Source organism: Clostridium celatum DSM 1785, from assembly GCF_000320405.1.
Classification (GTDB): domain Bacteria; phylum Bacillota; class Clostridia; order Clostridiales; family Clostridiaceae; genus Clostridium; species Clostridium celatum.
In genome coordinates this window covers 57,672-101,265 of sequence record NZ_KB291655.1, presented here as the reverse complement: position 1 = coordinate 101,265, position 43,594 = coordinate 57,672, and the positions used below count along the sequence as shown (strand labels likewise).

Genomic DNA, 43,594 nt, shown 5'->3' with positions numbered 1-43,594 from the left:
ATAAAATAATTATTTTCCTCCTACTCGATTAAAAATTAAAAAGGTTGTGTTAAGAGTTAGGTTAATATCAACATTATTCTTAAATACAGCCAATTATTTATATAATTACTTATTTAATATAAAGTGATTTTTTTAAATGTATAAGTAATTGTATATTAAAGAAGTTCAATTCCAGCTTCTTCACATTTTTCATGAGTATATTCATCCCAAATAGATGCTTGTACTTCACCAATGTGAGCTTTTCTTAAAAAGAACATACAGATTCTTGATTGTCCAATTCCACCACCCATAGTAAGTGGTAGTTTATCCTCAAATAAAGCTTTATGGAATGGAAGAGTACGTCTATCTTCACAACCAGCTTTAGTAAGTTGATAATCTAAGGCTTTTTTATCTACTCTAATACCCATTGATGAAAGTTCTATAGCAGTATCGAATAAAGGATTGTAGAATAAAATATCTCCATTTAATGACCAATCATCATAATCAGGGCTTCTACCATCATGTTTTTCTCCAGATTTTAATGTATCACCAATACCAATTATAAATACTGCTTTATGTTCTCTACATATAGCATTTTCTCTTTCTTTAGAGCTTAAAGAAGGATACATATCTTCAAGTTCTTGAGATGTAACAAAAGTAATTTCATCAGGTAAAATTTTATCAAGTGATGGATATTCAGAGCAAATAAAGTCTTCCGTTGCTTTAAATACTGAGAATATTTTATTTACTGTAGATTTTAATGTTTCTATAGTTCTATCTTCTTTAGATATAACTTTTTCCCAATCCCATTGATCAACATATATTGAATGTAAGTTATCTAGTTCTTCATCTCTTCTTATAGCATTCATATCAGTATATAAGCCAGTTCCTACTTTGAAGTCATATCTGTGAAGAGCGAATCTTTTCCATTTAGCTAAAGAATGTACTATTTCCAAATTGCTATCATTTATTGCAAGCATATCGAAGCTAACAGGTCTTTCTATTCCATTTAAATTATCATTTAATCCAGAGTTATGATCAAGAAATAATGGAGCTGAAACTCTTGTAAGATTTAATATTTCGGCAAGCTTACTTTCAAAAAAATCTTTAACTTTTTTTATTGCTACTTCTGTTTCTATTAAAGATAAGCTTGATTTATAGTTTTTTGGTACAAAAACTTGTGATTTTAATTGTTCTTTCATAAAATATTCCTCCTAAAATAATAAATAATATAAAAAAACCTTTCGTCCTAAAATATATAGGACGAAAGGTTACTTCCGCGGTACCACCTAAATTAGTATAAAAATATACTATCTCAATCAGTGCTGAATACAAATTCAAGACTGTTCCTTTTTAACGGTCAGACCCCGTCTAAGTCTACTTAAGTGAGATAAGTGAGATTCCAAATTTTAATTTGGCAAATCGAACTTACACCTTTGACGCAAGGAAAAGGTATTTCCTTTTAAGATGCAATTTCAATTTAATCTTCAGATTTCACTCTTTCGGTTAGAAGCTCAAGAATGTTTTTCATTAAAACTACTCTTACAAGGCTTACACCATCCCTTGCTCGCTTTAAGAGATCATAAAAACTACTTTTTTCTATCAACGCTGTTATTTATCTTTGATATATATAATATAATAGTTAGTAAAAAGTGTAAATAGGAAAAATGAAAATAATTAAAAATTTGTTAATATTGCAAATATTACGGTATATTATTTTACTTTTATCATTTTTTAATATAGAATAGTGTTTTGAAAATATAATTTTAGAATTATATAGTATAGATTTTTACTTATATTATATTACTAGCAAGGAGAGAAAAATGAAAAAGAGAAAAATTAATTGGCAAAAGATATTAAATTATTTTGTAATGCTTTCGTTAATTTCTACTATTGTTTATTTAATTTATGCAATTGCTAAGGCACCAACTATTATGAATCCAAATGAACCATTTGTTCGTATAAAAAGTGATTATGTTTTAATGCTAACTCAATGTATTTTAGGTGTTGTAGCAATGTTGTTACCAGGGATGTTAAAGCATAGATTAAGGATAGATATACCATCTAATATGCTTATTTTATACACAATATTTTTATATTGTGCAATCTACTTAGGAGAAGTTAAAAGTTTTTATTATAATGTACCTCATTGGGATACTATTTTGCATACATTTAGTGGAGCTATGCTTGGGGCTTTAGGGTTTTCTTTTGTAACATTATTAAACAAGACAGAGGAAGTTCCTATGAATTTAAGTCCATTATTTGTAGTTATATTCTCATTTTGTTTTGCAGTAACATTAGGAGTAGTTTGGGAAATATATGAATTTACTTTTGATGGAGTATTAGGATTAAATATGCAAAAGTTTGCTTTAGAAAGTGGTGAAGCACTTATTGGCAGAGCTGCATTGGTAGATACTATGAAAGACTTAATAGTTGATGCCCTTGGAGCATTTATAATGAGTATTATTGGATATATATCATTAAAGTATAAAAAGGGATGGATTGAAAAATTACAAGTTAAAATCGATAAATAATAAAAGCTATTATAAATATTGATTAATAAATTTTATGAGCTTTAAGTAGTTTTAATTATTAAAACTACTTAAAGTTTATTTTTTATATAAAATGATAGCTACTATTTAGCGTGTAAAATTTAACAAATAAGAAAATGGTATTATTTTATATATAGGTATATAATATAAAATATGGAATTATATAAGAGGGGGATAAAATATGGTTTATGTAGCAAATGAAAAAAGATATGACAATATGAAATATAGAAGGTGTGGGAAAAGTGGATTATTATTGCCAGCTATTTCTTTAGGATGTTGGCATAACTTTGGTGATATAAATAATTTTGAAAATAGCAAAGCTATGGTTAGAAAAGCTTTTGATTTAGGAATAACTCATTTTGATTTAGCAAATAATTATGGCCCACCATATGGTTCTGCAGAAACTAATTTTGGTAGAATATTAAAAGATGATTTTAAATCATATAGAGATGAGATGATAATTTCTTCAAAAGCTGGATATGATATGTGGCCAGGTCCTTATGGAAATTGGGGATCAAAAAAATACTTAGTATCAAGTTTAGATCAAAGTTTAAAAAGATTAGGTTTAGATTATGTTGATATTTTTTATCATCATAGACCAGATCCAGAAACACCAATTGAAGAAACTATGTCTGCATTAGATTTACTAGTAAGACAAGGAAAAGCCTTATATGTAGGGATTTCAAATTACAAGCCTAAAGAAGCAAAAAGGGCAATTGAAGTGTTAAAAGAATTAGGAACACCATGTCTTATACATCAACCAAGATATTCTATGCTTGATAGATGGGTTGAAGATGGGCTTTTAGATGTTTTAAAAGAAGAAGGAGTAGGAAGTATTGCTTTTTCACCTTTAGCTGGAGGAAGATTAACTGATAGATATTTAAATGGTATTCCAAGTGATTCTAGGGTAGCTAGTGAAAGTAGATTTTTACAAGCAAGTGATATAAATGAAGAGTTAATAAAAAAAGTATCAAGATTAAATGAAGTAGCTGCAAATAGAGGACAAAAGCTATCTCAAATGGCTTTATCATGGGTATTAAGAGGTAATAATGTTACTTCAGTTCTTATAGGAGCTAGTAAGGTTAGTCAAATTGAAGAGTGTGTTTTAGCAATTAATAAATTAGATTTTACAAATGAAGAATTAAATTTAATAGATGAAATTTTAAAATAGAATTGGGAGGAGTAAAAAATGAATTTAAATTGGAGTTTAAAAGAATTATATCCATCATTTCATAGTAATGAATTTAAAATCGATATGGAAAAATTAGATAATAAAATAGATGATATTAATAAATGGGTAGATAAAATTGTAACAGATAATGAAAATATTATAGATAAATTAGAAGAATATATAAAAAGATTTTCAAAATTAACAGATTTAGTATCAAGATTAGGTAGTTTTATAGAACTTAATATAAGTGTAAATACAAAAAATGCAGAAGCACTTAAATATTCAGATGTATTTGAAAAGAAATTAACTAATATAGTTGAAGCATCAACAAAGATAGAAAGATATATTAGTTCTATAACTGATATAGATAAAGTAATAAATCAATCTGAATTATTAAAAGCACATGAGTTTGTATTAAAAAATGTAGTGGATCAAAGTAAATACTTATTAAGTGATAGAGAAGAAAACATAATTGCTAATATGAAAAATACAGGTTCAAATGCGTGGAGTAAGCTAAAAGATAATCTAATTTCATCTTTAATGGTTGAAATTGATGAAGATGGGGTAAAAAAAGAATATCCATTAACAGTAGTTTTAAATATGGCCGAAGATAAGGATGCTAAAGTAAGAAAGAGAGCTTATGAAGCTGAAATAGAAGCTTATAAAAAGGTGGAAGAAGGAGTAGCAGCTTCTCTTAATGGAATTAAGGGAGAAGTTTTAACAGTTTGTAATTTTAGAGGATATAAATCTCCACTAGAAAAAACTCTTATAGATTCAAGAATGGATGAAGAATCTTTAAATGCAATGCTTGATGCAATGAAGGAAAGTTTACCTGTATTTAGAAAATATCTTAGAAAAAAAGCAGAATTATTAGGACATAAAAATGGATTACCTTGGTATGATTTATATGCACCAGTATCTAATGCAGATATGAAATTTACTTATGAAGAAGGCTGTGAATTTGTAGTTAAAAACTTTAGAACATTTAGTGACCACTTGGCTGATTATGCAAAGAAAGCAATGGATAATAGTTGGATAGATGTAGAACCTAGAGAAGGAAAAGTTGGAGGAGCATTTTGTGCTGGACTTCACTTTATAGGTGAAAGTAGAATATTATTAAATTATAGTGGAAGTTTTGGAGATGTAGTTACTATGGCCCATGAACTTGGCCATGGATTCCATGGAGAATGTTTAAAGAATGAAGCTACATTAAATTCAGAATATCCAATGCCAATAGCAGAAACAGCATCTACATTTTGTGAAACAATTATAAAGAAGGCAGCAATTAAGGAAGCTAGTAAAGAAGAAGCACTTGCAATATTAGAAGCTGAAATTTGTGATTGTACTCAAGTTATTGTAGATATTTATTCAAGATTTTTATTTGAAAAATCAGTTTTTGAAGCTAGAAAAGAAAGTTCTTTAACAGTAGAACAAATAAAAGAACTTATGCTTAATGCACAAAGAGAAGCATATGGGGATGGGTTAGATCCAGAATACTTACATCCATATATGTGGACATGGAAACCGCATTATTATGATGCTAATTACAATTACTACAATTTCCCTTATGCATTTGGGCTTTTATTTGCAAAAGGTTTATATGCAGAATATATTAATAAGGGAGAAAGTTTTACAAGTGAGTATGAAAAACTTTTATCTATTACAGGAAAAAATAAAATTGCAGATATAACAAAGGCTGTAGGAATTGATATTCATAATAAAACATTCTGGGAAAATTCACTTAAAACAATCGAAGAGGACATAGAAGAGTTTATTAAGCTTAGTGAGAATAAATAGTTCAATATGAAACTATAAAAAGAGAGTGTGAGATTTATGGAATTAAAATTAGATGAAAAGGAAATAATGATTATCTTAGATTCATTAATTGAAAATATGGCATTTAATAATAATGTAGATGATATAAAACATGTTTATAACAAAATAGTCAAGCAAGCAAATTTAGATAAATACGAAATGTTAGGATAACTTCTAGTTTAATATTATTGAATAACAAGACGAAGATAGAGATATAATAATATATATAGAATTTATGGAATATATTAATAAATTATATATAAATGGTATTTAGTATCATGTATTTTAACTATCTTAATATAAGTAAGGAGGATAAGTTAAGTAATGGTTGGATTTATTATAACTGGTCATGGTAACTTTGCCTCAGGATTATATAGTGCTTGTAAGATGTTAATTGGTGAGCGTGAAAATATAGAAGTAGTTGATTATATTGATAGTGAAAAAGTTTATGATTTAGATAAAAAGATTAGCAGTGCTATATCAAATCTTTATGGTAAATGTGAAAAGATAATTATATTTTGTGATATGATAAATGGAAGTCCTTTTAAAAGGTGTATGGTAAGATGTATTAGAGAGCCAAATAAATTTTATGTACTTACAGGGGTAAATGTACCTATTTTAATAGAAAGTATATCAATTGCAGAAAATGGTGGTAATTGCGATAGTATAATTGAATACATTAAAAATTTATTTCCCAATACTTTAGTAGAAGGTATATCTAAATTAAGGGATGAAATGAAAGAATATGAAATAATATAAAAAGTAAGCTATGAAAATAAATATTATATTTATTTTCATAGCTTATAATTTTACTTTAAAAAGCGAAAAGAAATGTATGATACAGAAGTAGTAGATACAGAATAGAAAATTAAAGAAATTAAAAAAAATAATAATAATCCTTTATTATTTGAAATAAAGTATTTAAGTTTTAAAAGCAAGATATCAAAGAACCAAACCTTGTTATCTAATAAGGTATTTTTTAAAGATAATGGTGAACAATTTTTAGATGTATCAAGATTCTTTTTGATGAAAAATGGCAGATCCTTTGCCAATATAATTGGAATTTTAATATTATCATCTAAAGGAACAACTGAATCCTCATTAGGTAAAACAATAACCTGAGTTATAGGTATTTCAGAAGATATAATTTCTTTTAGTAAGGTATAACAGTTATTACATTCATCACAAATTTTATAGATTATTTCTAAGTCAATTAACGAATCGTTATTTAATTTACTTTTGGATTTATTATTAGTAGTACTTTTAAGTAAAAATTCATTATAAGAATAATTTAAAGTTTTAATAATAAAAATACCGCCATCAGTTATTACTAAATCATCTATAGTACAGTTATTTGAATCATCGTTTTCTATGCATAAATTATTTAAAATTATACTCTCATTTTTTAATGGTCTTAAGGAAAAAGAAACTTTAAAGAAATTATATAGTTTATTATAAGTATAATTTAAATAAATAAATAATCTTTTATAAATATTAAAATACAATGCTCCTAAATGTATGATATAAATGATATAAATTTTAGATAAAAATTCAAATTTTAAATCTAAAAAATGTCCTAAAACAAAAAGTAATAAGGCAAATCTAAGTAGTGGGACCTTTAATACAAGGGATAATACTTTCACACATATGTATATTAAAAATTTAATTATATTGAATATAAATCTAAAAATAAAAAACATTGAATTTACTAAAACAAGCACCATTTTAAGTAGCCTCCTTTAGTAATTAGAATAACTACTTTATGGAAAATTATTCATCTTTTATAATAAATTGTTTTGTTTTTCCCATAAAATAAGCAAGTCTTATAATTTGAATTTCTTCTTTAGACATTTTTCTATTATAAATTTTTTCAAATTCATTAATTAAAGCTTTAGAATCTAACTTTTCTTTTTTTACTTTAGGTCTTTTCTCTAATGTTTTATTATAAACTTGAGGTATTATTTTTTTATTATAAATAGATTTAAAAACTTCACTTGTATAATGAGCATCAAAAAATGCATCATGAAACTCACCATCTACAGCTATCTCTAAAACCTCTACAGCTTTTTTTAATCCAATTTTTTGGCCTTTAGGCAATTTAAATAATTTAGTGGCATAACTTTGTATATCTATATACTTTTTAGGAATTGGAGATGTAGATAATTTATTAAATTCTATATTTTTTAGTAATTCTTTTATATCTGAAGTTCCCCAAACTACTAATACACTATCAGTATTACCAATAAATTTTAAAAATTCATTATATACATTTTTAAAATCTAAAGCTTTATTTAATTCATCTTCAGTTATTTTTGTTAAATTTTCTACGTAAGGATGAATTTTTGTATGAATATTAGGTTTAATTAAGTAATTAAAAGTAGAGATTGTATTAAACTTACTATCTAATTTTAGTGCACCTATTTGTATTATCTCAAATAATAGTTCAGGTTTATTATCATCTTTTATATCATCAGGATGTTGTTGGTTAAATTCTAAGTCAAAAATTATATAATTCATATTTGCACCTACGTTTTTTGAAAGTTTTTATTATTTTTAGTTATTAACATAATAGTTATTACATATATTAAAACATAAAAACAATGAAATGTCTTAAAAAGAGGTGTTATTTATGAGTATTTATGTGTTAAAAAATTATGTAGAAGAGTGTTTGAAAAAAGGTATTGAGCCAACATTTGAAGGATTAAACATTTTTTATAAAGAAAAAGTTTTAAACCAAGGAGTAAAAATTTAAAAAAAATTCATGTTATATTATTAAACATGGGGGTATAATAAAATGAAGTAACTATGGAAGAAAAGTGGTGAGAATTTGAATACTAAAAAATTAACAGAAGCAGCAATGTTATCAGCATTATTTGTAGTATGTAGCATGATGTTTATTTATACTGGGATAGCATATACACTATATTTGGATATGATAGTACCCATAATAGTTTGTCTTATATATATGAGGTTAGATTTTAAATATACAGTATTAGCATCTATTACATCATTACTTATAGTTGTATTAGCAGTAGGTGATATAGTATCTGGAATATGGATGAGTCAAGGAATATTAATGGGATTAATTTGTGGTTATTTTATACAAAAGAAGTCAACAATTTTTGATGATTTATTTTATTCAGCTGTATTAGGATGCTTTTTAATGGTTTTAATTGATGTATATTTTTCTAAATTAACAGGATATAGCTTTATGAAGGAATTTGATGAATATAGGAATATGTTTTCTTTAAATGAAGAGGCTATGAAAATAGCATTTAGTATATTTGTAGCAACAGTACCGATGAGTACTATTTTAATTACATATATAGCAGCTTTATTTATTGGAAAGAGGCTTAAAATTTTAAATGAAAATAATACTGAAAAATATGACATTATTCATAATTTTAAAAAAGTTGGTTCTTATATATGTTGCAGTAGAAAAACTTTTTTTATAGCAATTGGATACTTAATATTATTAGAGCTATTTAAATATTTAAATCTACAAGTTAATTTTATATATTTTAATACTGTAATAATGGCTATTAAGGTTATTGCTATATATTTTGTTTTAAAGGATTCTTTATCATTTGTTATGACAGGTATGATTTTAATTACAAAAGCAAATGGATACAGTAAATTTTTTTATTTTGCAATGATATACATGTTATTAGTAGATTTTAAATCTACATTTATTATTCTTGTTGTTACAAGTATAGTTTTTGATTTGATATTAAATTTAAGAAGTAAGCAAATTAATGGTTTAGGAAAGATTTTAGTAAGAAGATAAAAATAATGACAAATTTGTAGCGATAATAAATTTTAATATTTATTATAATTTCAAATTTGTCATTATTAATTTAAATTAAACTTAAAGAGTTAATATCAAGTTTATAAGTAACATCTTTTCTTTCTACTATGATATTTATTTTATTTTTTATTTCTTCATTTTCTAATATTTTAGAAATAAGTTCACGAGTTGGGTTCATTGCATAAGGAATTCCTACATACTTAAACATTGTAAAGTCGCCAGCAGTATCACCATATGCATAGCTTTTACTAAGATCTATATCATATTTTTCACATAGCTCTAATATAGCTTTTTCTTTACTTTCTGAATCCCACATTGGAATTATATCACCGTTATATTTGTTATTTTCATCTAATTTATAAATAGTACCTCTATAATCATCCATATTATATTTTGAAGACATTTCTTTAACTAACTCTATAGGAGAACCTGATATTGCAATTACAATATCTCCTCTATCTTTATGCCATTTAATTCTTTCTCTAGAAAAAGTATAGACTCTATCACCTTTTTGTTCTATTACTTTTCTTGCAATATAATCTATATGATATTTATCAAGTCCTTTAATAGCTTCTATATACACATCAACCATTTTTAAAAGATAAGTATCATAATCACCTTGTCTTTTATCCCAGTTAATATAAGCTGGTTTTACATATGTATGCCATCTTTTTTCATCTACTAAATCATATTTAATTATTTTTTTAAAGACTTCAGTAATTAATCCTTCTCTGTATATTGTTCCATCAATATCAAAAAATGCAGCAGTTTTTGACATAACCAAACCTCCTTTATTTATCTTTAGTTTTTATTAAAATTATATCAACAAATATATAATTATTTAAGTTAAATATAAAAAATAAGATAATTATTGATAATTTGTTATATTATAATATAATTAAAGTATAAGATAAATAGAAAAAATTGCTAGGGGTGCCTTTAGGCTGAGAAATAGTAATATTAACCCTTGTACCTGATCTGGATAATACCAGCGGAGGAAAGCATAAAATATATAATTAATTATATAAATTTTATTGTTAGCCTATAGCTATATTCCGGAGGAGTATAGCTATTTTTATTTCCTTTAAATTGAAAAAATACAAAAAACGGGATTAATCAGATTGGAATTTTTCATTTATTAAATAAATTAAGATAAGGAGAAAAAAATGAGAAATTACAAAATACCAACATTAACAATTGCAGGATCAGATTCATCAGGAGGAGCGGGAGTACAAGCAGATTTAAAAACTTTTAGTGCAATAGGAACTTATGGAATGAGTGTTATAACTGCAATAACAGCTCAAAATACACAAGGTGTATTTTTAGTAGAAGAATTAAGTGAGGATATAATAAGAAAACAAATTGAAGTTGTTTTTGAAGATATAGAACCAAAAGCAGTAAAAATAGGAATGGTATCTAGTTCAAGAATAGTAGAAGTTATAGTGGAGTCTTTAGCTCACTATAAACCTAAATATTTAGTTGTAGATCCAGTTATGATATCTAAAAGTGGATATTCATTATTAAGGAAAGAGGCTAAAAAGAGTTTAATTGAAGAATTAATACCAATGGCATATATAATAACACCGAATACATTAGAGGCTGAAGAAATAGTAGGTATAAAAATAAACACTATAGATGATATGAAGGAAGCTGGTAAAAAAATATTAGAGTTAGGACCTAAGTATGTACTTATGAAAGGTGGGCATCTTGAAGGAGATGCAGTTGATGTATTAATAGGCAAAGAAACATTTGAAATATATAAACAAGAAAGATTAGATAGAAAAAATACTCATGGAACAGGATGTACATTATCTTCTGCAATAGCTTCACATTTAGCTTTAGGATATGAAATAAGAGAAGCTGTAAAGTTGAGTAAGGAATATATAACTGAAGCAATAAGACATAGCTTTGATATTGGACAAGGCGTGGGGCCAGTTAATCATTTTTATAAATTTGAAGAGTAAAAAATTGTTTAAGGAAATAAAAAAAGTTATGTAGAAACTGTTTAAAAGTATAAGTTTATATATTAAGGAGAATATGAGATGTATGAATTAATCAATAAGGTAAAAGAAATAAATCCATTAGTGCTTCATTATACAAATGAGGTTACTATAAATGATTGTGCAAATGTAACTTTAGCTTTAGGGGCAAGCCCTTTGATGAGTTATAGTGATGAAGAAGTACAAGAAATAGTAAGTGTTGCAAATTCAATAGTAATTAATATAGGAACTATGAATTCAAGTAGATTAAATTTATTTGTTGAAGCTGGGAAGACTGCAAATAAATTTAATAAACCAGTTATTTTAGATCCAGTAGGGGTCTTTGCAACAAAAACTAGAAGTGATTTTACAAATAAACTTTTAAATGAAATTAAATTTGATGTAGTTAAAGGAAATATTTCAGAAATTAAGTTTATAGGTGGTTTAGATGTAAGAGGAAAAGGGGTTGACTCTTTTGATGATAATGAAGATAACTCAGAAGTGGTTAAAAGAGTAGCTAATAAGTTAGGGAGTATTATAGTTGCTACAGGTAAGGTAGATTATATAAGTGATGGTGAAAGTGTAATTAAAATTAAAAATGGAACTGTAAAGCTTAAAAGTATAACAGGAACTGGGTGTATGACTGGAAGTTTAATTGGAAGTTATTTAGGTGCTTATGATACATTAGTAAATTCAAAGGAAGAAATAACCATAAGCAAGTTAGAAGCTGTAGCTATGGGAGTACTTACAATGGGAGTAAGTGGAGAATTAGCTGATATAAATAATATTGCAATTGGTAGCTTTAAAGAAAAGTTAATGAATAATGTCTATGAAATGAATGTAGACAAGTTAAAAGAATATGCGAGGTTTGAGTAATATGAAGTTTTCACAAGTTTTATTTGAAGAAGTTAAAGGTCTTTGGAATGAGTATTTAGAACATCCATTTGTAAAAGGTATAGGAGAAGGAACTTTAGATAAGGAGAAGTTTAAAAATTATTTAATACAAGATTATTTATATTTAAAAGACTATGCCAAGGTTTTTGCAATGGGTGTTGTTAAGGCCAGTACCATGAAAGAAATGAAATTTTATCATCAATCAATTAAAGGTGTATTAGAGGATGAAACTGCAGTTCATATAAATTATTTAAGAGAATTTGGATTAACTCCAGAGGAAGTTGAAAAGTATAAATGTGAATTAACAACGGCAAGCTATACAAATTACATGCTCGGTATTGCATTAAAAGGTGGGGCAAAAGAAATTGCCATGACAATAATGCCATGTACTTGGAGCTATTATTACATTGGAAAGCATCTTTATGATAATTATAAAGAAAATTTAGAGGGTAATTTTTATGCTCCATGGATAGAGGAGTATGCATCAGAAGAGTTTAGGCAATGTGCTCAAGAATGGATTGATTATATTGATTATTTATGTGAAAACATATCAGAAGTTGAAAAAGAAAATTTAAAAGATATATTTGTTAAATCTAGTCTTTATGAAATGGAATTTTGGAATATGGCAAATAAATAGTTAAATATAAGAAGTTTTAAGGAGTAAAAAGCAAGATGGTAATTTTTATTGGGGTAATATCAGTAATGATATTTATGTTATATTTTAGAGACTTAAAAAGAAATCCAATTAATACTAAGGAAATGGTAGTTATAGCAATGATGAGTGGACTAGCTTTCATGCTTAGTTTGATTCAATTTGTTAAATATCCTCAAGGTGGAGGGATTACTTTATTTTCAATGCTACCAATAATGGTGCTTTCATTATTATATGGAAGAACAGCAGGTATTACAGGTGGTTTAATATGGGGAGTTTTATCATTATTAAATGGTGCATATGTAATACATCCAGTTCAGTTTTTCTTAGATTGTTTATTTGGACCAATGGCATTAGGTTTTGCATGTATTTTAGGAAGTGATAAGAAGTATAAAATTGTACTTGGATCACTATTTGCAGTTGCTTTATGTGTATTTTCATATTTTGTTTCTGGTGTAGTATTTTTTGCACAGTTTGCACCAGAAGGGATGAATCCATATTTATATTCATTTTTATATAACTTTACTAGTGCTGGGGTTGAAGGTATTTTATGTACTATAGTTATAGCAATAATTCCATTAGAACGATTTAAACATGAAGCTATAGAAAAAACACAAATTTATAATAAATAGTGGAGTTTAAGATTAGCATACCATAAGAATTTAAAGTTAAAAAAGTGTTTATATAGAGGAAATCTTAATAATCAAATCTAGAATACTATTATTTAGTCAAAAAATCTAAAGAGAATTAAATAATAAAAAATATATTAAATATGAGGAGAATTGTATGAATGAATTAAAATTATACTTAGTTACAGATTCAAATATTTTAGAAGATAGAGATTTTTATAAGTGTATTGAAGAGGCATTAAAAGGTGGAGTTACAATGCTTCAATTAAGAGAAAAGGAATCTAGTGGCAAGGAATTTTTAGAAAAAGCAATTAAACTTAGAGAATTAACAAGAAGATATAATGTAAAACTTATAATTAATGATAGAGTTGATATTGCTATGATTTGTGATGCAGATGGTGTTCATGTTGGACAAAGTGATATACCAGCAAATAAAGTTAGGGAATTAATAGGTGCTAATAAAATTATAGGAGTATCTGCAAGAACTATTGAAGAAGCAAGAATAGCAAAAGAAAATGGAGCTTATTATTTAGGTGTAGGGGCAATGTTTAATACAACAACTAAATTAGATGCAAAATCAGTATCAATTGAAACTTTAAAAAGTATAAAAGAAGAAGTTAATTTACCTATAGTTGCAATTGGAGGATTAAATTTAAATAATATTCAAGAATTAAAGTATTCTAACATAGATGGATATGCAGTAGTTTCAGCAATATTAGGAGCTGAAGATATAAAAAGTGAATGTGAAAAATGGTGCAGTGAAATTGAAAAATTAAGAAGCTAAAAATAATTAATAAATTGGGGGATTGAATTATGGAAGTAAGTAAGGTTAAATCAGAGGCTACAAGAAAGCTTGTATTAAGTGGTATATTAATTGCAATAGCCACTGTATTAGGAACTTTTTCTATACCTATTTTAGGTGCAAAGGCATCACCAATTCAACATCTTATAAATGTTATATCAGGTGTAACATTAGGACCAGTTTATGGACTATTATGTGCATTTGTATCATCATTACTTAGAAATATTTTAGGAACAGGAAGTATATTAGCTTTTCCAGGAAGTATGGTTGGTGTGCTTTTAGCAGGATTACTATATAAAAAATTTAAGAAAGTTGAATTAGCTGTAATTGGGGAAGTTGTAGGAACTGGTATAATAGGAGCATTACTAGCATATCCTTTAGCAGCTTTTGTTTTAGGAAGAGAAGTTGCATTATTTGTTTATATTGTTCCATTTTCTTTAAGTTCAATTGTTGGTAGTTTAATTGCATATATTATATTAAAGATTAAAGTAATAAGAGAGTTTTTATTAAAATAATTGCAAACTAAATTTAGATAAAAAGTACTGATATATTATTTAATAGTAAAGAATTTAAAGATAATAATTTACAAAATAAAAATAAAGTGGTAACATTAATTTTAAAATATACTTAAATATCAATGAACATTGAAAGGGATGAGTATTATAGAATACAATTTTAAGAGATAAAGTGTCAAAGGCTGTAAGCACTTTTAAATATGACTATAAGAAAACTACCCTGGAGTTATGGTTTAGTATCATTAAGTGAGAAATACCATCGGTGAAGATCGATAATACTTTAAGAGATGAATTGAATTTTTTATTCAATTTGGGTGGAACCACGGATATAGCATTCGTCCCAAGCTTAGGGATGGATGTTTTTTTTATATCAAAAATAAATATAGAGAATTAAAGATTTTCTCTAAAATAGAACTTAAAGGAGGTAGAATGTGAATGATTAATTTAAAATTAAAAGATGGATCAATAAGAAAAATTGAAGAAAATTCAACTGTTTTAGATCTAGCTAAATCGATTAGCAAAAAGTTAGGAAAGTCCGCAGTAGTAGGTGAAGTAAATGGAACCTTAGTTGACTTATCTTATAAACTTAAAAACAATGATGAGGTTAATATAATAACTTATGATGATGAAGCTGGAGTTGAGGTTATGAGACACACTACCTCACATGTAATGGCTCAAGCTGTAAAAAGACTTTATAAAGATGTAAAGCTAGCTATAGGACCAACAATAGAAAATGGGTTTTATTATGATTTTGATATAGAAGTTCCATTTAATAATGAGGACTTAGTTAAAATAGAAGAAGAAATGAACAAAATAATAAAAGAGGATATTTCAATAAAAAGAATAGTATTAAGTAGAGAAGAGGCTTTAAGGTTAATGGAAGAAAGAGGAGAACCGTATAAGGTAGAACTTATAAAGGATCTTTCAGAAGAAGAAACAATTTCTCTATATAAACAAGGCGATTTTATAGATCTTTGTAGAGGACCACATCTTTTGTCTACTAAAGGAATAAAAGATTTTAAATTAACTAGTGTTGCAGGGGCTTACTGGAAAGGTAATGAAAAAAATAAAATGTTACAAAGAGTTTATGGGGTGGCATTTGCAAATAAAGATATTTTAAAAACTTATTTAAATAATATAGAAGAAGCGAAGAAAAGAGATCATAGAAAATTAGGTAAAGAGTTAAAGTTATTTACTTTTGTTGATGAAGGACCAGGATTTCCATTTTTCTTACCAAAAGGAGTTATTCTTAAAAATAACTTAATTAATTATTGGAGAGAGTTGCACCAAAAGGCTGGATATGTTGAAGTTGAAACACCGATAATGTTAAATAAAAAGCTATGGGAAACTTCAGGACATTGGGATCATTATAAGGAAAATATGTATATTTCAATGATTGATGAGGAAGAGTTTGCATTAAAGCCTATGAATTGTCCTGGTGGAATGCTTATTTATAAAACAGAAACACATTCTTATAGAGATTTTCCAATGAGAGTTGGAGAGCTTGGAAGAGTTCATAGACATGAACTTTCAGGTGCTTTACATGGCCTTATGAGAGTAAGAGCATTTACTCAAGATGATGCTCATATATTTATGTTACCAGAGCAAATAAAATCAGAAATTAAAGGCGTTGTTGCTTTAATTGATGAAGTTTATTCAAAATTTGGATTTAAATATAGTGTTGAATTATCTACAAGACCAGAAGATTCTATGGGAAGTGATGAAGATTGGAATATAGCAGAAGAGTCATTAAAAGCGGCCCTTGAAGAAATGAATTTACAGTATAAAGTTAATGAAGGCGATGGAGCCTTTTATGGACCAAAGATAGACTTCCATCTTGAAGACAGTTTGGGAAGAACATGGCAATGTGGAACTATTCAATTAGATTTCCAATTACCTCAAAGATTTGAATTAGACTATATTGGTAGTGATGGTGAAAAGCATAGACCAATAGTTATTCATAGAGTTATATTTGGAAGTATTGAGAGATTTATTGGTATATTAATTGAGCATTTTGCAGGTAAATTCCCAACATGGCTTGCACCAGTCCAAGTTAAAATTTTACCTATTTCTGATAAATTTACTGATTATACTAATGAAGTTAGAGAAAAGCTTGAAGCTAATGGGGTAAGAGTTGAAACTGATTTACGTACTGAAAAAATAGGATATAAAATAAGAGAAGCTAGAAATGAAAGAGTACCTTATATAATCATTATTGGGGAAAAAGAAGAAAATGATAAAACTATTTCACTAAGAAGTAGAGATAATGGTGATGAAGGAGCTATTGATTTAAAAGAATTTATTAATAGAATAACTACTGAAATAAAAAATAAAAATTAAACTTGAGATTTTCTAAACAAAAACACATAGTAAGTTGAAGTAAGCCCCGTTATGTAGATGCAATAAAAAAATATTGTTGCAAAATATACTTAGCGGGGTGATTTTTATACAAAAAAACATTCAAATTTTTATTATAAAAGGAAATAGCTTCTTTGTAGTGTTATATCGTACTTTTTATAAAGTTTAGATAATATTATGAGGGATTTGTTGTATAATTAAGGTAAATAAATTTATAGGATGGAGGTTATATTTTGAGAATATTACATACTGGAGATTGGCATTTGGGCAAGAACCTAGAAGGTCAAAGTAGAATGGATGAGCAGGAAGCATTTTTAAATGATTTTATAGATATAGTAGAAGAAAATAATATTGATTTAGTTATTATTGCAGGTGATGTTTATGATTCAAGTAATCCACCAGCAAGAGCTGAAAAAATGTTTTATGATACATTAAAAAAACTTTCTAAAAATGGAGAAAGGTTAACTTTAGTTATTGCAGGAAATCATGATAATCCTGAAAGATTAGTTGCAGCAGGACCACTTGCTATGGAGCATGGAATTATAATGGTTGGAACTCCAAAGACTGTAGTACAACCTGGGCAATATGGAAAGCATAGAGTTGTAAACTCAGGAGAAGGATTTGTTGAAATAGAGATAAATGGAGAAAAATCAGTTATATTAACAGTGCCATATCCAAGTGAAAAAAGGTTAAATGAAGTTTTATATGGTGAAATGGATGATGATGATGAGAGATTAAAAAGTTATGGTGAAAGAATAAAACAATTATTTGATTCACTTAAAGTAAATTATAGAAAAGATACAATAAATATTGCAGTTTCACATATTTATACTATGGGAAGTGAAGAAAGTGGTTCTGAAAGAGCTATTCAATTAGGTGGAAGTTATATTGTTGATGGATATTGTTTACCTAAAGAAGCACAATATGTTGCTTTAGGACATGTACATAAGCCACAAGTAGTACCAGGAACAAATAAAAAAGCTAGATATTCTGGTTCTCCAATTCAATATAATAAAAAGGAGAGAAATACAATTAAAAAATGTTTTATTGTAGATTTAAGTGCTGGTAAAGAGGCTATTATTAATGAAGTTGAGCTTAAAATTTATAAGCCAATAGAGCTTTGGGCATGTAACAGTATAGATGAAGCAATAGAAAAATGTGAAGAAAATAAAGAGAGAGAATGCTGGGTTTATTTAGAAATAAAAACAGATAGATATATAAGAGAAGATGAAATAAAAAGAATGAAAGATTTAAAGAAGGATATTTTAGAAATACTACCAAAGTTAAATTCAGATGTAGAAGAGGAAAGTGCAATTAGTATTCAAGAAAAATCCTTTGAAGAGATTTTTAGAGAGTTTTATAAGAAGGAAAGAGAAGTAGAAGCAGATAATGAAGTGGTGGATTTGTTGCTAAGATTATTAAATGAAGAAGGTGATGATAGTGAGACCAATTAAATTAACTATAAAAGGATTAAATAGCTTTATAGAAGAACAAACTGTTGATTTTGATAAATTAACAAGTAGAGGTTTGTTTGGAATATTTGGACCAACAGGTAGTGGAAAATCAACTATTTTAGATGGTATAACTTTAGCTTTATATGGAGATGTTTCAAGAAAAAGTTCTAATTATATAAATACTAATTGTGATAAGTTAAATGTTAGTTTTGAATTTCAAATATCAACATCAGAAGTTAAGAAATATAAGGTCGTAAGAAGCTTTAAAAGAAATAAGTCAGGCAATCCAGTATCGGATAAATGTAAGGTAATTGATATAACTGATGGATTAGAAAATGTATTAACAGAAGGAGTAACTAATGTTAATACTGAGTGTAAAAAAATTATTGGTTTAAGCTTAGAGGATTTTACTAGAACTGTAGTATTACCACAAGGAAAGTTCTCAGAGTTTTTAAAGCTTGAAGGTAAACCAAGAAGAGAGATGCTTGAAAGATTATTTAATTTAGAACAGTATGGTGATAATTTATCAGTAAAGCTTTCAAGAGAAATAAAGAAAGAAAAAACACAAAATGATATTCTTTCAGGACAATTAATGGGATATGAAGGTATTAGTGAAGAAAAGAAGAAAGAAAAAGAAGAAGCTTTAAAGGAAAATGAGCTGGCTTTAAATATTGCAAATAAGCAGTTAAAGGAAAGTGAAAAAAGTTTTAAAGAAAATCAAGAACTTTGGAATTGGCAGTTAGAAATTGAAAGCTATAAAACTAAAGAAAAGCAACTTGTAAGTAAAGGTGAGGAAATAGAGTTAGAAAAGAAAAAAGTAAAAATGGCAGAGGCTGCTGATAAGGTTAAGCCTTATGTTTTAAGCTATAGAGATACATTAAAAAATATATCAGTTACTGAAGAAAACTTAAGTGAATATAAGATAAAATTAGAAGTTTTAAAAGCAGAAAAAGAGAAGGCAGAAGAAAGATATATTTTAGCTAGAAATAAAAAAGATAAAGAATTACCAAAGCTAAAATTAGAAGAACAAAAAGTATTAGATGCATTAGAAGATAAGAAAGCTTTAGAAATTTTAATTAAAGATATTAATGAATTAGAGAATAGAGTTAAGGAATTACAATTAGAAGAAGAAAAACATATTAAAGAGGCTAAAGTATTAGAAGGAAGAGTGGAAAAGGGAAATGAAAAGATTAGTCTTACTGAAAATGAAGTAGATAAATTAAATTTAGATTCTAAGTTTAAAGAAAAGGTTCAGGAAGGACTTTTAACTACTAAAGAGTTTAACAACCTAACATTAATAGTAAATAACACTAAAGATAAAATAAAAGTACTAAAAGAAGAGAGTTTAGTGGAAGTTAATGATAAAGAAACTTTAACTTGTAAGTTAAATGAAAAAGTAAAAGAATTGTTAGACAATGAAAAAGCTTATGAAGAATTAATAAAAAATTGTCCAGGGGATCAAAATGATTTATTAAGGCTTCAAACTGAATATTCTCAAAGTAAAGAAAAATGGAATGAATTTAATAGATATAATGATGAGATTGTAAAGTGTCAAGAATATATTAATAAATCAGCTAAAGAATTAGATGGATTTAAAGCAGAAAAGGAAAGTCTAGAAAAGAATATTGAGAAACGTAAATCAAATATGAGAGAATATGAAATTGAGAATTTAGCTCATTCTCTTAGAGAAGCTTTAAATAATGGAGAGGTATGTCCAGTATGTGGCTCTATAGACCATCATAAAGAAAATATTAAGTCTATACAAGTTCAAGATATTGATACATTAGAACGTGAGATAAAAGTAAAAGAACAGCAATTAAAATCTTTAGAGGCTAATATTAGTAAAATAGAAGCTAATCAAGAAAGTTCAAATAATAACATTAAAGATTTAAGAGGTAAAATAAAATCTTTAGGTGAGGAATTTAAGAAAGTTTCTGTAGAAGAATTAGAGAGAAAAATTAATGAGTTTGCAAATAAACTTAATAAATATATAGCTAATAAAGAAGAGTTAGAAAAGAGTAATAAGATATTAAAAGATAAAAAATACGATGTGGAAGGAAAGTTAAAGGCTACTGAAGCAAAATTGTTGGCAAATGAGAAACAATTAATTGTATTAGAAAAAGAGTATAATAAATCAAATGAAGATCTACAGAACATAACAGAAAAATTAAATATATTAAGAGCTGAAACTAATGTAGATGATTTTATTACTAAGAGTAATGAAATTGTTGAAATTGAAAAGAAAAAATCAGGTCTAGAGAATGATTTAAAAAAATATAGAAAGTTACTAGAAGATTTAATAAAAGATAAAGATGATCATCAGCAAAAGGTATCAAGTTTAAGAGAAATATTAGTTAAGGAAAAATCTACTTTAGAATCTAAAAATAGCAATAAAAATGATAAGATACAACAAATAGTAAGTAAAGTAGGTAAGATTGATAATTTAGAAGAATTATTAAATTCAATTATTAGTGAAATAAAAGCTATAGAATCTGAATTTGAGCTTTCAGAAAAAAATAAAGATATGAAAGATAAGGTCTTCCAAGAATGTAATGAAAAATTAATTAGCTTAAGCAGTACATTATCAGAGCTTCTTAAGAGAAAAGATATTGAAAAGATAAAGCTAGACTCTGTATTATTAGAGCAAAACTTTGAAACTATAGATGATGTAATGAATAATATTATTGAAAATGATGTTATGAAAGTATTAAAAGAAAAAATAGAAAAATATAATGACGATTTATCAAAGGTTAGAGGAGCTATAGAAAGTGTAGCTAAGAAGATATCAGGTAGAAATATAACAGAAGAAGAGTGGATAAGACTTCAGGAAGAAAAAGAGTCAAAAGAAAAAGAAGTTCAGGTCTTAAGTGAAATAAAAATTAAGATAGAAGAAGAACTTAAAGTTATTGAAAATAAGATGTTAGAACTTAAGGATTTATTAAAACAAAAAGCTGAATTAGATCATAAGTTAGCATTATTAAATGATTTAGATAAATTGTTTAAAGGAAAGAAATTTGTTGAATTTGTTGCAGCTACTAGGCTTAAATACGTATCAATTGAAGCTAGTAATAGATTAAAGGAAATAACTAATGGCAATTATGGATTAGAAGTAGATGAAGATGGAAAATTTATTATAAGAGATTATAAAAATGGTGGTGCAGCAAGAGATGCATCAACTCTTTCTGGAGGGGAAACCTTCTTAGCATCATTAGCATTAGCATTAGCACTATCATCAGAAATCCAATTAAAAGGTACTGCACCACTTGAGTTATTTTTCTTAGATGAAGGATTTGGAACACTAGATGACAATCTTTTAGAAGTTGTTATGGGTTCTCTTGAAAGAATACATAATGATAAGTTAAAGGTTGGAATTATAAGCCATGTTGAAAGTATAAAAAATAGAATACCAGTTAAGCTTTTAATTACTCCAGCAGAATCAGGAAAAGGTGGAAGTAAGGTTAAGATAGAACTGAGCTAGATGTATTTCTATTCCATTTTAATTTATATATTAAAAAACATAGAATATTTTGTCGAATAAAGAAAAGTTATGTTATAATAGCATCATCAATTGATGGAGGGATAAAATGTTTTTTAAATATGTAAAGTATGGTTTATATATGTTATATATGCAAATTAGAGGCTTAAAATATGAATATATAAAGAGATTCAAAGGAATAGACGAAGCAACCAAATATTCTAGCAGATGTATGTATAACTGGTCTAGATTTACAATTGAAACTATAGGTATAGAAGTACAAGTAGAAGGAAAAGAAAATATACCAAAAGGGCCTTGTGTATTTATAGGAAATCACACAAGTATTTTAGATATACCTATTGTTTATTATGCTGCAAATAGAGTTATAGGATTCATTTCAAAAAAGGAAATATTAAAAGTACCAGTATTAGGCTATTGGCTTCCAAGATGCAAATGTATTGCTTTAGATAGAAGTGATAACAGAGATGCTGTTAGAGTTATAAAAGAAGGTGTAAATAATATTAAAGAAGGATATTCTATGATGATATTTCCAGAGGGTACAAGAAGTAAGGATGGAAAGTTGCTTGATTTTAAGAAGGGAAGTTTAAAGCTTGCAACAATAGCTAAGGTTCCAATAGTACCGATTACAATAGATGGGGCTTTTAGATCTTTTGAAAAAGAGAGAAAGTTTAAGCCAGAGAAAATAAGAGTAATATTTGAAAAGCCAATCGAAACAAAAGATATGAATAGAGAAGAGCAAAATTACTTATCTATAAAGGTTAAGGAAGTCATAGAGAGAAATTTAAGTGAAACTTTTAAATAAATTTATAATTAATAAAAATTATTTGAAAAGTTTATATAATAGCATAGTAATATTATTAAATAATAGAAAAATTACAGTTAAGGTTAAAATTCACAATAATGATATTTAAACCTTAACTGTAATTTTATTTTTTATACACATTTGATATTTAAACTGTAATTTTAATTTTACCAGAATTTTTGCTAGGTTTATAAGAAAAAATATTACCTATAATTTTAACAGGTTTAGTAGTTGATAAGGTAGAAAGATATAAAAGATCCTTAAAGTTATCAAGATCTAAGTTTTCTTTTTGAGCAGTAAGTGCTATATTTTTAGGAAGTATTTGCTTTGTAAAGAAGCATCCATTTTCATAAATTACTTCAGCTGTTTTTTTATAAGTAAAGCTATTTTCCTGATAAGATATAACATCTCCTTGAAAAATTTCACGTCCAGATGCGTCATGAATGCCTGTAGGTAATAATAATATACTATCATCAAATGAAACAATAGCTTCTTCATTTTTATCTTTATTTAAATAATAGATTTGTTTATCTATATAATCTATTCTAGTTACAGAAAAGCATTTATTTAGTATTTTGTTATATATTTTAAAATTAATTTTAATATCCATAAGTACACCTCATTATAAAAAGATTAACATAATATATATAAATTATAACAAAATGGAAAAATTTTGAAAAGAATTAATTTAAAAAATATTCATTATTATATTTTAAAGAGAATATAAGTAATAAGAAGGGGAGATATCAAAATATAAAAAATATTTTTGATAATACTTCGTATATTAAGCTAGGGAGATGCTATAAAATGTTTACTGGAGAAGAAATAATAAAGAGGCAATATAAGAATGAAATATTTAAAGATAATGTTGAATATAGTAGGAAACAGTATGCAGAATTACTTAAGACATATAATCGAAAACTAAATAATAAAGAAAACTTTATTAAAGCAACTAAAAAAACAAACAATTTATATAAAGTAACCCCAATACAGCTTAATGATGGCACAGGACATGAAAAAGGAATCATAAAAGTAAAAAATGAGGGTAATAGGGAATATATAATACCATTTAGAAGTAAAAAAGCCTTTAAACTTGGGGAAATGTATATAGGTGATAATTCGGTATTATATTTAATAAATGAAAAGTACGATAAATTAGTTAACAATGCTTTAGATAAAATTAATAGCTTAAAATTTACTAATGATTACATGAGAAAAGAATTTGAGAAATGTTTACCTATAAATGAATTTAAATTTAAATCTACAAATGGAAAGACTGCAGTTGTATTTAAGAAGGATGTAGAATTAATCTCATTAAGAGAGGCACTAAGGAATTATAATAATCAGTTGTCGGTAATTTCAATAATAACTATATTAAGTGATTTATATAATTTATGTTGTTTTATGGAGTTTAATGGAATAAGTCATAATGGAATTACAATAGATAGTTATTTTGTTTCAACTAAAAATAAAGGTGGAGCATTATTAGGGGGATGGTGGTATTCAACTAAGAAAGGCGAGAAATTTAGTATAGATGCATTGAATAAAAAGGAAATAAATTTCGATTTAAAATCTATTAGATATTTAGGAAGAGTTTTATTAGGAGATACAGAAAAATCTGTAGGAAATATAAAGAGAAAAGTACCAAAAGAATTATTAACATGGGTAAGAGGGAAAGCTGAAAATGATGCATTTTATGAATATAGACGGTGGAAAGAAACTATAAGAAAAATAGCATATGAAAGAAAAAAATAAATGAAGAAGATATAGAAGTTTACGATTTTAAAGTAATTAAAAGAGGCTATAAAAAATTTGTAAAAACAGATTTTTTATAGCCTCTTTTATATTTAAATTTCAGTAAGATGTTTCCAGTATTTTTTTGGCATATATTGATTACGTAACTTAAGATTTTTTCTTTCTTCAATATTTACTGATTTATAAAAGGTTTTCCAAAGTTCTTCAAAGAATGAATCACTATTATTTTTATTAAAATTTAAAGCTTCTTTTTTACTTAAATTAGCTATGATAAAAGTTTCTTTATTATATATAATAGCACTTTCTCTTTTTAAGTCATGAATAATAAAATTTTGATCAGAAAATCTTTTAACAAAGTGATTTGATATTATTGGGAGTATATTATAATCAGGCTCAATGGAAGCGTAAAAGCTTAGTGGAGCAATTTCTTTAAATCGAACAAATCCAGTAAATTTATGAGCTTCTAATGAAACTTTACGATAATATTTATCTATTAAAATAATAGTATCATTATTTTTAGCTAAATTTATAGTTGTTCCATATTTATAACAAAGATTTAAATAAGATAGAATGATATTTTCAGAATTTTTAATTTCACTAAGATATAAGTAATAAATATTTTTTAGAACAACATAGTCAAGCCTTTTTAATATGCTATTATAAACCCTATTAAAGAGATTTTTATCAGTATTTATTTCATTTACTTCAGTGAGTAAAGAGGGAGTATAGTTCTTATAAGAAACTATATTACATGAAACTTTAGAAGAATACGCGTAAAATATAGCTGTAAGTAATCCTTCAAAAGTACCATCATATACATAATCAATCAAAATAAACACCACCCTTTTATATTTCCCCGGTGTAGGAGGTCATTTTATCATTTAATAGAAATAATTTTTTATCACCAGTTAATGTAGAGCCATCAGATAGCACAAAGTTACTTATGTCATTATCAAAAAAACTTATTTGTTCTATATTATCTTCAATAATATTTAAATCTACTTTAGGTGATAAGGCTTTTTTAATTTTTTCATCATCTAAAGGTATTGAACCAAAGTATTTTCCTTTACAAGTAATAAAATATTGAGCCCTCTTAATAACTATACCAAGTTTTTTTAAGTCTAAAAAATCTAGAGAGTTTATTCTGCGAGAGCTTACTATTTTTCTAGCACCTTTAATTCCTATTCCAGGAACTCTGATAAGCATTTCATAAGGAGCTTTATTAATTTCAATAGGAAATAAATAAATGTTATTCAAAGCCCAATTAGTTTTAGGATCAAAATTTATATTAAGATTTGGGTTTTCTTCTGAAAGTAATTCATTAGATTTAAATCCGTAAACACGTAAAAGCCAATCGCTTTGATATAATCTATGTTCTCTAAGTGTTGGAGGACTTTTTAGTTCAGGTAAATTTTTACCACTATTTACTGGAATATAAGCAGAGTAATATACTCTTTTTAAATCAAACCTGTTATAAAGATTTTCAGAGAGAGTAAGTATGTTTAAATCACTTTCTTTAGTAGCACCAACTATAAGTTGCGTACTTTGACCACCAGGAACAAATAAAGAGGAATTCTTATATCTACTATGTTCATATTTATTTATTGATATATTATCTTTTATTAAACTCATGGGTTTGAATATATCATCTTTATTTTTTTGAGGTGCTAAGAGTTTAAGAGACTTTGATGAAGGTAACTCAAGATTTACACTCATTCTATCTACTAATAAGCCAGCTTTTTTAATAAGGTCCTCATCTGCACCAGGAATTGCCTTTAAATGAATATAGCCTTTAAAGTTATAATCTTTTCTAAGTTTAGAGGCAACTTCAGTCAATAACTCCATAGTAAAGTTAGCATTTTTAATTATTCCAGAGCTTAAAAATAATCCTTCTATATAATTACGTCTATAAAAATTAATAGTAAGATTTACAATCTCATCTACAGTAAATGTAGCACGCTCTATATCATTTGAAGTTCTATTTATACAATATGCACAATCATAGATACAGTAATTAGTTAAAAGTATTTTTAATAAAGAAACACATCTACCATCAGGTGTGAAAGTATGGCATATTCCACTTATAGAAGTAGAACCTATATCACCTTTTTTTGAATTTCTATTTGAACCGGAAGATGAGCATGATACATCGTACTTTGCAGCATCACTTAAAATTCTTAACTTTTCTCTAATTTCCATAAAAATCACCAGCTTTTTATAAAATATAATATTTAAATATTATAACTTAATATGATTAAAAGAACAAGTGTTCATAAAAGTTTGGTAATAAAACTACTAATTATGATAATAATGTATAAATAAAATTACTAATAATAATTATCATATAATAATTATTTAAATATTAAAAATTATGCTATAATTAAAATTAATGAATTGCTATCTATTATAATAGGAGATAGTATAGATAATAAATAATAAATATTAATAGATAAAAATGGAGGTAAATATGTCATTTGATAGATTAGATATTAAAGATAATACAACAAAAGAAGGAAGAGCTTGCATAATAATTTGTAATTTAGGTGGTAAAGAACTTAAAACAGTAAAAAATTGTGCTTCTATATTAGGAATAAGAGATCAAATAGTGTTATATTCTAAGAATGGAGACTCTATAATTAAAGATATACTTGAAAATAATATAAATTCAGAGTGTGAAGAAGGTAGAAGAGAGAAAGCAATTATATTTAATGCTTTATCACAAGCAAAGATAAATCTACTTATTGAAAATTTAAGAAGGCTTAGAATGAATAATGTACTTAAAGCAGTAGTTACTGATACATCAATTAATTGGTCAATTAATGAAGTAATATCTAATTTAGTAGCAGAAAGAACAGCTATTAATAATGGAAACTTTACAGATCAACATGAGAAATAATTAAGGCAAAACTTAATAAAATAAGTAAATCTCCGCAGATATTTATATTAGAAAGAAATTATTTTACATATTAGATTAATAAAAAATTAATAAAATAATAGTAAAGAAATACAGGGGTATTAATATAATAGTATAAGTAGATAAAATAGGAGATGAAATAATTATGAATGATAAAGAAAAGGTATTATTAGGTGCAGCATGCTTCTTTGCAGGGGCTGTAGTAGGATTTTTATTAGCTCCAGTTAAAAAGGGAATTTATTGTGGAAATAATAGTGGAAATACTTATGGGCCAGGTGAGGAAGAAACAGTAAAAGATGAATTAGAAGATATAAAAAGTGATGATAAAGAAGAAGTATTTGAAGTAAATAAAGAAACTGAAAAATAAATATAGAAAAAAACTTAAACTCCTTAAATTAGGTAAAACTTAATTTAAGGAGTTTAAGTTTTTCTATGTTTATTTAAAATTGTAAAAATATAGTTTTATATTGTGAAAATACGAGTTATAATTTAAATTAAATAACTTAATTAAGTTATTTAAAGTAATAGGGTAGAGAGGAGATAGAGATGAGTAAATTGAATTTAAGTTATTTAGAAAATCCAGAAATTTTTAATATTAATAGATTAGAAGCTACTTCAGATCATAAATATTATAAAAATGTAGGTGAGGTTAAAAGAGGAATTTCCTCATTTAAATACTATTTGAATGGAAGTTGGAAATTTAATTATAGTAGGAATTTAAATGATATAATTAGTAATTTTTATGAAGAGGATTATAGTGTTGAAAATTGGGAGAATATAAAAGTACCGGCACATATACAACTCCAAGGATATGATAAGCCTCATTACGTAAATACCATGTATCCATGGGATGGTCATGAAAATATAGTACCCCCAGAAATTCCTAAAGTACATAATCCGGTAGGATGTTATGTTAAAGAATTTGAAATTTCAGAGGAGTTCCATTGTAAACCTTTATATATATGTTTTGAGGGAGTTGAATCAGCATTTTATTTATGGCTTAATGGAGAGTTTATAGGATATAGTGAGGATAGTTTTACTCCAGCTAAATTTTATTTAACAAAACATTATAAAATAGGTAAAAATAAATTATCAGTAATGGTTGTTAAGTTTTGTAGTGGAAGTTGGCTTGAAGATCAAGACTTTTGGAGATTCTCTGGAATATTTAGAGATGTATATCTTTATACAACTCCTAAAACACATATAAGTGATATGTTTATTCATACAAATCTTAAAGATAATTATAAAAATAGCGATTTAAACATAGAAGTTAATATTAAGGGTGAATTAAACTCTGTAATAAAAGCAAGTTTATTTGATAGTAATGGAAAAATAGTTACTGAGATAATAGAAGACGTGAATAATGAGAAATTAATGCTATATTCTGAAGTAAAAGATATTAAATTATGGAGTGCAGAAGAACCTAATCTTTATACATTAATAATTGAAATTATAAAAAATGGACAAGTTCTAGAAGTAGTAAAGCAAAAGATAGGATTTAGATCTTTTGAAATGATAAACAATGTAATGTATATAAATGGTAAAAGAATAGTTTTTAAGGGCGTAAATAGACATGAATTTAGTTGTTATACAGGGAGATGTTTAAGCAGAGAAGAAATGATTTGGGATATAAAGACTATGAAAAAGAATAATATTAATGCAGTTAGAACATCACACTATCCAAATCAAAGTGAATTTTATGATTTATGTGATGAATATGGTCTTTATGTAATTGATGAAACCAACTTAGAAAGTCATGGAACATGGCAAGGAGCAGGAAAGATAAATACAAAGCATATTGTTCCAGATTCAAAATTAGAATGGAGAGAATGTGTATTAGATAGAGCAAAATCAATGCTTGAAAGAGATAAAAATCATCCATCTATATTAATATGGTCTTGTGGAAATGAATCTTTTGGTGGCGAGAATATTTATTTAATGTCAGAGTATTTCAGAAATAGAGATACTAGTAGATTAGTGCATTATGAAGGTGTATTTAATGATAGAAGATTTAATGATTCTTCAGATATGGAGAGCCGTATGTATGCTAAGGTAACTGACATAGAAGAATATTTGAATAACAATCCTGAAAAACCATTTATTTTATGTGAATATACTCATGCTATGGGAAATTCTAATGGAGGTATGCATAAGTATATAGAGCTTGAAGAAAAATATCCTATGTATCAAGGAGGATTTATATGGGATTTTATAGATCAAGGATTAATGACTAAAGATATATATGGAGAAGATTATATTGCTTTTGGAGGAGATTTTGATGATAGACCTACAGATTATAATTTCTGTGTTAATGGTATTGTTTATGCTGATAGAAAAGAATCTCCTAAAATGCAGGAAGTAAAATTCAACTATCAAAATATAAAAATAGATGTTAATTTTAATAAAGCTATAATTAAAAATGATAATTTATTTATAAATTTAAATAGATATGATTTCATATGGGAGCATTTACAAGATGGAAAGGTTATAGAAGCAGGTAAATTAGATGTATCTGTGGAACCAGGAAATAAAATAGAAATTAAATTACCTATAACTAGGGGAAGTGATATTGGAAATTATACAATAGATGTAAAAGCAATATTAAAGGAAGATACTTTATGGGGTAATAAAGGTTATGAGGTGGCTTTTGGTCAAGATTATTATGAAGTAATAGAAAAGTATAATGAAGATTTAGTTAAAAATAATATAACAACTGATAAAAGTAGAATAGTTATAAGTGATTGCAGTATTAATTTTGGAGTTAGAGGAGAAAAGTTTGAAGTAATATATTCTAAAAATTATGGAGGTATGATTTCTTACAAGTATAATGGAAAAGAATTTATAGATACTATTCCTAAACCTAATTTTTGGCATGCTCCAACAGATAATGATAGGGGGAACTTTATGGCATATAACTGTGCTATGTGGAAGATAGCAAGTCTTTATGCAAAGGTTATAAACATTAATACTTCTTATGATGAGAATAGTGCAAAAATTACTTATACGTATAGTTTTCCAACAGTTCCAGAAAGTAAATGTTATGTAACATATACTACACTAGTTGATGGAACTATAGATATTAAAATGGAGTATAAAGCAGTAGATAATTTACCTAATATGCTTGATTTTGGAATGATTTTTACAGTTCCATGTATATATGAAAATATAACTTGGTTTGGAAAAGGAAAGGAAGAAAATTACTGTGATAGAAATAAAGGTGCAAGGTTTGGAGTTCATAAGAATAAAGTAAGTGATAATTTATCAAAATATGTTATTCCACAAGAGTGTGGTAATAAAACAGATGTTAAATGGGTTAGTGTTACAGATAATTTAGAGAATGGATTAATAATTAAAGGAGATAACTTTAATTTTAGTGCACTTCCATATACTCCACATGAACTTGAAAATGCATATCATCATTATGAGTTGCCTAAAGTATATCATACAGTTATAAGAGTATCATTAATGAATAGTGGTATTGGTGGTGACGATAGTTGGGGAGCTATGCCACATGATGAATATTTAATACCATCAAATAGAGATATGACATTTAAATTTACTATTAAAGGAATAGAGTAATAGTTATTAGTTAGTAGTTAACCATTAAATATGTTAATTACTAACTTTTTAATTTTTTATCAATGTAATAATGAAAGAAATAAATTTATAAATTAGGAAATATAATATATAGGAAGTAGTATATAAAGTGAATTTGGTATAAGTGATTATATAGGGGGCGGTTATGTCATTATTAATTAAAAATGGGATTATAGTGACTTCAAGTGATACTTTTAAAGGCGACATTTATATAGAAGATGGAATTGTAAAAGAGATTGGAGAAAATTTAAATTATAATAAAAATAAAACTGAAATTATAGATGCTAGTGGTAAGTATGTAATTCCAGTAGGAGTAGATGTACATACTCATTTTAATTTACATGTAGGCAATTTAGTAGTAAATGATGATTTTTATACAGGAACTATTGCTGCAGCATGTGGTGGGACAACCACTATAATTGATCATATAGGATTTGGACCACAAGGATGTGAGTTAAGATATCAAATTAACAAATATCATAGCTATGCAGACAATAATGCTGTTATTGACTATGGATTCCATGGTGTCATTCAACATGTAGATAATGATATTTTAAATGAAATAGAAGAAATAGTTGAAGAGGATGGAATAAATAGTTTTAAAGCTTATTTAACTTATGATTATAAAATCGAAGATGAAGATATTATTAAAATATTTAAAAAGCTAAAAGAAGTTAATGGGATTACAGCGATTCATTGTGAAAATCATGGAGTAATTCAATATTTGCGCAAATATTATGAAGAGAATGGATTAAAGTCACCAATATTTCATAGTTTAAGTAGGCCAGAAGAAACTGAAGGTGAAGCTGTAAATAGAATGATAAATATAGCTAAAATAGCTAATTATAAAGATTTATATATTGTACACTTATCTACAAAAATAGCATTAGATTATATAAAAATGGCTAGAGAAAATGGTCAAGAGTTATATGTAGAAACATGCCCACAATATTTAATTTTAGATGAAAGTAAATATAAATTACCTAATAAAGAAGGATTAAAATATATAATGAGTCCACCGCTTAGAGAAAAGTACAATGGTATTGCTTTATGGAAGGGAATTAGGGATGGATATATTCAAACTATAGGAACAGATCATTGTCCATTTTCTTTTAATAATGATAAAAAGTTAGGAAAAGATAACTTTATAAAATGTCCTAATGGAGCGCCAGGTGTTGAAGAAAGAATACCTTTAATTTTTTCAGAGGGCGTAATGAATGGAAAAATAAATATTAATAAGTTTGTTGAAGTATGTTCAACTAATCCAGCTAAAATTTTTGGAATATATCCTAAAAAAGGAACAATTGCAATTGGTTCAGATGCTGATATAGTTATCATAGATCCTAATAAGGAAGTTATCTTAAGTAGTAAAGATTTGCATTCAAATGTTGATTATAGTGCATATGAAGGGATAAAGGTGAAAGGCTATCCTATAATGACAATATTAAGAGGAAAGATTATTGTTCGAGATAATAAATTTATTGGGGAAAAAGGAGATGGAATGTATTTAAAAAGAAAAACTACAAGAGGTAGATAATTTATTTATATATTAAATTGACAAATTATTATATAAAGTATTATACTATATTAGTTCCTGTGAGGGAGTAGTTAGCATGAAAGTGTGATTAGGCCAACATAATGGTTTGCATATGGCAACCTGGTTTAATCTTAAATAACGAGACTCATGGATGTTATTTTAGCATCCATGAATCTCGTTATTTTTTTATTTTTAAAAATAAAAAATTAAAACTGTAGATAATTTTTATAATATAGAATAACAATAATCTACAGGGTAGGTTTTTTATAAATATAAATTATAAGAAAGGGAGTAAACTTATGAATTTAATTACAATTATACTTACTGGATTTGCTTTAGCTATGGATGCTTTTGCTGTATCAGTAACAAAGGGAATGACACTTAAAAATTTAACAAAAAAAATGGCTATAAAAATAGCTCTTTTCTTTGGAGTATTCCAAGCAGCTATGCCTTTAATAGGGTGGATACTTGGAATAAGCTTTGAGGGATATATAAAGTCCATAGACCATTGGGTTGCATTAATATTACTTTCTATACTAGGCGGAAAGATGATACATGAATTCTATGAAAATCGTAAAGAAGCAAAGGATAGTAATAAGGAGGCAGTTAGTGAAGTAAGTACTACATTAGACAAGGAGTATAATGCTAAAGATGAATCATTATCTAATAAGGAATTAACAAGCTTAGCTATAGCAACTAGTATTGATGCGTTAGCTGTGGGGATTAGTTTTGCATTTTTAAATGTTAATATAGTTTCATCATCACTTATTATTGGTGTTATAACATTTGTAGTCTGTTTTATTGGTGTTATAGCAGGAAAGAAAATTGGTGGGTTATTCAAAGATTATGCAGAGCTTGTTGGTGGAGTAATACTTATTCTTATTGGTATAAATATATTTAATGAACATACGGGATTTATTACAAATATAATTCATAGCATATTTTAATTAGGTTAGGTTTTAATATAGATATTAGAAACAATTTTAATGACAAAAAAGTATGAGTATGCTTATTAATATGCTCATACTTTTTTGTTCGCATTATATTGTTGCCAGCTTCAATTATTTTTGCATCTTTTACTTTTGAACTATTAATTTGCTGTAAATTTACTGACTTTATATAATAATTTAATATTATTGCCCCAATATATTGGTAGTAAAGTTTGTTTTATAGCAGGAAAGTAATGAGCTATTAAATCAATGTGTACTAGAATACATAGTTTGATAAAGATTTTTATTTATTAACTTTTTAGGTAATGACAAATTAATTATAAGCTTGTATAATGGACATGTAATTTTAATATGTAATCCTTTAAAAATAAATTTGCTTTCAAGTAATTAAAAATTTAATTTATTTTTTAATTTATGTAAATGTTTATTTGGATATGTATTAATTACTTATGTGAAAATAAAAGAGGGAAGAGGTATAACAATGAAGAGAATATTTGAATTAACTAATGGAGATATAGAATCTCTTAATAAAGAGGAATTAAAAGATATTATTAAGAATTCAGAAGGTAGAACAGTAATGTCAGAGACAATAATAAGCTATACACCTTATATTAGAGAAGTATCTAACCCAGAGCTTGCAGCAAGTTTCGGAGCAGATATGATTACTCTTAATACTTTTAATTTTGAAAAACCATATGTTTTTGGATTTGGAAATGCTAATTTATCAGATGGTATAGAGAAAGCATATAATATTATAACTGAAGAAATAAAGAATAATATAAATGATAAAAATTATATAAGAAATATAAGAAGTTTAGTTGGTAGATTAATTGGTGTTAATATGGAGCCAGTACCAGAGGGAAGCACATATGAGACAGGATATAGATTAAATAGAGCAAACTTAGAAAAGGTAAAAGAATATGGATTTAATCATATAGTAATTACAGGAAATCCAAGTACAGGAATTACAGAAGAAACTATTTGTGAAGGAATTAAGCTAGCAAAAGAAGTTTTAGGAGATAGTACTTTAATTATTGCAGGAAAAATGCATGGGGCAGGTAGTGGAAATATTTATGATGAAAAGGTTGTAAAAAGCTTTGTAGAATGTGGAGCAGATGTAGTTTTATTCCCAGCGCCAGGAACAGTGCCAGGATTTACTGAAGATTTAGCTAAAAAAATGGTAGATGCAATTCATGAAGCAGGTGCATTAGCAATGACTACTATAGGTACTTCACAAGAAGGTGCAAGTGAAGCTGTTATAGAAAAAATAGCTTTAATGTCTAAAATGGCAGGAGCTGATATTCAACATATTGGTGATTGTGGAACTTTTGGAATGGCATTACCTGAAAATATAATGAAATTATCTGTAACTATAAGAGGTGTAAGACATACTTATAGAAGAATGGCACAATCTATAAGAAGATAATAAAAACTATATAAAGTGTATATTTAAAAGAGCAGCGCATATTATTTATTAGTAATAATAAATAGGAGGGCTGCTTTTTAATTTAATGAAAAAGAATAAAAAAATTATAGGTATAAGCATTTGTATTATAGTATTTATAGGATTATATGCTATTATCTCAACATATAAAAATAATAATAAGGGAGTAGATGGAGTGAATAATCAGGATGGTGTAAATGAAAGGGCTATTAATGGAAATTTAATCTTTATAGAAGGAAAAAATGAATTTAATAAAGGTATTTTAGAAAATGTAGATATAATACGAGATAATAATAATAGCTTAAATAATAATATTAAAGAAGATACTATAGTATTAAAAAGTAAAAATGGAAAATATGTCAAAGAGGGAACCTTTATTTCAGAAGTAATTGATACAGAAGATTTTAATAAACTTATTCTTTCATGGAATGCAGAAACACCAGAAAAAACTTATATTGAAGTTGAAGCACGAGCATATACCAATACTTCTCAGTGGACAGAATGGCTATCTTGGGGAGTGTGGGGAACAGGTATAGAAAGGGCATCTAAAAGTACAGCTTGTAATTTAGCTAAGGTTGATACAGATACACTTATTATTAAAGGTGATGAAACTTATGCTAATAAAATTCAAGTGAGAGTAAAATTGTATTCAAAAAGCTCTAAAGTAACTCCTATATTAACGAGAATTACAGTATCATATATAAATAGTGAAAATAAAGTTATAGATGCTTTTAATGGTGATATAAATTTAAGTATTGTAGAAAAGGTTATAGAAACTCCAAAGATATCACAAATGCTTAGAGATAAAAGAATTGCAAGTAGAATATGTAGTCCAACAAGTATGACAATGCTATTAAATAGATTAGGTGAAAATTTAATAGTCGAAGATGTTGCTTGGAGTTCTTATGACTATAATTATGATGGATTTGGTAATTGGGTATATAATGTTGCTTTTGCTGGAAGCTTAGGACATCAAGCTTATGTTAAGTTTGGTAGTTTAGAGGATTTAAAAAATGAAATTGAAGATGGGTATCCAGTAGCAACAAGTGTTAAATACACTAATGATATAGATAATGATAAATATCCATATATAGAAAATGCTCCACTTACAACAAGCGGACATTTAATAGTAGTTTGTGGATTTAGCAATAAAAATGGTGAGCAATATGTAGTTGTAAATGATCCTGCAGCTGAAGATGATGAAAGTGTTAGAGTAGAATATAAATTAGAACAGTTTATGGAAGCTTGGTATAATTCAGATTATATTATGTATATAGTTCATTAAATATAGCCACAAGTAAAGAAAAAGCATGCTTTACTTGTGGTTATTTATATAGTAATATTTTAAAAAATAATAATAAAAGGAGTAATATATCTAATTTAAAAGTATATGGTTTTGATATTTCAGATGAAATGATAAGCTGGGTAAGAGAAAATAGAGTTACTTCTAAAAGTATCGCTTTAATTTTAAAGAATTAAGATGATATTTTTATTTAAGAAATAATTTATATTAATAGAAAACTTTGGATTATTAAGAGTAGTTTTGATAAAATATCAATTAGAGGTGATAGAAATGAGAAAAATACTAAAGTTGAAAAGAAAAGATGGACAATTAGTAGAAGCTAAAATGAAAGAATTAAATTTAGATTATATAGATAAAATAATGGAACTTCAAAAAATAATAATCGATGGTTTAGAAAATAAAGAATTGTATGCAGATACTGAAAAGGAAGAATTTGAAGAGTACATAAAAGGAAAAGGTAAAATAATAGGATATGTAACAGAGGATGATGAAATCATTGCTATGGGTGTATATGCTAAAAAAGGATATGATAAAGGGAACTATGGATATGACATTGAATTAAAAGGTGAAGAGCTATTAAATGTCGGACAAATAGAGTCAACAGTAGTTAGAGAAGAATATAGAGGGAACAAACTTCAAAGAATTATATGTGAAGAGCTAGAAAAGATTGCAATAGAAAACAATACTAAAATAGTTTGTGCAACTGCATCGCCATATAATGAATTTAGCGTAAATACTTTTAAAAGTTTAGGCTATGAAATTAAGAAGGATAAAATAAAATATGGTGGACTAAGAAGATATGTATTAGTTAAGGAATTATAATTATTTTGACTTTCACTTAGGTGAGAAATAAAAGATTATATAAAGAATTTATCATTAAATAAATTGGGGGAAAAATAAATGAATTTAAAAGAAAAATTTAACGAAGTAAAAGAACATATATCTGAAGTTAATAAGTTAAATGAAGCAATATCTTTAGTGTATTGGGATATGAGAACTAGTATGCCAAGTAAAGCTGGAGAAACAAGATCTGATGTTATTAGTTATTTATCAGGTGAGGTATTTAAGAAAACAACTAGTGATAAAGTTTTAGGATTTATAGAATCGTTAAATGTAAATAAAGAAAAAATGAATACTTTAGAGTTAAGAATGTTAGAAGAACTTGAAAAGGATTATAATGAAACTAAAAAAATTCCTGAAGATAGATACGTTGCATATATATCTGCAACCAATAAAGCTGAAATTGCTTGGGAAAAAGCTAAGGAAAATAATGATTATGAAGGATTTAAAGATAATTTAAAAGAAATTATTAATTTTCAAAAGGAATTTATTGAATATTGGGGTTATGAAGAGAATAAATATGATACTTTGTTAGATAAATATGAAGTGGTCTAACGGTAAAAAAGTTAGATAAAGTTTTTTCAGAGTTAAGAGATGGAATTATAGAGATACTTAAGAATATAAAATCTAGCAATAAGAAGATTAATAGGGAATTTTTAAATGGTCATTTTGATACAAATAAACAAAAAGAATTATCCTTAGAAATATTAAAAAGTATAGGCTTTGATTTAAATGCAGGAGTATTAGATGAAAGTGTACATCCTTTTACAATTAATATAAGTAAGAATGATGTAAGGCTTACAACTAATTATCATGAGGATGAGTTTACATCAGCTTTATATAGCACAATACATGAAGGTGGACACGGAATTTATGAGCAAAACATTGGAGATGATTTAAAAGATACAGGTCTTCAAGCTGCTATTTCTATGGCTATTCATGAATCACAATCAAGATTTTATGAAAATATCATAGGAAGAAGTAAAGAGTTTTGTTCATACTTATTACCGTTAGCTAAAAAGTATTTTAAAGATTTTGATAGTGTTAATTTAGAGGAATTTTATGAAGCTATAAATTATGTAGAACCATCTTTAATAAGAACAGAAGCAGATGAGTTAACTTATAGTCTGCATATTATAATAAGATATGAAATTGAAAAAGAATTAATAAATGGAGATATAAGTGTAGATGATTTACCAGAGCTTTGGAACAAAAAGTATAGAGAGTATTTAGGTGTTGAAGCTAGCAATTATAGTGAAGGAATTCTTCAAGATGTTCATTGGTCAGGTGGAATGTTTGGATACTTCCCAAGCTATGCTTTAGGAAATATTTATGGTGCTCAAATGTATTATAAACTTTTAGAAGAAAAACCAGAAGTTATGAATGAAGTCGCTAAGGGCGATTTTAATACAGTAAAGGTATGGTTAAATGAAAAAGTTCACAAAAATGGGAAATTATATACTCCTAATGAGCTAATTAAAAATATTACAGGTGAAGAACTTAATGCTAAATATTTTATTAAATATTTAAAAGAAAAGTATTATGAAGTTTACAATGTAAAATAAATTAATATATAAGAGATCACTCCAGAGATTAAATTGTAGATACAATAATCTTAGGAGTGATTTATTTATTTTCAAAAATATGGAGTGTAATTTGAGGCATAATATGTACAACATAGTAAAAAATAATATAAATAGACAGTAGTACTATTACTTATGAGGAGAATTAATTATGTCAAATATTGATTTTAAAAATGAAAGAAATTTAAGTATGCTTGTTGATTTTTATGAATTTACTATGTCAAATGGATATTTTGAAAATAATCTTAAAGATACTATAGTTTATTTTGATATGTTTTTTAGAAAAAATCCTGACAAGGCAGGATTTGCAATAGTAGCAGGATTAGAACAAGTTATTGAGTATATAGAAAGCTTAAAGTTTACAGAAAGTGATATAGAATATTTAAGAAGTAGAAAATTATTTAGTGAGGAATTTTTAGAGTATTTATTAAACTTTAAATTTACAGGAGATCTATATGCAATTGAAGAAGGAACTCCAGTATTTCCTAATGAATCATTGATTACAGTAAAGTCAAAGGTTATTGATGCACAACTTATAGAAACTATGCTGCTTTTAACTATAAACCATCAAAGTCTTATTGCCACTAAAGCAAATAGAATAAGAAGAGTAGCAGAAGGAAAAGAGGTATTAGAACTTGGAGCTAGAAGAAGTCAAGGGTATGATGCAGCAATTTATGGTGCTAGAGCAGCTTATATAGGTGGTGTTGATGGAACTGCAACAACTATAGCAGATAGAATATTTAATGTTAAAGCTGTTGGTACAATGGCACATGCATGGATACAATTATTTGGAGATGAGTATAAGGCTTTTGAAACATATGCAAAGACTTATCCAGATAACTGTATTTTATTAATAGATACATATAGTGTTTTAAAATCAGGAATAATTAATGCTATTAAGGTTTCGAAGAATATATTAGAGCCTCAAGGAAAAAAGCTTAAAGGTGTAAGATTAGATAGTGGTGATTTAGCATATCTTTCTAAAGAAGTGAGAAAAATATTAAATATAAATGGATTAGAAGAGTGCAAAATAATTGCTTCAAATAGCCTAGATGAATATATAATAAGTGATCTTATGAATCAAGGAGCTTGTATTGATACCTTTGGTGTAGGAGAAAGACTTATTACTGCAAAATCTGAACCAGTATTTGGAGGCGTTTATAAACTAGTGCAGTTGAAGAAGATGGAAAAATAGCTCCAAGAATTAAGCTTTCTGAAAATATAGAAAAAGTAACAAATCCAGGATATAAAACTGTATGGAGATTATTTAATAAAGAAAATAATATGGCAATTGCAGATGTGTTAACTTTAGCAGATGAAATAATAGATGATAGTAAAGAATATGAAATTTTTGATCCTATTTATACATGGAAAAGAAAAACTATAACTAATTTTTATGCAAAAAAATTACAGGTTCCAGTAATTTTAAATGGAGAATGTGTATATAAATCCCCTAATCTAGAAACAATAAGAAGCTATTGTATAGAACAGGTAAGTTTTTTATGGGATGAGGTAAAAAGATTTACTAATCCACAAGACTATTATGTAGATTTATCTCCTAAGTTATGGAACTTAAAAAATGATATGATTAATAAATTTAGAAGTGAAAAATAAAGTTAAGATGTATTTAAGTTAAAAGTAATTTAATTTAAATACATCTTAGTATTTTAAAATAAAATGTACAATTTCTCATATAACAATAATTAAATAAAATAAAATCAATGATAAGCAATATAGTTGTATATAAGTAAAAATAATTAAGCATATAGTATAGTGTAAGGCATATAAGAGTATTACTTGCCTAAAATTTATAAGGGGGATAGTGGTAAGTGGAGAATTTAGGATATTATAATGGAAATATAGGAGCTATTGAAGATATAAATATTCCTATGTTAGATAGGGGAGTTTATTTTGGAGATGGTATTTATGAGGTTGTAATAACAGTAAATCATAAAATATTTGCATTAAATGATCACATTGAAAGGTTATATAAAAGTGCAGAAATGCTAAAGATAATAATTCCATATACAAAAGAGGAACTAAAAGATATATTATATGATCTAGTAAAAAAAGTGGATGCTGATGAACAATTGGTATATTTTCAGGTTACAAGAGGAACAGCTCAAAGAAGTCATAAATACAACAAAGATATAAAGGGGAATTTATATATTACAATAACACCTTTTAATGATATAGGAAACTATAAGAAAAGAGTTAAGCTTATAACAGTTCCCGACACAAGAGCGTTTCATTGTAATATAAAAACTTTAAATTTACTTCCTAATGTAATGGCATCTCAAAAAGCAAGTGAATGTGGTTGTGAAGAAGCTATTTTTCACAGAGGAAATATTGTAACAGAAGCATCTTATAGTAATGTTTATATAATTAAAAACGGCGTATTAAAGACTCATCCAACAAATAGATTAATTTTAGCTGGTATAACAAGAAAAAATATTTTAAATATTTGTAATAGTAATAATATGAATATAGAAGAAATACCATTTACGATAAAAGATATGATGGAAGCGGATGAAGTTATGTTATCTAGCACAACTAAATTTATTGTAGCAGCTAAAGAAATTAATGGAGTTCCAGTTGGAGGACGAGCTCCTGCTGTTATCAAATTATTGCAATATGAGTATATGAATAAAATCCTTAATGAAACAATGGATTAATATATAAATTTATATAATATCTTAGTTTAGATATTTATGTATATCATTAACTAAGATATTATATTTTTAATAAAATTAGATTAATGATAAATTGATTATAATGTATAAAATTGTTATAATATGTAATGCAAATGGTTAAACAAAAGGAGAAAGTGATGTTTGAAAATTACATTAAAAATTTTATAAGAGTAGATAAAAAGTTTGAATCAATTGAGCAATATAATGAGTTTGAGAAAGCGAGAGTAAATATTAATATTAAAAGGAGTAATTATCCAATACTAATATTAATACCATTGAATATCATTCTTATTTTTATTGATATTTTTTATTATAATTGTTTAGCTAGTGGAAATAAACCTCTTTACTACTTATATTTATCACATATAATTATGACAATTGTAGCTATAGCATGGTTTTTTTATTATAAATTCTTATTTAAAAGGATATCATTAAGATCTAATAAAATAATTTATTGGATTTTTTGTAGTATTATATTTTATTGGTGTATATTTATGTCCATAGATTTATTTTATAATACTAGCCAAATTTCTGCTTATATAATAATTTCATTTTGTATTAGTGCTTTAGTATATTTTCCACCTATAATTAGCATTACCAATAATTTAGTAGCTTCTATTGTTATTTTAATATATCTACTTTCTTTACCAAGTGGGACTAAAGGGGTTATGGATAGTATAGTAAATGTTATTTTTACATTAATTTTTTCAAGCATAATTTCTTACAGGATATATACATATCATGCTAATGATTACATAAATAATAGTAAGTTAATAAAGTTTAATAAAAAGCTTGAAATAGCAGAGAAAATTAGAACAGATTTTTTTGCAAATGTATCTCATGAATTAAAAACACCTTTAAATATTTTATATACTGCAAATCAAATGATTGAAGTTACAACTATAAATGATAATTATAAAAATGAAAAATTTTCAAAGTACATGAAGATTTGCAAGCAGAATACAAATAGGCTTCATAGGTTAATAAGCAATTTAATTGATATAACCAAAATAGATTCTGCGAGTTTTAAATTAATGAAGACTAATTGTGACATAGTCAATCTAGTGGAAGACATAACTTTATCAGCAGTTTGTTATGTTGAAAGTAGAGGAATTTCTTTAATATTTGATACAGATATTGAAGAGTTGATAATTGCATGTGATCCAGATAATATTGAGAGAATAATACTTAATTTATTATCCAATGCAATAAAATTTACTAAAAGTGGTGGAGAAATAAATGTTGAAATAAAAACAGATGATGAAAATGTTTTTATTTCAGTAATAGATACAGGGATAGGAATTCCAATAGAAATGCAAGAGAAAATTTTTGATAGATTTACTCAAGTTGATAGAGCTACTTATAGAGAAAATGAAGGAAGTGGAATTGGATTAGCACTAGTTAAATCAATAGTAGAATTACATAATGGAAATATAGAACTTAAGAGCGAATTAAATAAAGGAAGTACATTTACAGTTAGCTTGCCAATAGTAAAAGCAAAAGAAGAAAAGATTTTAGAATCTAAGAATGCCTTTGAAAACAATGTAGAAAGAGTTAGTATTGAATTTTCAGACATATATAGTTAAATTACAATATAAAGTTAATAGAAAAAGTATGATATAAGATTATAGAAGTCAGAATAATTTCTTCTAAGTATATCATACTTTTTTGTATAACTTTAAATCAACTTTGAGCTATACCAAAATAGTTAGTGTAGCTGAAATCTAGTGAGAGTCAATTCTTGTGATGTATTGTTTCATTAGATTAGCTGATGATATAAATTTTTCTTGTTCTTCGGTAGAGAGTTGAATATCGAGAACTTTTTCAATTCCATTTCTACCTACTATAGTAGGAACACTTAAATAGGTATTACTTACTCCTAAATAATCATTTAGCAATGTAGAAAGGGTTAATATTGTTTTTTCATCTCTTAATATAGCTTCAACAATTCGAACAAGAGCAACAGCAACAGCAAAGGCAGTAGCGCCTTTTCTTTTTATTACTTCATAAGCACAATTTTTAACATCCTCGGCAATAACATTTTCTGTTTCTTTATCCCAAGAAATTGAATT

At 26.4% G+C, this 43,594-nt stretch carries 38 protein-coding genes, 1 pseudogene, 1 riboswitch and 2 other annotated features (1 of these 42 running past the window's edge); of the genes and pseudogenes, 31 read left to right on the top strand and 8 right to left on the bottom strand.

Annotated features, from left to right (window positions below):
- Positions 1–155: 155 nt before the first annotated feature.
- Positions 156–1,181, bottom strand: coding sequence for an aspartate--ammonia ligase (asnA, locus tag HMPREF0216_RS11070; RefSeq protein WP_005214229.1), 1,026 nt, complete (start codon positions 1,179–1,181; stop codon positions 156–158).
- 54 nt (positions 1,182–1,235) lie between these two features.
- Positions 1,236–1,594: a binding site (T-box leader), on the bottom strand.
- 208 nt (positions 1,595–1,802) lie between these two features.
- On the opposite strand from asnA, the gene HMPREF0216_RS11065 reads away from it, so the two are divergent.
- The 5 genes from HMPREF0216_RS11065 to HMPREF0216_RS11050 all read left to right on the top strand — a co-directional run bounded on the left by HMPREF0216_RS11065 (position 1,803) and on the right by HMPREF0216_RS11050 (position 6,276).
- Complete coding sequence (locus HMPREF0216_RS11065; protein ID WP_005214228.1) at positions 1,803–2,513, top strand: DUF2238 domain-containing protein; 711 nt, start codon at positions 1,803–1,805, stop codon at positions 2,511–2,513.
- 199 nt (positions 2,514–2,712) lie between these two features.
- A complete protein-coding gene (gene mgrA, locus HMPREF0216_RS11060; RefSeq protein ID WP_005214226.1) occupies positions 2,713–3,702 on the top strand; it encodes an L-glyceraldehyde 3-phosphate reductase in 990 nt (329 codons plus the stop codon).
- Between the two features lie 18 nt (positions 3,703–3,720).
- Positions 3,721–5,499 carry a M3 family oligoendopeptidase gene (locus HMPREF0216_RS11055; RefSeq protein ID WP_005214224.1) on the top strand — a complete coding sequence of 593 codons (1,779 nt, stop codon included), beginning with the start codon at positions 3,721–3,723 and terminating at the stop codon, positions 5,497–5,499.
- Positions 5,500–5,535: 36 nt separating this feature from the next.
- Positions 5,536–5,688 (top strand): hypothetical protein, encoded by a 153-nt coding sequence (locus HMPREF0216_RS17140; protein WP_005214222.1) that lies wholly within the window; start codon positions 5,536–5,538, stop codon positions 5,686–5,688.
- A gap of 153 nt (positions 5,689–5,841) precedes the next feature.
- Positions 5,842–6,276 (top strand): PTS sugar transporter subunit IIA domain-containing protein, encoded by a 435-nt coding sequence (locus tag HMPREF0216_RS11050; RefSeq protein ID WP_005214220.1) that lies wholly within the window; start codon positions 5,842–5,844, stop codon positions 6,274–6,276.
- Positions 6,277–6,326: 50 nt separating this feature from the next.
- On the opposite strand, the gene HMPREF0216_RS11045 is transcribed toward HMPREF0216_RS11050, so the two are convergent.
- Together HMPREF0216_RS11045 and HMPREF0216_RS11040 are read right to left on the bottom strand one after the other, a co-directional pair.
- Positions 6,327–7,022, bottom strand: a complete 696-nt coding sequence (locus tag HMPREF0216_RS11045) for an NERD domain-containing protein (protein WP_169317577.1) — start codon at positions 7,020–7,022, stop codon at positions 6,327–6,329.
- A gap of 265 nt (positions 7,023–7,287) precedes the next feature.
- Positions 7,288–8,034 (bottom strand): 3'-5' exonuclease, encoded by a 747-nt coding sequence (locus HMPREF0216_RS11040; protein ID WP_005214216.1) that lies wholly within the window; start codon positions 8,032–8,034, stop codon positions 7,288–7,290.
- Between the two features lie 112 nt (positions 8,035–8,146).
- Here HMPREF0216_RS11040 and HMPREF0216_RS17930 point away from each other — a divergent pair, with 112 nt between their 5' ends.
- Positions 8,147–8,269 (top strand): hypothetical protein, encoded by a 123-nt coding sequence (locus HMPREF0216_RS17930; RefSeq protein WP_005214215.1) that lies wholly within the window; start codon positions 8,147–8,149, stop codon positions 8,267–8,269.
- 75 nt (positions 8,270–8,344) lie between these two features.
- Positions 8,345–9,304 (top strand): DUF2232 domain-containing protein, encoded by a 960-nt coding sequence (locus tag HMPREF0216_RS11035; protein ID WP_005214214.1) that lies wholly within the window; start codon positions 8,345–8,347, stop codon positions 9,302–9,304.
- Between the two features lie 70 nt (positions 9,305–9,374).
- Here the strand turns inward: HMPREF0216_RS11035 and HMPREF0216_RS11030 are convergent, their stop codons facing one another.
- The gene (locus HMPREF0216_RS11030; RefSeq protein ID WP_005214212.1) at positions 9,375–10,103 is read right to left on the bottom strand and encodes an HAD family hydrolase; all 729 of its coding nucleotides are present in this window, start codon (positions 10,101–10,103) and stop codon (positions 9,375–9,377) included.
- A 141-nt stretch (positions 10,104–10,244) separates the two neighbouring features.
- A riboswitch (TPP riboswitch) is annotated at positions 10,245–10,342 on the top strand.
- 149 nt (positions 10,343–10,491) lie between these two features.
- On the opposite strand from HMPREF0216_RS11030, the gene thiD reads away from it, so the two are divergent.
- The 10 genes from thiD (at position 10,492) to HMPREF0216_RS10980 (ending at position 22,906) form a co-directional block, all read left to right on the top strand.
- Positions 10,492–11,289: a bifunctional hydroxymethylpyrimidine kinase/phosphomethylpyrimidine kinase gene (thiD, locus tag HMPREF0216_RS11025; protein ID WP_005214210.1), complete on the top strand. Its 798-nt coding sequence runs from the start codon at positions 10,492–10,494 to the stop codon at positions 11,287–11,289.
- A gap of 78 nt (positions 11,290–11,367) precedes the next feature.
- Positions 11,368–12,180 (top strand): hydroxyethylthiazole kinase, encoded by an 813-nt coding sequence (thiM, locus tag HMPREF0216_RS11020; RefSeq protein ID WP_005214209.1) that lies wholly within the window; start codon positions 11,368–11,370, stop codon positions 12,178–12,180.
- A 1-nt stretch (position 12,181) separates the two neighbouring features.
- Positions 12,182–12,835, top strand: coding sequence for a thiaminase II (gene tenA / locus HMPREF0216_RS11015; RefSeq protein WP_040419721.1), 654 nt, complete (start codon positions 12,182–12,184; stop codon positions 12,833–12,835).
- Between the two features lie 35 nt (positions 12,836–12,870).
- Positions 12,871–13,482, top strand: a complete 612-nt coding sequence (gene thiT, locus HMPREF0216_RS11010; RefSeq protein WP_005214206.1) for an energy-coupled thiamine transporter ThiT — start codon at positions 12,871–12,873, stop codon at positions 13,480–13,482.
- A gap of 154 nt (positions 13,483–13,636) precedes the next feature.
- Complete coding sequence (thiE, locus tag HMPREF0216_RS11005) at positions 13,637–14,263, top strand: thiamine phosphate synthase (RefSeq protein WP_005214204.1); 627 nt, start codon at positions 13,637–13,639, stop codon at positions 14,261–14,263.
- A gap of 29 nt (positions 14,264–14,292) precedes the next feature.
- Complete coding sequence (gene thiW, locus HMPREF0216_RS11000; RefSeq protein ID WP_005214202.1) at positions 14,293–14,796, top strand: energy coupling factor transporter S component ThiW; 504 nt, start codon at positions 14,293–14,295, stop codon at positions 14,794–14,796.
- 120 nt (positions 14,797–14,916) lie between these two features.
- Positions 14,917–15,142, top strand: a binding site (T-box leader).
- An 89-nt stretch (positions 15,143–15,231) separates the two neighbouring features.
- Entirely contained in the window at positions 15,232–17,136 is a 1,905-nt protein-coding gene (thrS, locus tag HMPREF0216_RS10995) for a threonine--tRNA ligase (protein ID WP_005214200.1), read from the top strand.
- Positions 17,137–17,387: 251 nt separating this feature from the next.
- Positions 17,388–18,608, top strand: a complete 1,221-nt coding sequence (locus HMPREF0216_RS10990; protein WP_005214198.1) for an exonuclease SbcCD subunit D — start codon at positions 17,388–17,390, stop codon at positions 18,606–18,608.
- Positions 18,595–22,086: an AAA family ATPase gene (locus HMPREF0216_RS10985; RefSeq protein WP_040419719.1), complete on the top strand. Its 3,492-nt coding sequence runs from the start codon at positions 18,595–18,597 to the stop codon at positions 22,084–22,086. The genes HMPREF0216_RS10990 and HMPREF0216_RS10985 overlap by 14 nt, the downstream gene beginning before the upstream one ends.
- A gap of 106 nt (positions 22,087–22,192) precedes the next feature.
- Complete coding sequence (locus HMPREF0216_RS10980; protein WP_005214194.1) at positions 22,193–22,906, top strand: lysophospholipid acyltransferase family protein; 714 nt, start codon at positions 22,193–22,195, stop codon at positions 22,904–22,906.
- Between the two features lie 148 nt (positions 22,907–23,054).
- Here HMPREF0216_RS10980 and HMPREF0216_RS10975 read toward each other — a convergent pair whose 3' ends face one another.
- Positions 23,055–23,516 carry a YopX family protein gene (locus tag HMPREF0216_RS10975; RefSeq protein ID WP_005214190.1) on the bottom strand — a complete coding sequence of 154 codons (462 nt, stop codon included), beginning with the start codon at positions 23,514–23,516 and terminating at the stop codon, positions 23,055–23,057.
- A gap of 197 nt (positions 23,517–23,713) precedes the next feature.
- Here HMPREF0216_RS10975 and HMPREF0216_RS10970 point away from each other — a divergent pair, with 197 nt between their 5' ends.
- Positions 23,714–24,661 (top strand): hypothetical protein, encoded by a 948-nt coding sequence (locus HMPREF0216_RS10970; protein ID WP_005214189.1) that lies wholly within the window; start codon positions 23,714–23,716, stop codon positions 24,659–24,661.
- Between the two features lie 92 nt (positions 24,662–24,753).
- Here the strand turns inward: HMPREF0216_RS10970 and HMPREF0216_RS10965 are convergent, their stop codons facing one another.
- Both HMPREF0216_RS10965 and HMPREF0216_RS10960 read right to left on the bottom strand, forming a co-directional pair.
- Positions 24,754–25,500 (bottom strand): TIGR03915 family putative DNA repair protein, encoded by a 747-nt coding sequence (locus HMPREF0216_RS10965; protein WP_234088440.1) that lies wholly within the window; start codon positions 25,498–25,500, stop codon positions 24,754–24,756.
- A 7-nt stretch (positions 25,501–25,507) separates the two neighbouring features.
- Positions 25,508–26,860, bottom strand: coding sequence for a putative DNA modification/repair radical SAM protein (locus tag HMPREF0216_RS10960; RefSeq protein WP_005214185.1), 1,353 nt, complete (start codon positions 26,858–26,860; stop codon positions 25,508–25,510).
- Between the two features lie 268 nt (positions 26,861–27,128).
- On the opposite strand from HMPREF0216_RS10960, the gene HMPREF0216_RS10955 reads away from it, so the two are divergent.
- The 13 genes and pseudogenes from HMPREF0216_RS10955 (at position 27,129) to HMPREF0216_RS10900 (ending at position 43,108) form a co-directional block, all read left to right on the top strand.
- Positions 27,129–27,557 carry a DUF3783 domain-containing protein gene (locus HMPREF0216_RS10955; RefSeq protein ID WP_040419714.1) on the top strand — a complete coding sequence of 143 codons (429 nt, stop codon included), beginning with the start codon at positions 27,129–27,131 and terminating at the stop codon, positions 27,555–27,557.
- 163 nt (positions 27,558–27,720) lie between these two features.
- Positions 27,721–27,942: a hypothetical protein gene (locus HMPREF0216_RS10950; RefSeq protein ID WP_005214181.1), complete on the top strand. Its 222-nt coding sequence runs from the start codon at positions 27,721–27,723 to the stop codon at positions 27,940–27,942.
- A 179-nt stretch (positions 27,943–28,121) separates the two neighbouring features.
- Positions 28,122–31,154: a beta-galactosidase, LacZ type gene (gene lacZ / locus HMPREF0216_RS10945; protein ID WP_005214179.1), complete on the top strand. Its 3,033-nt coding sequence runs from the start codon at positions 28,122–28,124 to the stop codon at positions 31,152–31,154.
- Positions 31,155–31,317: 163 nt separating this feature from the next.
- Complete coding sequence (gene hydA / locus HMPREF0216_RS10940) at positions 31,318–32,709, top strand: dihydropyrimidinase (RefSeq protein WP_005214177.1); 1,392 nt, start codon at positions 31,318–31,320, stop codon at positions 32,707–32,709.
- A gap of 299 nt (positions 32,710–33,008) precedes the next feature.
- The gene (locus tag HMPREF0216_RS10935) at positions 33,009–33,656 is read left to right on the top strand and encodes a manganese efflux pump MntP (RefSeq protein WP_005214176.1); all 648 of its coding nucleotides are present in this window, start codon (positions 33,009–33,011) and stop codon (positions 33,654–33,656) included.
- Positions 33,657–34,140: 484 nt separating this feature from the next.
- A complete protein-coding gene (locus tag HMPREF0216_RS10930) occupies positions 34,141–35,085 on the top strand; it encodes a DUF7916 family protein (RefSeq protein WP_040419713.1) in 945 nt (314 codons plus the stop codon).
- An 85-nt stretch (positions 35,086–35,170) separates the two neighbouring features.
- Entirely contained in the window at positions 35,171–36,388 is a 1,218-nt protein-coding gene (locus HMPREF0216_RS16380; RefSeq protein ID WP_005214173.1) for a C39 family peptidase, read from the top strand.
- Positions 36,389–36,676: 288 nt separating this feature from the next.
- Entirely contained in the window at positions 36,677–37,228 is a 552-nt protein-coding gene (locus HMPREF0216_RS10920) for a GNAT family N-acetyltransferase (RefSeq protein WP_005214171.1), read from the top strand.
- A 78-nt stretch (positions 37,229–37,306) separates the two neighbouring features.
- Entirely contained in the window at positions 37,307–37,801 is a 495-nt protein-coding gene (locus HMPREF0216_RS18135) for a gluzincin family metallopeptidase (protein WP_005214168.1), read from the top strand.
- 44 nt (positions 37,802–37,845) lie between these two features.
- Positions 37,846–38,811: a carboxypeptidase M32 gene (locus HMPREF0216_RS18130; protein ID WP_341349490.1), complete on the top strand. Its 966-nt coding sequence runs from the start codon at positions 37,846–37,848 to the stop codon at positions 38,809–38,811.
- A 169-nt stretch (positions 38,812–38,980) separates the two neighbouring features.
- Positions 38,981–40,443 (top strand): annotated as a pseudogene (locus tag HMPREF0216_RS10910) (nicotinate phosphoribosyltransferase).
- A gap of 215 nt (positions 40,444–40,658) precedes the next feature.
- Positions 40,659–41,504 carry an aminotransferase class IV gene (locus tag HMPREF0216_RS10905; protein WP_005214161.1) on the top strand — a complete coding sequence of 282 codons (846 nt, stop codon included), beginning with the start codon at positions 40,659–40,661 and terminating at the stop codon, positions 41,502–41,504.
- Positions 41,505–42,016: 512 nt separating this feature from the next.
- A complete protein-coding gene (locus HMPREF0216_RS10900) occupies positions 42,017–43,108 on the top strand; it encodes a sensor histidine kinase (protein ID WP_169317576.1) in 1,092 nt (363 codons plus the stop codon).
- A gap of 138 nt (positions 43,109–43,246) precedes the next feature.
- Here HMPREF0216_RS10900 and HMPREF0216_RS10895 read toward each other — a convergent pair whose 3' ends face one another.
- Positions 43,247–43,594, bottom strand: the 3' end of a protein-coding gene (locus HMPREF0216_RS10895) for an L-lactate dehydrogenase (protein ID WP_040419711.1). The gene runs 591 nt beyond the window's last position; only the last 348 of its 939 coding nucleotides appear in the window; its start codon lies off the right edge, out of view; the stop codon is at positions 43,247–43,249.

Bases quoted from the DNA above. Each gene is read 5' to 3' on its own strand.
- asnA (WP_005214229.1), bottom strand. From the start codon at position 1,181: ATGAAAGAACAATTAAAATCACAAGTTTTTGTACCAAAAAACTATAAA.
- HMPREF0216_RS11065 (WP_005214228.1), top strand. From the start codon at position 1,803: ATGAAAAAGAGAAAAATTAATTGGCAAAAGATATTAAATTATTTTGTA.
- mgrA (WP_005214226.1), top strand. From the start codon at position 2,713: ATGGTTTATGTAGCAAATGAAAAAAGATATGACAATATGAAATATAGA.
- HMPREF0216_RS11055 (WP_005214224.1), top strand. From the start codon at position 3,721: ATGAATTTAAATTGGAGTTTAAAAGAATTATATCCATCATTTCATAGT.
- HMPREF0216_RS17140 (WP_005214222.1), top strand. From the start codon at position 5,536: ATGGAATTAAAATTAGATGAAAAGGAAATAATGATTATCTTAGATTCA.
- HMPREF0216_RS11050 (WP_005214220.1), top strand. From the start codon at position 5,842: ATGGTTGGATTTATTATAACTGGTCATGGTAACTTTGCCTCAGGATTA.
- HMPREF0216_RS11040 (WP_005214216.1), bottom strand. From the start codon at position 8,034: ATGAATTATATAATTTTTGACTTAGAATTTAACCAACAACATCCTGAT.
- HMPREF0216_RS17930 (WP_005214215.1), top strand. From the start codon at position 8,147: ATGAGTATTTATGTGTTAAAAAATTATGTAGAAGAGTGTTTGAAAAAA.
- HMPREF0216_RS11030 (WP_005214212.1), bottom strand. From the start codon at position 10,103: ATGTCAAAAACTGCTGCATTTTTTGATATTGATGGAACAATATACAGA.
- thiD (WP_005214210.1), top strand. From the start codon at position 10,492: ATGAGAAATTACAAAATACCAACATTAACAATTGCAGGATCAGATTCA.
- thiM (WP_005214209.1), top strand. From the start codon at position 11,368: ATGTATGAATTAATCAATAAGGTAAAAGAAATAAATCCATTAGTGCTT.
- tenA (WP_040419721.1), top strand. From the start codon at position 12,182: ATGAAGTTTTCACAAGTTTTATTTGAAGAAGTTAAAGGTCTTTGGAAT.
- thiT (WP_005214206.1), top strand. From the start codon at position 12,871: ATGGTAATTTTTATTGGGGTAATATCAGTAATGATATTTATGTTATAT.
- thiE (WP_005214204.1), top strand. From the start codon at position 13,637: ATGAATGAATTAAAATTATACTTAGTTACAGATTCAAATATTTTAGAA.
- thiW (WP_005214202.1), top strand. From the start codon at position 14,293: ATGGAAGTAAGTAAGGTTAAATCAGAGGCTACAAGAAAGCTTGTATTA.
- thrS (WP_005214200.1), top strand. From the start codon at position 15,232: ATGATTAATTTAAAATTAAAAGATGGATCAATAAGAAAAATTGAAGAA.
- HMPREF0216_RS10980 (WP_005214194.1), top strand. From the start codon at position 22,193: ATGTTTTTTAAATATGTAAAGTATGGTTTATATATGTTATATATGCAA.
- HMPREF0216_RS10975 (WP_005214190.1), bottom strand. From the start codon at position 23,516: ATGGATATTAAAATTAATTTTAAAATATATAACAAAATACTAAATAAA.
- HMPREF0216_RS10970 (WP_005214189.1), top strand. From the start codon at position 23,714: ATGTTTACTGGAGAAGAAATAATAAAGAGGCAATATAAGAATGAAATA.
- HMPREF0216_RS10960 (WP_005214185.1), bottom strand. From the start codon at position 26,860: ATGGAAATTAGAGAAAAGTTAAGAATTTTAAGTGATGCTGCAAAGTAC.
- HMPREF0216_RS10955 (WP_040419714.1), top strand. From the start codon at position 27,129: ATGTCATTTGATAGATTAGATATTAAAGATAATACAACAAAAGAAGGA.
- HMPREF0216_RS10950 (WP_005214181.1), top strand. From the start codon at position 27,721: ATGAATGATAAAGAAAAGGTATTATTAGGTGCAGCATGCTTCTTTGCA.
- lacZ (WP_005214179.1), top strand. From the start codon at position 28,122: ATGAGTAAATTGAATTTAAGTTATTTAGAAAATCCAGAAATTTTTAAT.
- hydA (WP_005214177.1), top strand. From the start codon at position 31,318: ATGTCATTATTAATTAAAAATGGGATTATAGTGACTTCAAGTGATACT.
- HMPREF0216_RS10935 (WP_005214176.1), top strand. From the start codon at position 33,009: ATGAATTTAATTACAATTATACTTACTGGATTTGCTTTAGCTATGGAT.
- HMPREF0216_RS10930 (WP_040419713.1), top strand. From the start codon at position 34,141: ATGAAGAGAATATTTGAATTAACTAATGGAGATATAGAATCTCTTAAT.
- HMPREF0216_RS16380 (WP_005214173.1), top strand. From the start codon at position 35,171: ATGAAAAAGAATAAAAAAATTATAGGTATAAGCATTTGTATTATAGTA.
- HMPREF0216_RS10920 (WP_005214171.1), top strand. From the start codon at position 36,677: ATGAGAAAAATACTAAAGTTGAAAAGAAAAGATGGACAATTAGTAGAA.
- HMPREF0216_RS18135 (WP_005214168.1), top strand. From the start codon at position 37,307: ATGAATTTAAAAGAAAAATTTAACGAAGTAAAAGAACATATATCTGAA.
- HMPREF0216_RS10900 (WP_169317576.1), top strand. From the start codon at position 42,017: ATGTCCATAGATTTATTTTATAATACTAGCCAAATTTCTGCTTATATA.